Below are 42336 nucleotides of genomic sequence, written 5' to 3'. Positions count from 1 at the left end.
AACCGTGTCCATGAAACTATACTAACTCCAGTTTAGCTTTACTTTTGAAATTAAAACAGATAATTAAGTTGTTTAATTCTTGTTCCACTAAAGCTACCCGTTACTATAAGCACATTTCTTCACAATCTTTATAGTTTATTAACTTAAATATCCAATAAAATAAAAAGAAATAGAAGATTTTAATCAAAATTTTCCAAAGTTTACATTTACATATTTTACAAAACCACAACAATGGGATATTTCTTAAGCCTATGAATTAGTGAAAGGTCAATCAATTTGTGCCAAAAGCCTTTTATGTAATAATTAATCTGAAATATAGCCCATTTTCCATTTCTGCGTTTTCATCATAAAAAAACGGGTGGTTTTTCGCCTCAAAGAAACGTCTTAAAATAGCCTGCCACTCTCATACTCTTTAATTCGAGCCCGCACAAAATCAGAGGCTGGCTGCGATGACTTAGTTTCAGAAGCTAATTTACCAGCATAGTGGATTTTTGGTAATCGGCTTCAGCCTCTTTTTTCACTTGTTCACAAAATTTAATGACGACTTTATCACCTGAAAAAAATAAAAATAGTTTGAGGAACGCTTTTAATGGCCGATTGGTGCAAGTGTATGTAAACCGAGTTTTCTGTTCGTTGATTTTACTTAATTCATACTTAGCGGTAATTTCGAACATCTTAGCTAACGTGAAACCAACTTTAAGGTTCTTTTGGTCAGGAGTATTGAGGTATTCTAGCGTTTCGACATCGTATTCTTCAATTCTTTTACCTTCTTTATATTTTTGACGGTATACACTTCCAACCACTTCCTCGGTCACTTTGACTGGTCTGTTCTCCAGAACCTCTGGCATAATCCTTTGCATATTTTCCAGTGGTCCATCTAATAAGTTCCATACGTAATCAATCGGAGCATCAATTTCAATTTCCTTTATCCATTGTTTCAACTTAAATCACCTCGAAATTTTTTTGAATGTATTCATATGGTAAATGGGGCGTCAACAAGTGGTACATCTCGTGGAAATCTCTGGTAAAAAACATGATAGAGGTGGTACATAATCAGACTAACGGATGGGCTCTATGGCACCATAGTGTACCGGCCTTCTTCGCCAGACATTAAAACATTATAGACTTAGATATCCGTTTTCATTCTCTGTGATGAAGCGCTAATTTTTGCGCTTTATGGATGGCTAACGGGTTCTTTAAACTGGAGAAGAAGTTTCCGATATAAGAACAAAATATAATTTAAAAAACTCGCCAAAAACGGGACGGATTTTTTTGTGTTTTTATATACCAATTTTTATTCTAAACAGGAATTTTCTATAATAACCCTAACACAATACTATTATTCTATAGGGTGTGGTTTGGGCAGGGATGCTTTGTGTGGCAGGTCCATAGATAACAATTAGATCTCGGTTCGCTGGGTTTCTTGAAAATGATTGCCCATTTGTTAATAATAATTGAGTAAATGGTGATATATTTAATTGTAATCTTCCATCACTACTCACCAACTGACTATTAAAATAATCTACTTTTACATTCTGATTTGGGTTATCTTTCACCATAACAAGTGCTTGATATTGTGGCGGGTAAATAAGAAGGGCAGGTGCATCCCCGTCATAATATCCAGTCACTCCATCTCCTACTGTCACCATTACATGGTCTACAAAGTAAGTGGTGGGTGACACTACGAAATTTACAATCGCTCCCAATCCGTTTTCTACAGATATTAATTTATAACAGCCTTCTCCTTCACCATTTTGACCTGTAAAAAAATCACTAATCATAGTGACAGTCCCGTGAAAAGAATAAAAATTTGTCATACAATACCTCCATTGCTTTAAAAAGATATTACATTAAACGATAAAGCGATCTTTTATTTCGACATTAGTCGAGACTAATGAACTTTGTTCCAAGTATCGCTGTGGTCAATCTTGTGGATATAAATTGAGTGCGATTCCATGTTAAAAGGTTTTCGACATGCCCTAATGTATCCGAATTAGAAATACCAATAATCCGTTGAAAAACAAGTAAATCATAACTCATGCTTTTTTGATTCATAACAATTGGATTTAAATCACTAGCAGAAAGAACCTCGCCTTGAACTGGTTGTTTTAATTTGCCATTTTCATGGTAAAGCTGTGATAGATAATCATAGCCTTTGTAGCTAATGTCAAGGGTGAAAAGCAGGTCTAGTGGTGGACTTCCTACACTTACTTTATAAAGATCTTCATAATTGACCTTGAATGTATAGGTATTATTATATGTTTCAAAATCAAACAATAGGTGTGGGATATTATTTCTGAAGGAGTAAATATAGAAAATACCGTAACCCCCGCTTCCTCCCGATTCAATACTTACCAAAATATCCAATATGTTATCTTTAGAGAAATCCCCAAGGAAGAGCTTAGCATTATATCCTGCATTTTTTTGAAGATTAATTGTTGAAATCTGGTTAGAACGCCCATCTTGAATTACAAGTGTAATATGATCTGCGAAGATTTCGGTTTCAACGTTTTTTCTTCCATATAAATAGACGTAATCAAATATACCGTCACCTGTAACGTCACCTTGCTTCATGTCAAGCAACGCATAGTTACCATATGTTTGTTCTTGAAATTGCCTGTACAAATAACTCCCCCCAATAAACATTTGGCAATTACTTTGTGTACCATATGCAGGTCAATACCTATATGACACCAAAAAAGTGTTCTGTATAGTAATGCTAAGGGGATTCAAAAATGAAAGAATGTGTTGGCTTTATTCCAGTTGACTAGGTTATCAAAAATACGGTTTTTACTGAAGTTGTTTTTAACGAACTTCACGACTTGCTCAATTTTGCCTTTTGACTCGGGATCACTTTTCCGACAGAGATAAATTATAAATCCTCGTACCGACTGATACTTTGTGAATTCAGATGTAAAATAAGAATCCCGGTGTTCTCACTGACCGCCATCAGTGCATCATGATCGTAGACCATCTTCACTGGCATCCCTTCAAAGTAGGCAAAGGCATTCTCGTGACATCGCACAACATCTGCCGTCCGAAACGGCCGGTCCAGCCACTCTACATATTTATAACGGGAATGAGACAAGAAGAAAGCGATAAAATAGAGGCGTTTGCTTCCTCCAGTCTTTCCTTCGACAACCGTTTGTCCAAAATCCACTTGGCCCTGAAAACCAGAAGGTTTTCAGGAAGGGCTGTATATTCCCGCTGGCGTATGCTTTTCGGAATGGGATACATCTCCCGTAGTTCATTTACATAGTTGCGCACCGTGTTTTCAGCTGCACCTTTAAAATTTAGTCTTTCCACCAATCGTATACTTGTGCTCCAGTCAAATCAGGATGTTCTGTTAGCCAATGCACGATAAGATCCCGGAAGGTTCGGTTTCTCAGCGATATGAGAAAGTCCTCAAACTTTTCAGGCGTCATCTCTAAATATTCCTTTACGGTATTTCTCGACATGTTCAATTTCTTCGCAATTACATTGATCGAAAACCCTCAGATTGCAGGTTTTTCACTTCTGCATATTTCATGAATCTGTTCACTCCAATTTCCTCACCTTCAATAAACTATTCCAAGTCTATTAAAAGTGTCATATTTTGTCGGGTAATTGGTCAATCTTATTTGTGGAAAAGTGCTCTATCTTAATTGTGATAAACTGCTCCCTCTAGTTTAGCGGTTACAAATATTTAAGAAGACCCTGCTTAAATGGTAAAGAATAGGTGGCTAACGGGGTAGCTTTACTTAAATAAAAATCTTTAACAATCAGGCGCTTAAACTTCAATGAAGCTAGCATCTTTTTAGGTTTTTCTTAAAAGACGAAAAGCACCTTTTGTATTTAGATCTCTTATTTACTTATTTTCCTGATTACATTTGTTCAACAAAGTGTCGAAAATTGCAGAATTTTAAGAGCGGTTACTTAATAATGTTTTAGCTTTGACGATAAAATCTATATGAAAATCTAAAAAAATAACTATAAGTAGGAGAAAATATGAGAATTAAGCAACGTAAGAGAAGTATTGCTACCTCATTGATTTCGTTTATTGTTCCTATCATCATCGTCGCTCTGGTAGTGATATCGACAATTGGTTACACATTTTCAAAACAAATTATTACAGACCAATTAGACTATTCGATGAATACTAAGCTTCGAGAAACGGCCCAAGAAATTAACACGGTTCTTGAAAAGGAAAATAGTATTGCGAAAGGCTTGGCAAAAACGGTTGAGGTAAATTCAGATTTGCTATCGGAAAGCGATTATAATGATTTATTACAAAATTATATCCCTATGTACAACGAGACATTTGGGATGGGGGTGTGGTTTGAACCATCCGCATTTAAAGGTAAAAAGAAGTATGCACCATTTGCCTACAAGGATGGAGATAAGGTTATCCTTGATGATTCATATACAACAGGAGATCTTGATATATGGACAACAGAGTGGTATGAAGTTGGTTCTCAGCCAGACGGGGGGTGGACAATGGCCTATGCTGATCCGTCTACCAATGTTTCAATGGTTACTACTGCTTATCCTTTTAAAAAAACTAATGGTGATCTAATGGGTGTCGTTACAGTTGATGTTGATATTAGTAGTATTCAGAAATTAATTACCGAAACAAAAATTGATTATGATGGAAAAGCTATATTGGTACAGAATGATGGGACACTTCTAGGTGGAGTAGAAGAAGAACGTTTAATAAAGGACAATATTTTAGACGATGATAATTCCTCTCTTGTGAAAGCTGCTAAAGACATGTTTGCGAATGAGTCTGGAAAGAATGAATACACAATTGATAAAGAAAAGTATTTTTTCTACTTCTCAACCATTCCTAATACAAACTGGAGGATAGGTATAAGTGTAAGTGAATCCAATTTATTTAATAGTTTAAATAAATTATTATTTATTTTTGTTGTATCTGGTGCAGTTTCAATTGTAATTGTCACAACAGTCATTGTTGTTTTTGCAAACCGTATGGGGAAAACAGCAAAGAAATATAGTGTCATTGCTGAACTTGTTGCTGAGGGAGTGCTAGTAAACGAATTTGAAGAGAAAGACCTGGCAAGAAAAGATGAGCTTGGAGATATTGGAAGATCCCTTTTTAGTATGCAAAATAACTTAACAGATGTTATTGAAAAATTCCAGGTGAATGCTTTAAGTATTGATGATCATGCTCAAAACCTATCTTCTTTTTCTCAACAAATGAGTGCCACTTCGGAAAATGTAGCAACAGCCATTTCTACTGTCGCTGAAGGAGCAACAGAGCAACATGAAAAATTTAGAAGTGTAAACAAGAGAATTAGCCAATTTGGAACAGGCTTGGATTTTATGAATGAATCAATTAATGATGTAGATTTTTCAGCAAATTCCATTTTACTAATGGCTAATGAGAGCAGTCAAGAAATAAGTAGGATGACTAAATCTTTTGAAACACTGAACGAAACATTTAGAGAATTGATTGAACGAGTGAAGTCGGTCGAAGTTAATATTAGCAATGTTAATGAAATGACGGAAATCATACATTCGATCTCTGATCAAACGAACTTATTAGCTCTAAATGCATCCATAGAGGCTGCCAGAGCTGGAGAATCAGGAAAAGGCTTCGCGGTTGTAGCGAATGAAATAAGGAATTTAGCCGAAAAAAGTAGAGAGTCTTCTGAAAAAATTAATGCAATCATTAGAGGGGTTTCACAAGACACTGGAAAAATGGTTGGATCAACAGAAGAAGTAAACAAAGAACTTCTATTACAAAGAGAGCAATTAAATGCAACAATTCACTCATTCGAAGATATTATTAAGGCAGTTGAGAGTATTTCTCCTAAAATAAAAGAAACAAAAGAATCCTCAGTAAAAATTCAAAAAGAAAAAGATCTAATTCTTGAAGAACTAGAACAGGCGGGAGCAATAGCAGAAGATGTAGCAGCATCGGCAGAGGAAATTTCAGCCTCAGCAGAGGAAATGTCTGCTTCAACAGAAGAAGTCAGTGATTCAGCTGTAAGTTTAGGTGAGATGACAAATGAAATGAATAATAAAATTAATTTCTTCAAGATAAAGAATTAGATTAATTCAATGGAGAAGTGACTTTGAATCAATTTTGGCTTCTTGACCATTTATTAATATAATCTTTGGCTGGAATTTTATGTGTAAATGAAAAGCACTCTTAACCCTTGCTAAATACGGTTTTTTACGGTGAATTTTCGTGCCGGATTGAATTTATTTTTAAATTTAAGCTATTAGAAGAAATGCTTTATATCAATGGTGACCGACCTTTTCATAAACCACTTCGTTCCTTTTTTAGCAAGATTAATCAAATTTGAGATGGAAGGGTCCACCGGATAATCTTATAGAGTCAAAAGATAAGCCGTCTGCTTCCATAGCAGACGGCTTTTTTGAATGGAAAGATCATCGTTCGTGTGCAGCGGGAATAAGAACAATGTCTTCGGGGTGTTACGGCCATGATCCATTCCGATAGAAGACTCCTTCTTTAATCGTGTGAGGGGGCATCACCCAGCGATAAGGGGAGATTTTTACGTGTTAGGCGAAAGCCTAATATTTATCAGTTCTCTGCAGATGATATATAATTATCCTTAGTAAAATAAAGGGCTGGTATATCAGTGAAACTAGATAGTAATCATCACCCGGTATTCTTTGTATTATCATTTGATGCTGATTGTTAAATATTGCTGAAAAGTCTTCAATCATTTCTTTGTAAAGTAGGCAAAGGATTTCCAAGTTTAAAAAGAATAGAGTGCAATCGAATACAACTAGCACCCAAAGGGAACTGTCGCCCTTCTGACTACAGGAGGAGTTTAATCGTAACCTACCGATAGATCAGTATTCCTAGGAATCTTCTACTTCAAACAGACCATAGGGTTGTTAAGTACTGAGCAGATCAAGCATGGAGGTGGGCTCGTTCATGATTTTCATCGGAGTGACAGGCTGGGGCGACCACGATACCCTCTATAAAGGGAAAGTTCCGTCAAGAGATAAATTAAAAGAGTATTCGGGTTTCTTTCCAATTGTCGAAGTGGACGCTTCATTTTATGCTGTCCAGCCGCTCAAAAATGCGGAAAAGTGGGTTAGTGACACTCCGGATTCTTTTCGGTTTATTGTCAAGGCATATCAAGGGATGACTGGCCACCAGCGTGGCGAAATCCCCTTTAACAGTAAAGAAGAAATGTTTGCTGCATTTAGGCAGTCGTTAATCCCTTACGAAGAAACCGGAAAGCTGGCAATGGTGCTTTTCCAGTTTCCGCCGTGGTTTGACTGCACCCGAGAGAATGTTGAATATTTGCGCTGGTGCAGGCAGGAAATGGGGAAGGTATCGTGTGCACTCGAGTTCCGCCATCAATCATGGTTTTGGGGAGAAATGAAAGAAAGAACACTTGAGTATATGACTAGTGAAAATTGGATTCACAGCATTTGTGACGAGCCCCAGGCAGGGGAAGGGTCAGTGCCTGCTGTTGTTAAGGCTGCATCCCCGGAAAAAGTTCTTGTGCGTTTCCATGGCCGCAATGAGTATGGCTGGAATAAAAAAGCAGGGGAAAACTGGCGCGAAGTACGCTATCTTTACCGCTATAATGACCAAGAACTGGCTGAGTGGGCTGAACATTTGAAGAAGCTTGAAAATCAAGCTAAAGAGGTATATGCGGTTTTCAATAACAATTCTGGCGGTGATGCCGCTGATAATGCGCAAAAAATGATGGAAATGCTGAATGTGGAGTATAGCGGACTGACACCTAGGCAGCTCGACTTGTTTTAAAAAAAGGGATGAGATGATTGGAAGTTGTTCATATATACCATACGAATGATTTACATAGCCATTTTGAGCATTGGTCAAGTATTCACCACCTTCTTGTCCAAAGGAGAGAATGGCATGAACAGGAGGGAGATGAAGTATTCATCTTCGATATTGGCGATCATATGGACCGGTGGCATCCCTATTCTGATGCATCAAGGGGAAAAGGGAACTGCAGGCTGTTAAATGAGGCAGGCTATGACGCGGTAACCATCGGCAATAACGAGGGAATTACTCTTTCTCATAAAGACCTTGGCGAAATGTATGTTGAAAGAGATTTTCATGTCCTTGCCGCCAACCTGTTCGATGAGGAGGGGAAATTGCCGGAATGGGGCAAGCCCTATCATATATACAGGACAAAGTCAGGAACGAGGATTGCTGTAATCGGTCTGACGGTTAATTTTACGCATTTCTATCATTTACTTCAGTGGAGAGCCGTTGACCCGCTTATAGAGCTTGAAAACTATCTTGGAAAGTTAAATGGGGAGGCTGACGTGATCGTTCTTCTTTCCCATCTTGGTATACATGATGACGAAAGAATTGCTGAGATGTTTCCACAGATTGATGTGATCATTGGCGGGCATACCCACCATATTCTCCATGAAGGGAAAATGGTGGGTCATACCCTTGTTTGCGGAGCAGGGAAATACGGGCAGTATATAGGACATATCACACTTGGGATTGATCATAATTCAAAAAAGGCAGTCACAAAAGAGGCTATCCTTTATGACATGAACGAACGGCCACATCCTGATGATGATAAGCAGGCAGCAATGCTTTATGATACAGGGAAAAAAATGCTGGATCGCCCAGTTGCCTTCTTAAAAGTGCCACTTCAGACAAATCCTTTTGAAAATTCGGAGCTACCATCCCTCCTTTGCAGAGAACTAAAGGAATGGTGCTCAGCGGATGCTGCTTTTCTTAATGCAGGACTTCTGCTCGGCGGATTGGAGGGAGCCGTTACGGAATTTGATTTGCTGACGGTTTGCCCGCATCCTATCAATCCATGTACTGTCGTGCTTGGTGGTGCTGAATTAAAGGAAGTCATCATGCAGGCGATGGATGAAAAATGGGATCATATGCAAATTAAGGGTCTTGGCTTCAGGGGGACCGTCATGGGGAAAATAGTGTTTGCCGGCATTTCCGTGCAAGGCAGGGAGATACTGATTGGCGGAGAGCCAATTCTTCCTAAAGCAGAATATGTCATTGCTATTCCGGACATGTTTACATTTGGGCGTTTTTTCCCCGAAATCTACAGGTCAGGCAGAAAAACGTATTTTCTCCCTGAATTTATGAGGGACTTATTGCGGCGGACCATAGAGAGATTTGAAAATTAACAGCACCTTCACTCTTTTCCATCTCATATCATAAAGTATTACAGATGGAAAGGAGAGCTGCTGCATGATTGAAATGACACCAATCCAACTCGATGGCCATACTTTTATCGGGATTACCGTTAAGCTGCCCAAAACAAGCCTGCTTGCTGTCACCAGTGAAAAGGGATATATTATGTGCGGAGCGCTGGATGTGGCTCTTTTGAATGAAAAGTTAGCTGCAAGGAAAGTGTTTGCAGGTAGGGCTGTCGGGGTCAGGACGATACAGGAGCTGCTGGACGCTCCGCTTGAGTCGGTAACAATTGAGGCCGAAAACCGTGGGGTAACCGCCGGGATGGTGGGAAAGGATGCGCTGCTGAAAATGGTTTAAGGAGTCCTCACACGGCTGTCGGGATGGGCGTGAATGATATCTGTTTTTCAACTTCAATCATACATTAGACAAGGGTCGTCATTACTCAGCTAAACTCAGATAGCCGGGGATGGGCGATCTTTTTGTTTGATGGTAATATTTGAGGGCTTTTTCCTGAAACCGTCAAAAAATATGTCGAAATTTGTCTGCTTAATAAATCTGCCTATGGTAGAATAATGAGGAATTAGGCTTTAGCCAGCGATTCATTTTTATCCTAGTGAAAAAGTGGGAAAAGACAATGAGACTCATTGCAACAGCTTCGGCAGAAGAAGGTGCTAAGTTAGGGAAAGCGATATACAATAGTCAGGGGCAGATTCTCCTTAATAAGGGGGCAGGCCTTACCCAAAGTATTATCAGCCGGCTTCTTGGCTTTGGAATCGATTATGTTTATATTGACGATCCAGATACAGAAGATATAGCCGTGAACAGCCCGGTTTCCGATGAACTTCGGATCGAGGCATACGCCACAATCCAATCAGCCTTTAAACAAGTGGCGAATGATATCCATGTTTCTCCCGCGATTGTGTTAGAAAAAAGTACGAAAGATTTCAAAAGGCTGATACGGTGCCTGATCAGCGAGTTGAACGGCAGCAATGAGTTGCTGAGCCTCCTATCGGATGTATTTATCCACGATCAATATATTTTTTCGCATTCACTTAATGTCACTCTCTATACATTAGCAATTGGACTTGAAATGAAGCTTAATGGGAAAGATTTAGAGTCTATTGGACTTGGGGCAATCCTTCATGATGTCGGGAAAATGAACATTCCTCGCGAGATTCTGTTAAAGCCAGGGAGGCTGACTTTAGAAGAGTACGAAACAATCAAGGCTCATGCAGAAGACGGTTTCGAAATTCTCAGAAGCATACAAGGTCTGCCGCTGCTTGTTTCGCATTGCGCCTATCAGCATCATGAGAGGATGGATGGCACGGGATATCCTAGGGGGCTAAAAGGCGAGGAAATCCATTTGTTCGGAAAGATTCTCGGTGTTGCGGATGTATTTGATGCAGTCACGTCTAATCGCGTGTACAGAAATGCAATGCTTCCGCATGAAGGGCTAGAGATACTGTACGCAGGGTATGGAAGCAAATTCAACGCTGCTGTCATTGATGCCTTTAAAAGAGCGGTTGTCATCTATCCTGCGGGGTTGACTGTTCAGCTCAGCAACGGAAAGAAAGGGGTAGTTTCTTCCCAGCATCGCGGAATAAGCGACCGCCCGACCGTCAGGGTGCTTGAAGAGCATGGGATGAAAGTGGCTCCCTACGAAATTGATCTAAGCAGGAACCCTTCCATTGTTATTACAGAATGTGACACGACCTTCAGGAAATAAATTGCTGATTGAAATGACCATCACTCGCTGCCCTGCTGCTTGGGGCAGCTTATTTTTGCTCCATAAAAGTTATCACGATTTAACACTTCCCGCCAGGTCAGGTTGGGAGAACCGCTGCTATTTACTAGAAAGATATTAAAAGCCAGGATTCTACAAAAAACTTTATTTTTTAACAAATAACATTTTGACAAAGAGAAGGCGGCGGGATATACTATTTTCAAATAAGTCAGAAAATAATAAACTTTAAGAGTGTTTCGTTATTTTTTTGAGATGCTCAGGAAAAATACAGGGGGTACATTTCATGGAAAATCGACCGCAGTGGGGGACCAGGGCAGGATTTATCTTGGCTGCAATCGGGTCCGCAGTAGGACTCGGAAATATTTGGCGTTTTCCTGCCGTTGCTTATGATAACGGAGGAGGGGCATTCTTTGTTCCCTATTTATTCGCATTATTAACAGCTGGGATACCACTGTTAATCCTTGAGTTCACTCTTGGACATAAATATAGGGGATCAGCCCCGCTTACGTACGCCAGATTGAACAAGAAGTTCGAGTGGCTTGGCTGGTGGCAGGTTGCCATTTCATTTGTCATTTCAACATATTACGCTGTTATTATTGCTTGGGCAATGTCATATGCAGTGTTTTCCATTAACCAAAAATGGGGCGATGCACCGAAAGATTTCCTCTACGGCGATTATCTCCAGCTCCCGGCAACTGCAGGATCGGCAGGAGGGATTGTCCCTGGAGTGTTTATTCCATTACTACTTGTATGGATGATCACGATGGGTGTATTGCTCAAGGGAGTGAAGCGTGGAATTGAAATAGCCAATAAGTTTATGATTCCAACGCTTGTAATCCTGTTCCTTGTCATCGTCTTGAGAGCTGTTACGCTTGACGGAGCTTCTGAAGGACTTGATGCTTTCTTTAAGCCGGACTGGGGTTCAATAGCAGATCCGAAAGTATGGGTTGCTGCTTATGGACAGATTTTCTTCAGTCTCTCCATTGGTTTTGCCATTATGATCACGTATTCCAGCTATTTGCCAAAGAAAACAGATTTGACAAACAGTGCGTTCATTACAGGTTTTGCGAACTCGGGTTTTGAACTCCTCGCGGGTATCGGGGTATTCTCTGCACTTGGTTTTATGGCTGTACAGCAGGGAATTCCTGTTGATAAAGTAGTTTCAGAAGGAGTCGGGCTTGCATTTGTTGTCTTTCCGCAAATCATCAATGAATTTCCTGCATTTAACGGATTGTTTGGAGTCGTTTTCTTCGCCTGCCTGACCCTGGCTGGATTGACATCACTTATATCCATTGTGGAGACATACGTTGCAGCAGTCCAGGAGAAATTCAAGCTGACAAGAACGAAAGCTGTCCTTGCCGGAGGCGGTGCATCTGCAGTGATTTCCGTTCTGTTCGCCACGAAAGGCGGCCTGTATTTCCTTGATGCAGCGGACTACTTCATCAACCAATTTGGAGTGGCTCTTGCCGGCCTTGTGGAAGTAGTGGTCATTGCCTGGGTTCTCAGGGAACTGAAAGGGCTGGAGACACATGCCAACAGCATTTCCGATATGATGGTTGGCTCGAGCTGGCGCTTTTTCCTTGGCGGTGTAACACCACTAATCCTTGGATATATGATGTTCCAGAACATCCTTACGAACATTAAAGTAAATTATGGAGACTACCCTATAGAGTTCCTCGCCTATGCAGGCTGGGGTGTAGCAGCAGCAGCCCTCGTGGCAGGATTTTTGCTTATGGCTGTCAAATGGGACAGGAAGCTGATTGCATTTCCATCTAAAAAGGAGGCGTCATAATGTCAGGCAGTGCAATCGCTATGATGGCTGTTGGTATGGTCATTATCTGGGGAGGACTTGTCGCAAGTGTGGCAATGGCCGTCATTAAAGGAAAGAATTCATAAAAGCAATAAGGGATCATATCTCTTTGCTAAAAAGCGGCCATTAGGCCGCTTTTTAGTTTTATTTCACTACTTTTTTGATTGAATTCGTTCCTGTCTTTCCCACATCCGCAAATGCGGGTACGGATCAAAGGACCACTCGGAATAGCCATTGTCTTTGTACATTCCATAATGGAGATGGGGCGGAAACTTTCCAGATGTTCCCGGCGGTCCATAGCCTGAACTGCCGACTCCCCCGATGACTTGTCCCGGCTTTACCACTTGTCCTGTTTTTAAATCCTCGGAAAAGCCGCTAAGATGGGCGTAATAATGATAGTTATTGTTGATATCTCTAATTCCTACTCTCCATCCTCCATACTTGTTCCAGCCCTTCATTTCGACAATCCCGTAGCCAGTTGCCCTTACTGGGACTCCATATCCAGCAAAAATATCTGTTCCTTCATGGATTCTTCGCCCTCCCCAGCCCCTGGCATCGCCCCAGGTGTTCTTGTAGCTATGGTTGCTTCTTAAAGGAACCGGAAAGGCGTGTGAATCAAGGTCGAGCCTGCCGAAATGCTTATAAATTTTTGCTTTGTCCATAATGATGCCGACAGCTTTGTCCCGGTGATAATAATTCCATAGCCCGATTCTAATATTATCGTGGCTCGTTCCAAAGGAGAGAAGCTGTTGGGCAAAAGCATGCAGGACGTCCTCGTCATTTTCAAGTTGGGCTTTACCATCCCCGTTGCCATCGAATCCTGTCCCTTGAAAGAATTGGATGGAAGCCGGATTGTTGTCGCTATGATTCGGATTCAACAAGCCTGACCATTCCTCAGGTTTAATATAAATGGCCGCGGTACCAGATGGGTCCGGCAAGTCCCTTCGCGCTTCCCTCACATTTCGTTCATATTGGTCAACAGCGGCGATATAATACCATGGAATTTGAGTTGCAGCCTCGACTTGTCTATAAAGCTCCATCCTCTTTTCATGCATATCCTCCCGGCCGTCGGCAAACCCAATGGAGGGAAGTGTATTGAGGCATAGAGAAAAAATGATAACTGCCAGAAGAAACCTCACAGGAATCCTCCCTTCAAAAATTTTATTCCTATTCTAGTTTGTGGGAAATTGCCGATATCATAATGGGGAAATGCTGGTAATACAAAGCTTTCCGGCTTGTCGTACTTTTTCCATTATGGTAAAGTGACAAAAGAAGAGTCCTGTACATGTAATGGACAAAGACAGGCTAAAAACACCAATTTCCGGGAGCGGATTGAAGGCTGCTTAGGGAACAGAATGGAGCTGAATTCATTGAGTACGAAGGAACAACCATTAAGGAAGCCGGAATGGCTCAAAATAAAGCTTAATACGAATGAAAATTACACTGGCCTTAAGCAGATGATGCGTGAAAAGGGTCTGCATACGGTTTGCGAAGAAGCTCGCTGCCCGAACATCCATGAATGCTGGGCTGTCCGCAGAACAGCTACATTTATGATCCTTGGCGATGTATGTACGCGTGCTTGCCGTTTTTGTGCTGTCAAGACAGGTTTGCCGACTGAGCTTGACTTGCAAGAGCCTGAAAGAGTAGCTGATTCTGTTGCACTTATGAACCTGAAGCATGTCGTAGTCACTGCGGTAGCAAGGGACGACTTGAAGGACGGCGGTGCAGCTGTATTTGCTGAAACTGTCCGTGCGATCCACCGGAAAAGTCCGTTTACAAGCATTGAAGTGCTGCCTTCCGATATGGGCGGCGTGTTTGAAAATCTCCAAATGCTGATGGATGCTAAACCAGATATCCTGAACCATAACATTGAAACGGTTAAGAGTCTGTCGCCGAGAGTAAGGGCAAGAGCAACATACGAACGTTCGCTTGAGTTCCTTAGAAGGGCAAAAGAAATTCAGCCGGCCGTTCCAACAAAGTCGAGCATTATGGTTGGCCTCGGAGAAACAAAAGAAGAGCTGATTAAGGCAATGGATGACCTTCGTACCAACAATGTCGATATTCTGACGCTTGGCCAGTATTTGCAGCCATCAAAAAAACATTTGCCGGTCCTGAAGTATTATCATCCTGATGAGTTCCAGGAGCTTAAGGAAATCGCGCTTGCAAAAGGCTTCAGCCACTGTGAGGCAGGCCCGCTCGTAAGATCTTCCTATCATGCAGATGAACAGGTTGATTCAGCTGCAAGGCACAGGCAGGAGCTTGCCAGCCAGAAAGCCAGCAAAGCATAGAGCAGGGAGAACAAAAAGAGTTCAGCATATAATTGCTGGACTCTCATTTGTCTTTTCTATTCTTGTTTGCTGCGTGACTTTTCGCCAAGGTCATCCTTGTCCAGCGCGTCATTCATTTCACCCTGTGATTCGCCATTCTCGTTTTCACCCTCGCTCATTTTACTGCCTTGCGGGGATTTCAGCATTTGCTTGATAACACCGTCGATCAGAGTATCCACATCACGGCTGTTCGTATTGAGGCTTGCAAAGTTTTCCACATCCTTACGAAGATCCTGGTCGTCTGATACATAAACATGGAACCACCGGGGAACAACAGACATGGCCATTTTCTTTACTTGATCCGCGGTTTCATTCCGGCTGTCAGAGTCAGTCTTATAGACAATAAGCACTTCTTTATCAGTGACAAGAGTGGAAGCATCATCCACGTTTGGAGTCTGGAGGCAAAGTTTCGATATTATGTCTGCGGTTTGCTCTCGGTCCATTTCCATGTAGGCATCTTGCTGGTTGTCCCCCATTATGCCGCTGCGTTTATGGCGGACATACCCAAAGTCTTTGCTCTTGTTCTTCATGCCTTTTCCCTCATTGTGATTGTAAATGTCAGGGCGCTGTTCATTAACATTAAGGGTATTTCCGCTTTCCTCGAAAATGCCGCTTCGACCGTCCTGTGTGTCATTGTTTCCTGCACAACCTGCAAGCAAGAATCCTGAAAGGGCGGCTCCTATTACTGTTTTTTTCATGCAAAACACCTCCTTATCCATTAGAATAGCCAGATACAACCTATTTTTTCTTAGTAATTGATGGGGAATCAGTTATAATTTAATTAAGCAACCTAATATAAAACGCTTTCAGGCAGGCATACATTAAAGAGGTGATGGAATGATTTGCATCAACAATCACTGCTATGAAGTAGTGGAAGAATATCGCGATGCCTTCAATGAAGAGGCATTTCGGTCCCGGTACAGTGAAATTTTGACAAAGTACGATTTTATCGTCGGCGATTGGGGTTACGGACAGCTGAGGCTCAAAGGATTCTTTGATGACCAAAGCCAAAAAGCAACATTCGATACGAGAATCAGCACAGTCAGTGAATACATATACGAGTACTGTAATTTCGGCTGTGCTTATTTCGTAGTAAAAAAAGTAAAGAAATAGAGAAAAGCGGAGGCGCCCGTTAAGCGGCGTATGGACTGGAGCCCACCGGTACGAGATAAAGGAAACACGAAGAGCGTTAGTGATTCGATGTTGACTTATAACGCTAAGAACGCGAACGTCCTGTGCGCAACGCCTTACTCGCACATCCTGTGCTTCGTCGTAGGTGGCGAAGTCCACTAGACGCTGGGTGCTGTAGCTGGACAAAGAAAAGCGGAGGCGCCCGTTAAGCGGCGTATGGACTGGAGCCCACCGGCACGAGATAAAGGAAACACGAAGAGCGTTAGCGATTCGATGTTGACTTATAACGCTAAGAACGCGTACGTCCTGTGCGCAACGCCTTACTCGCACATCCTGTGCTTCGTCGTAGATGGGCGAAGTCCACTAGACGCTGGGTGCTGTAGCTGGACAAGAAAAGCAGAGGCGCCTTGGTCAGGTGCTGTAGCTGAACAAAGAAAAGCAGAGGCGCCCGTTAAGCGGCGTATGACAGTCGCTGGACATAGGACTGGACAATGACAAGAAAGGCGCACAGAAATTATCTGTGCGCCTTTGCTTATGGTGTATACGGGGGCTAGCTTTCCCGTTTAGGGTCGTCATGGACGGGATGCGCGCCTTCTTCCTGGCGTTCAATATCCTGGTGAAAGGTTTTCATTTCATAGTTGAATGCACTATAATACCGCTGATCTTGTCCCCAATTTCCGCTTTTGTTTTCCACAGGCCTGGTGCTTCCCTGCGGCGCACCGTAAGGGCCCTCCGGGTATTCTTCTGCCATCAGATAGTTACTGCTTTTTTCTGCATTGGAAATATCCGAATACTGATCCTTTTTTCTGTCGGCCATTCAAAATTCCTCCCTTTCCGAATACACCCATAGTATTTCTTTTTTAGGGAAATAATACAGGCATTATAGGGAGCAAGAAATTTAAAGGCTCTCTCTGAGGAAGGAACGCAGATCTTCAGCATCCTCTTCGGAAAGTTTGAAAGCATGTTCAAGGTAACCCTCTTCGTCAAGATCATCAGTTCCGATAATCGCAAAACGGCTGCCCTGGATGTCAAGAACAATTTGTTTGCCGTAATAGCGGTCCGATTGAATGATCGCAAGGTCGAAACGCTGCTGGTCTCCCATAAAGCTGACAAACCTGGTTTTTGTGTCCACCCTGTCGTCATATAGGTAAAAGCGATCTGACATATGTAATTCTCCCCTTTGTCTAGTCTTTTTCCATCATACCAAAAATGGCGGCTTGGCGCAGGGATGGTGATGAAACCGTATAGGAAAAAAGAACTATTTGCCAATAAATATGGTACAATAGATTAAAAAATGCAGCAGTATCCCGAGAGGAATGAAACGTATGGCCCGCATAAAAGACAAGCTGGCTGCCTGGGGAAAAATTTTTCTTCCCCATTCTTGTGTCCGCTATTATCCTCCGCAGTTTATAGTCCGGAATCCCGTTGTTCAGGGTGTCGGAAATGCCTTTGATGAGGGCTGCGAGGTGGCAGTCATAGCCTATACTGTACATAATCATCAGGAATTGGCACAACAGCTTGGGGGAGAGTATCCTCAATATCTTTCTAAAATGAAGAACCATTTCAGGTATGCAGTTAACAAGGAAATTGAAGAGCGGAATATTATAGTCCTGCATGATTACTTCAGCTACAGCCTTACACTCTTTATCCGTGTCGAAGACGGGCGCCAGTGCATATCCGAAATCGCGGGCAAAATGAAAAAGATCCTCTGTGAAGCTGAAACGAAAATCAATGGGGAAATGTCTCCTGTCGCCCCCGTTATAGATACAGGTTTCATTTTTATCGATAAAAATCATCATTCGATCCAAGAGGCTGTCTTAAACGGTCAGCAGCAAGCCTTGGCAATCTCGGCAAAAAAAGGGCAGTCCGAGTTTAATCAAATGGTGTATGAAGTGAATAAAATTGTAGCTGAAAAGAATATCCGGCTTCTTGCCCAGCCAATCATCGATGTGGCTTCAAAGAAAATTCACGCTTGGGAAATGCTTACAAGGGGACCAGAAGGGACATCTCTTGAAAGCCCACTACAGCTTTTTTCTGTCGCAAGACAAACGAGCAGCCTTTATGCCCTGGAAATGATTGTCCTGGAAAAGACACTTGAGCAGATTTTGCTGACACAATGCAGGGAAGATATTTTCATTAACTTTACACCTATCACGCTCGGGAGCCCCCGTTTTGTTGCTGATATGAAAGAGATGCTTTCCAGGAAGGGAGCGATACCTCCCGGACAAATCACATTTGAAGTAACCGAACGAGATTCGATCGAAGAAATCGAGAATTTCGTATATAATATAAAAGAACTTAGGAGAATGGGATTTAAAATTGCTGTTGACGATACAGGGGCAGGTTATGCCAGTCTGAACACTATCAGTGAGATCATGCCTGATATCATCAAGATTGACCGTTCCGTTATCGAAAATATTGATAAAAACTCGGTCAAAGAATCAATGCTGAAGGGCCTTTTGCTGGTAGCGCGGGAAGCGGGTTCCCTTGTAGTCGCAGAGGGAATTGAGAATGAAGAAGAGGCGTCTGTCCTGTCACGAAACAAGGTCGATCTGGCACAGGGGTATTTTTATGCTCGTCCAGGAAGATTAAACAGCCTGGCATCTGTTTAGAAATAGTGGAGGTGGAATGAAAGGTGTTTTTTGTTGACAGAGAAAAGATAGAAGAGACATTAGTGTTTCTCGAAGGGCAGATAAAGCTTTTCAAAGAACACGATAAGTGGGAAACTGAAATTGAAAAGGCTGCCCTAGAACGGGTTGTCCACACGATAATCGAGTCAGTGCTTGATGTCGGAAATATGATGATTGATGGATTTATCATGAGAGACCCGGGAAGCTATGAAGACATCGTCGAAATCCTTGTGGATGAAAAGGTGGTTTCTTCCGGAACGGGCGACAGTCTGAAAGTGCTTGTCGGCCAGCGGAGGCAGGTTGTACAAGCCTATACAAGCGTGGATCATGCCTTGCTGCAGGAAGTATTTACAAAGGAAATGGTAGCTGTTGAAGATTTTCCAGGCTGCACCCGGAAGTATTTGGCGAATGAGCTTGGACCCGTTTCTGCTTTTAAAAAATAGTTTTTGATGGAGAGACCATCAAGCATGGTCTCTTTTATATTGGAGAAGGATATACTAGGCAATCTAAAAAGAGGAGGCTGGAATAAAATGAAGCAATATAAAGGATATTTGATAGACCTTGACGGAACGATGTACCGCGGTTCAGAAAGAATTGAAGCAGCATCTGATTTTGTCAAAAGGCTTGTGGAAAAAGGGATTCCCTACTTATTTGTGACGAATAACTCTTCTAGAACGCCTTCGCAAGTGGCATCAAAGCTCCGTGACTTCGACATCCCTACTGGCGAAGACCAAGTATTCACCACAAGCCAGGCGACGGCAAACTATATATTTGAAGAGAAACAGGATGCATCGGTTTATGTAATTGGTGAAGAAGGAATCAGAACGGCACTTGCTGAAAAAGGCTTAGAGGAAGCTGGTGAGAATGCCGACTATGTTGTGGTCGGGATCGATCGTTCGATTTCATATGAAAAGCTTGCGGTTGGCTGCCTTGCCGTTAGGAATGGTGCGACCTTCATTTCGACGAATGGCGACATTGCGATACCGACTGAACGAGGCCTGCTTCCTGGGAATGGTTCACTGACATCTGTAATCAGTGTTTCAACCCAGACTAAGCCTATTTTTATCGGAAAGCCGGAATCAGTTATTATGGAGCAGGCGCTGAAAGTTCTTGGAACAGCGAAAGAAGATACGCTTATGGTTGGCGACTATTATGATACGGATATTCTGGCTGGAATGAATGCCGGTATGGATACATTGCTTGTCCACACGGGAGTGACAACAAAGGAACTTCTGGCAGGCTACGAGAAAATGCCGACTTACACAGTGGATTCGCTGGACGACTGGGAGGTATAAAAAAGGTGTACGCAGCTGCGTACACCTTTTCTTTATTCAACATTTGCAGCCCTGTGCGCCAGCCGGCTTGAAGCTGCAGCTGCAATGGCGCCTACGAGGTCATCGAGAAATGTATGGCATTTCCCGCCAGATTTATCGTTCAGTTTTTCCAGGATACCTGGTTTTTGCTTATCGATATATCCGTAATTTGTAAAACCGATCGATCCGTATATATTAACAATCGAAAATGCGAGGATTTCATCTACGCCATACAATCCTTCATCTGTTTCGATGATTGATTGCAGAGGCTCGCCCAGCATGCCTTTTTCCGCAAGGATATCCAGCTGGATGCCTGTGAGGATTGCATTCTGGACTTCGCGTTTCTTAAGTACACGTTCAACGTTTTCAGTACAAACGTCCATCGTCAATGAAGGATGGTATTTCTCCTGAAGGTAAAATACGAGCTTGGCAATATCCTCGATTTCCACTCCCCGTTCAAGTAGCCATCTTCTTGCTGTCTCTTCTGTCATGTGAATCGCTTTTTTGTTTTCTGCCATTTAATTCACCTTTCTTTTGTCATATTACTCTTTATATCCTCATTTATCCTAAATTATTCCGTTAAACCAAAATGGTGCGGCTGATCCCCTTTTCTTCAGGTTTATGATTCCTGAACAAGAATTCCTGTAACACTTCATATACTGGAATTGAAGAATCTTGGTGAAGGAGGGTGCAGGAATGTTTGAGAAAATGCTGAAAGAGAATTATGGGATTAAGGCGGGTACGGAAATTGAGCTGGAGGGATACCGTGCTATCCAGAAAGAAAATTCTCTTTACCTGATTATGCAGGCAAACCACCTGAAAGAGCAAGAGATAAGCGAACTGTCCCGAATTGCCCTCCAATTGCAAAGCTTTGGCGACAGGGAGGTACCGTTGTTCCTTAAGTCCCAAAATGAAAGAGAATACTGTGAATGGGAGAACAATCGTTACAGTGTCCTGCAGTGCAGCCGGCTCGCAGAACCCGATCTAGTAAAGACAGGACGGAAGCTTGCGAAGTTCCATCTCCGCGGTCGTCATATTCCCTTCCAGGTGACTGGAATCAATCGGATTGGGCAATGGAAACAGCTGTGGGAACAGCGGGTCGACCAGATGGAGAAGGTGTGGAATGAAAGGATCTTTCAGGAACCGGAAAATGGCTTTGAACGCATGTTTCTTGATTCGTTCCCTTATTATATGGGGATAGCCGAGAATTCAATCCAATACCTTGTCGATACCGAGCTGGATTTACTGCCACAAGAAAGCGACAGCGGGGCGGTATGTCATGAGCGTTTTACAAGATCAGCATGGGGAACGAGGTATTTAATCAAGAATCCTTTTGACTGGGTATTCGACCATCCTGGACGAGATTTGGCAGAGTGGGTAAGGGAACATTATTTCAGGAACATTCAAACCTCGCACCCCGAAATTCGAGTATTTATGTCTGAATACAGGACAGCAGGAAAACTAACTCCTTTTTCCTGGAGGCTGCTTTACGCCAGGCTCATGTTTCCTCTCCATTATTTTGAATGCATCGAGAATTATTATATGGCGGTGTCAGAGCAGGCAAGGAACGAGCTTGATGATAGTCTGAAGAAATTCCTGAACCAGTCCTCGGAGCATGAACGATTCCTGAGCACTTTTTATCAGTTATGTGATGCTCCGGTAAGGACCATGAAGCTGCCGGTACCCGGCTGGCTTGCGAAGCAACCCGTTTACTAGAAATAAAGGCAACAGACTTCCAAAAGGGAAAAGGGGTGTAGGTAATGAAATCTTATGTTTATATGACGAGAAAACTTCCACATAAATCTATGTCAGACTTTGTGCCGAAAAAAATTTGCGCGTGCTACCATGAGGCAAGCCTAAAACATCGTACATCCTGAAGTTTTAAAATGATATCGATAGCTTGCATCAACAATCAATACTTGCGGGTTACTCCACCCTCAGATAACAAACCCTGAATTCCTGCTTCGTATGGAATTCAGGGTTCTATTTCCCAGAAAAGTTTTAGTACGTCTAGAATGCTGGCCCTCCCTCATAAATAAGCGAGCATGTTATACCAAAATAAAGAGTGTAAACTGTATCCATTTTTGGGTGATTGTCACATAATAACACAGGCTTAAACTCTTTTGGGGAGGTTCATAATAAAATCAAACGATGGGGCTTGTCTGAAAAATGAAATCATTCTAATTCAGTCAGTCATCTGATCAAAAAAAGTAAAACTAATCGCTCGTGTAAATACAAGTATAAAAAAGTTGAAAGCAAAAATATAAGTTTTGTTCCTGATTTATCTGGTATTCAAATTACGGGTACACTTCTAAAAGATTTTCCTTAAATTCGTCTGAAGACCCTCAATCATCTCTTCGAAAAAAATAAGTTATTCCTCCAATTTAATGGAATTGTCTTTATAAAATTGAAAACGTGATATCAAGGTATCATAACTCAACGGTTTATTCCGTGAATCCATTGCACTCCTCCTTCTGGATACTCCAGTTAATACTTTATGCACAACTATTGATTCCCTCCCTTTTTTTACACTTTTTTCTGTAAAGAGGCATTATTAGTAATTTGCGGGTTCTAGATACTTTTTTTAGTTTATTCGAAAAAGTAACCGTTTACTTTTGGGGGGCGGGATATTTACCCCTTGTAAATAATGTTGCCAGTACTTATAATGTCTACTATATAAAAACAAATGTTTACTTAGGGTGAACAGATTGCGAGGGGAAAGGGATGAAAGGAATTTCGGTTGGCCTGCTTGGATTGGGTACTGTGGGAAGCGGTGTTGTAAGGATTATTGACAACCATCAAGATACACTGATGCACCAGGTGGGCTGTCCTATCATGGTGAAAAAGGTCCTTGTGCAGGATTTGTCTAAGGTGAGGGACATAAAAATAGACAGCAGTCTCCTGACTACGAGTGCTGCTGAAATAATCAGTGATCCGGAAATTGATGTCGTTATTGAAGTCATGGGCGGTGTTGAGAGCACAAAAGGATATGTTCTGGAGGCAATCAGGAACAAGAAGCATATCGTGACCGCTAATAAGGACTTGATGGCCCTGTACGGTTCAGAACTGCTTACAGCTGCTTCAGAAAACGGCTGCGACCTGTTTTATGAAGCTAGCGTAGCCGGCGGGATTCCAATCCTTAGAGGCCTTGTGGATGGCCTTGCTTCCGACCGGATCACAAAATTGATGGGAATTGTCAATGGGACAACAAACTTTATCCTCACGAAAATGGATCAGGAAGGGCTTGCGTACGAGAAGGTGTTGAAGATGGCCCAGGATTTGGGTTTTGCAGAAGCTAATCCTGCCGCGGACGTGGAAGGCCTGGATGCGGCCAGAAAAATGGCTATCCTCTCCACACTCGGATTTTCAATGAAAATCGACCTTGAGGATGTAAAGGTGCAGGGCATTACCGGTATAACCGAAGAAGACCTTCATTATGCGAAACAGCTTGGCTATAAAATGAAATTGCTTGGAACTGCTCAGCATGATGGGGAAAAGGTTGAAGTTAGCGTCCAGCCTACATTGCTGCCGGAAACCCATCCGCTGGCTTCGGTACACAACGAGTATAACGCTGTTTATGTCTATGGCGAGGCAGTCGGAGAAACGATGTTTTACGGACCAGGCGCAGGCAGCCTGCCAACGGCAACTGCAATTGTTTCCGACCTCGTCGGAGTCGTCAAGAATATGCGGCTCGGCGTCAATGGAAGAACAGCCATTACACCGCAGTTCGGAAAAAATTTGAAAGGACCTGAAGAAATGTATTCCAAGTATTTTTTAAGGCTACATGTGAAGGATGAAATTGGAGTGCTCGCCGAAATAACTTCAATCTTCTCCGAAAATGGAGTAAGTTTTGAAAAAATCCTGCAGCTTCCTGTCAGGAAAAAAGAAAGTAGCGAGATCGTTATCGTTACACATAAGGCATCACTGAAAAACTACGAAGATATTTTACAAATGCTTGAAGAACTGAGCGCCGTAAATGAAATCAAAAGTTCTTACAAGGTGGAAGGGAGTGCGGGGGCATGAGCTGGAAGGGGCTGATTCACGAATACAGGGACTATCTGCCGGTTACTGGACAGACTCCACAGCTGACCCTACATGAAGGAAATACGCCATTGATACGCCTCGATAAAATTTCTGACCAATGGGGCATTGATTTATATGTGAAAATGGAAGGAACAAATCCTACAGGCTCATTTAAAGACAGGGGAATGGTAATGGCGGTCGCCAAGGCGAAAGAGGCTGGAAGCAGTACAGTCATCTGTGCTTCGACCGGCAATACATCGGCAGCGGCGGCAGCCTATGCGGCAAGGGCCGGTATGCGCTCCATTATCGTTATACCGGAAGGGAAAATTGCCATGGGGAAGCTTGCCCAGGCAGTCATGTACGGTGCCGAAATCATTTCGATCAAGGGGAATTTTGACAGGGCGTTGAAAATGGTGCGCAGCATCAGTGAAACAGAACCAGTTACATTGGTTAACTCTGTGAATCCATACCGGCTTGAAGGCCAGAAAACAGCTGCGTTTGAAATTTGCGATGCACTGGGTGGGGCTCCCGATATTCTCGCTATACCTGTGGGAAATGCCGGAAACATAAGCGCCTACTGGAAAGGATTTAAAGAATACAATACTGCAAAAAACACGGGCTTGCCAAAGATGTTTGGATTCGAAGCAGAGGGTGCAGCCGCTATTGTCCATAACCAGGTATTTGAAGAGCCTGAGACCATTGCTACAGCCATTAGGATAGGGAATCCGGCAAGCTGGGATCTTGCTGTGAATGCGAGGGAAGAATCAGGCGGTTTAATAGATGAAGTGTCTGACAGCGAAATTCTTGATGCCTACCGGAAACTTGCTGCCACAGAGGGTATTTTTGCTGAACCAGCATCATGCGCCTCGCTCGCTGGATTATACAAGATGCTGATCAGAGGCCTTGTACCTCACAGATCGCGGGTAGTCGCTGTTCTGACAGGCAATGGCCTTAAAGATCCTTCAACTGCTATTGACTGCCATGATATCACGCCAGTAAGCCTTCCGGACGATGAAGAGGAAGTTTGCGCCTATATCAGGGGAGTTGTCCGACAATGACCGACTGCGATATGTTCTCGATTCAGGTGCCGGCAAGCTCGGCTAACCTGGGTCCAGGGTTTGATTCAATCGGCCTCGCCCTGAGCCTATACCTTCAAGTGAAGGCGGAAAGAAGCCGCAATTGGGAGGTCATACCGCATTCACCGTCCCTCGGGAAATTCCCGAAGGACGGCAGCAACTTTATATGCAAGGTTGCTGAAAGGACAGCGGCAATGTATGGAGCAGAAATGCCGGCATGTAGGCTGGAAGTGGAGAGCGATATTCCTTTGACGAGAGGGCTTGGCTCCAGCGGGGCAGCGATTGTGGCGGGAGTGGAGCTTGCCGACCATATGTGCGGCTTGGGGCTTTCCCGCCATGATAAGCTAGTGGTTGCTTCCCAAATGGAGGGCCATCCTGATAATGTCGGGGCTTCCTTGTATGGTGGCCTTGTCGTTGGCAGCCAGCTTGGTGGAGAAACTGATTTGACCGTTTTCAGGGACCTTGAATTAGATGCGGTGGTGGTGATTCCAGAAGAGGAGCTACTGACAGAAGCTTCGAGGGAGGTTTTGCCTGTAAGTTTGGATTATCATACTGCCGTGCAGGCAAGCGCAGCAGCAAGCCAGCTTCTGGCTGCTCTCCTTTCCTCGAACTGGGCGCTTGCCGGTCGAATGATGAGAGCCGACCTTTTTCACCACCCCTACAGACGGAACCTGATCCCCTGGTGGGAGGAAACAGAAGAGATTGCGCTGTGTGCCGGTGCTTTTGGTGTGGCGCTGAGCGGGGCTGGCCCGACACTTCTTTGCCTTGCGGAGCGGGGAAAAGGAAAGCTGCTTGCAGATACCCTAAAGCAGTCAATTGAGGGAATGGAGGTCCTCCTGCTTGAGATTGACAACAAGGGCACCGTTCTTGGAACAGCGGAAATAAAACAGCGGTTGAGATAAAAAAATAAAAACAGCGGTACCGCTTAATTCATGCGATACCGCTGTTTTTTATGACGGAAACCGCTAAAACGCAGCGATTTAAAATACTTGCTCCACTTCAACAATGCCAGGAACTTCTTCCAAAAGGGCGCGTTCGATTCCAGCTTTCAAGGTGATGGTTGAACTTGGGCAGCTTCCGCAGGCACCAAGAAGGCGAAGCTTGACAACGCCATCTTCTACATCAACGAGTTCACAGTCTCCCCCGTCACGCAGTAAAAATGGACGCAATTTATCCAGTACTTCCTGTACTTGTTCGAGAATTTCTTGTTCAGCCATGTAAAATCGACTCCTTTCATAGTATTTATTATAATCACATGTGCCCGAAAAATCTATTGAATAAAATCAAAAACCAGTTATCCAGCGTTATTTCCTTACTAGGAATGGGAAGTGTAGTACAATAAAAACAAAAACTAAGGGGAATGAAAAGATGGGGACAAAAGAGGTTGAAATCGTCGTTTACGGAGCTGAACAGCTATGTGCAAGCTGTGTCAGTCAGCCATCTTCCAAAGAAACGCACGAATGGCTCCAGGCTGCTATCGGAAGAAAATACCCGAACCAGCCGTTTACTGTCACATTCGTCGATATTTTTAACCCTTCTGAAGAGGAAGATAAGCAAAAGTTTTCCCAAAGAGTCATCGAGGAAGACATGTTCTATCCAGTCGTACTTGTTGAAGGCGTGATTGTCGGAGAAGGAAACCCGCGCCTTAAGACCATCTTTGCCGAAATGGAGAAGCACGGCTTCCAGCCAGCCTGATCCTGGTGGCAAAAAGCATTCCTTGCCGAGGAATGCTTTTTCATTACGCGGATTTTATTGAGGATTGGTTGATATATCATCGTGGTTGGTCGATTTATCGTTGCGGCTGGCTGATATATCCTCGTTGTTAGTTGATATACCGTTAAGGTTGGCTGATATGTCATGGTCATTGGTCGATATATCAAAGAACCGGTTGTAAACTGGCCTTCAGACGGGCTGAAATATTTAACAATCGGGAAATGAGGGGTAGTTTTTTTGGAAAGATACAGGGGATGTCCGTGCGTTGGAAAGATTATTTTATCTGTAGTTGATACCGTTTCCGGTGGTATTCCTTTTTTGGCAGTCTATTTGCTCAAACAGCCGCGAAAGACGCTGGAAATTTCATTAATTGTGATCCCCGTCATTGCCGCCGCAACCTGGTTTTTGCTGTCGTATTAAAAGCTGACTTATCCCGATTAAAATAAAAAAGGCAGGGATGGCCCCTGCCTTTTTGAACATAATAATGTCTCATCCATTATGGTACTTATACATCCACAATATGCCGGATTTCAGCAGGCGCGCGACTCTGCCTGTGATGGCCCGGTCGGCGAGAAGGCCGAATCCGTGTTTCTTGCCCAGTGACCCGAGAACGCCTTTTAGCTTAATTGTAGGGAAGGACTCCGGCGGCTCTTGTCCTTTCCAGCGGCTTGAGAGGACCTGGACAATCTGCTCAGCCTGACCTTCTGCAAGCTGTGCGCTTGGGGCGTGCGGAAGGCTTGCGCAGTCGCCGAGAATAAACACATGCTCATATCCCGGCAAATGGTGCCTTTCGGTGATGACCGCGCGGCCCATTCCATCGTGCTCCACCGGAAGATTACGGACGACATAGCTGGCTTGAATGCCCGCGGTCCAGACAATTACGTCAGCATTTACAGGCTCTTCATGGTTGTAAAGCGTGTTTTCTTCCACTCTGGTAATATTGGCGTTATTGATGATTTCAACTTCATGCGTATCAAACCAGTTTTCAACGTATGTGCTAAGCCGTTCGGGAAATGAAGAAAGAATATGGTTGCCGCGGTCAAAAAGCTTAATATTCAGGTCTTTGCGGCTTTCGCTGAGCTCGCTGGCGAGTTCGACACCGCTAAGGCCGGCACCAACAATGGCTACGGAAGAGCCGGGAGCCAGGTTGTTCAGCTTCTGGTAAGTAGCACGTGAGTTTTCGATTGTCTGGATACTGTACGTAAATTCCTCTGCGCCTGGCACATTGTGATATTTGTCTTCGCACCCAAGGCCGATGATCAGGTCGTCAAAAGGAAGATCAGCTTCTCCTCTAAATCGGACAAGCTTACCTTCAAGATCAACTTCTTCTACTTCTGCATAGGTGACTGATAGCTTTGGATGTTCGGGAAAAGAAACCCGGACATGCTGATCGGAAATTGTCCCGGCAGCAAGTGCGTAATACTCTGTTTTCAGGCAGTGATATGGGACACGGTCAATTAAGGTAACGGATACATCTTCAGGCAGTTCGGGCAGGACTTTTTGAAGGATTCTCATTCCGCCGTAGCCGCCTCCAAGGATAACAAGCTTTTTCATATGAATTCCCCTTCGCCTTCTCTAGTCAAGAACGGTTGTTGCCGCCTTTTTCCAAGAGGCCGCCGTTCAGTTAACGACACCTATAAATATTTCAAAATAATAATTGGATAATATGAATGTTATTCATCAACTAAAAGTATATAGAAAATGTGACGAAATAACAACATTTTTACTTGCTACTATTGGTATAGGGAAATTGACTGTCCATGTAAAAACAGGTAGGATAAAATATTAGTAGAGAGGTGGGAGAACATGATTCAGCCGATTATTGAGTTTTGCATCAGCAATCTGGCAAACGGGTCACAAAAGGCCAGGGAACAGCTTGAAAGGGACCCTGATCTTGATATAATTGAATACGGCTGCCTGGGATACTGTGGCAAGTGCGACCGTGCCTTGTTTGCCCTGGTAAATGGTGAGCCCGTCGTTGCCGATTCGCCTGATGAACTGGTCAAAAAAGTATATGAATACCTCGATGAAAACCCGATGTTTTAATAGATAAAAGAGCTGGAGAGCCTGCAAATGCAGTGCCTCCAGCTCTTTTTATGAAGTATAACGAAATGGACAATGAAAGGTAATCGTTTCAGTCTTGTCTCGGCAATGCTGCTTTTTCATCTTCCCTGATTTCATGCCAGCGGTTTTTTGCCATTCGGACAATAGTCGGCTCAAGGGATTGTTTTTGATTCTCGATTACTTTTGAGAAATAGCGAACAGCATCCTGGTGCTTCCCAAGCCTATGAGAAAGCTCCCCAAGCAAGTAAAGTATGCGCGTTTCGGAAACCTGGCTGCCTTTAAAATCGCCTTTGCTGTAGGAATTCGCATATTCCCCGCAGGCAAGACTAAGAAAGCGGTGTTCCTGCGTTTTGTCACCAAGACTGCGGTGCAGCCAGGCTGTACGGATATAGAGCCCTCCGGTGACAATATGCTTTTCTTTTTTCAGGCTTGCACAAAAGGCCCCAAGTTTCAGCGTCTGAATTGCAGTCATGATGTTCCTTTTACTGCTGTAATCATGAGGTCTCCAGTGACTGCACACTTTATCCTGTAGTTCTTCCTTCGTACCCGGCGGGAAAAATGGACTGAATTCCTCTGTGGAAGAGAAGCCACAATGCGGACAGACATAAACATAATAGAGAGCCGGATTATTTTCAGGATCAGCATAAACTGGAGCAAAGTCAGTATCAATGCTTGTTGTTTTAACAAAACGTGAACGGATTTTCTTTGAGGTATACTGTTTTCCGCATAATATGCATGAACATTTTTTATCATAAAGAGGTTCGATTTCCGCCATGTTTGCACCTTCTTTACAGTGTAAAATAGTATGTTTATACTATGATTATACCAATGTCTTTTATGATAAGCCTCGTTTTTTTGACAAAATAGTTCTTTGTACCTTATTAGGAGTGGGCACTAATTAAGGCATCTAAATTTTTATTGAATCTCGATGGTTGAGGAACAACAGCATGGTGTATATACTGTAATTAGTAAGGAAATCCATTAACAGGAGGATTCATAATGGAACAAATCATTACAATAACAGATGCTGCTGCACTGCAGATTAAAGATATGATGAAACAAAATGAAGAAGAAAACGCGTTTTTGCGTGTTGCCATAAAGGGCGGAGGCTGCAGCGGCCTGTCCTATGGGATGGGATTCGCACATGAAGTAGAGCCAGGCGACAGTGAGCTGGAACAGCACGGAATCAAAATTTTAATTGACAAAACCAGTGCTCCGGCATTGAAAGGGACTGTAATTGATTACAAGCAATCTATGATGGGCGGAGGATTCACGATCGACAATCCGAACGCCATCGCGTCTTGTGGCTGTGGTTCGTCATTCCGGACGGCAACAGAGTCGGGAACGCCAGAGGAGTGCTAGGTGGTATATCAACGTTTTGAGACGATTTTGACTCCGGGATATTACTTCGATAAGCTACCCGGAAACATTGGCGGATGATTGAAGATTGCGGCGTAAAATCCGCATGAAACAACTCCCCAACGGTATAAAAACAACCCTTAAACGGGCTGAAATGGATTGTTAATAACGACCTTTCTTAGCGATGAAATCTAATCGATAGGGGAGGTCGTTTTTGTTTTGGCGTTAAATAAGCGAAACCGCGTCAATAAACTCGCTAATTCATCCAAATCTTATCCGCAACTTACACTCGGACAAGCAATCGATTAACCATTTCCGGAAAGCGCTCCGAGGGCGTCCGTGATAGGACGATCCCTGTCTCTCACAATCCTTATTAAACAAAAGCACGCGTTAGTTGAACAAGCACCATCCCTTCTAACTGCATATTATCTTCGAACTGTGAAGTAACCTTTAAAGCTAAATCTGAAACTTATATCAGTATCGTAATACATATTTCTCCTTATTAACTGAATGTTAACTTTTTTACAAAGTGTCAAATTGGTCATTTTCTTTAAGGAACAATGCGAGGTGTTTTAACTATTTCCTCTTGAAGTACATGGATTCCTCCGACTACTTCATAAGCTGAACCAATTGACACAAGCAAATCTCCTGTAATAGCAAGTTTTTGTTCTTGCAGAAGTTTTATTATATCGGTTTCTCCTATTTGACTTGATACAGAAATAGCCTCTAATATTTGACCAATCGTCCTAATCAAAGCACCAGTTAGTATTTGTTGTTCCCCTGTTGAATTTGCATCTTCCTCAATATGCAAAAGCCCTGATAAACCTTTAATTTCAATAATCTGACCCATTACTTGAATCCACAGTCCCAATTCAACTTCTTTTTCGAGTTCTAAAATTTTTTTACTTTTTTTATCGTCGAAATCTTGTCTATTATTGCTTTTATTTTTGGAATGTTCCATTAGTGTCAACCCCAGAACCCAAATTTTTCTTTATTTTATGTGAATCTAATGCTTCTGTGCTGACCTTCGCTGTGGTCAAACTTAAATTTTGTTATTAGTTTTCCTCCTTCAAACTTGTTTATTGCAGAGTTTGGTTCAAGTGCGACATAAAAAAGAGATCATCTTTCTTCTTCTACTAAACGCCCCGTTAGAATTCCTGTAGATAGCTAATTCTCAACTTTGAATAAAATAAGGTCCCTCAGTAAGATATGAGTATAGACACCACTCTAACTCAAACCCCTTAGGAGGAACCCTTACTATGAAGTTTAAAATGCAGGACAAACAAAATCAACTAATAGAGAGAATATCAGATAGCCATCTTGTAGTTGGTGTGGATATTGCACAAGAATTACATGTGGCCAGAGCTGTGAATTTCCGTGGAATAATAGTGGGAGATCCACCTACATTCGAAAATAATGAAGAAGGTTTTGCTAAATTACTTCAGTGGATAAACCAGTTAAAAACCTTAAGAGGCTTTTCTTCAACTATCGTAGGGATGGAACCTACAGGACATTACTGGATTAACCTTTCAAAATGGCTTTATGATCAAGACATTGAAGCAGTTACTGTTAACCCTCATCTTGTAAAAAAGAATAAAGAAAACCGTGATAATAGCCGATCGAAAAGCGATAAAAAAGATGCTCTCGTCATCGCTGATATGGTCAAGAATGGTTATTATTCCTTTATTCGCCATAGTTCTGAGACCTTTGAAAAACTAAGAGTTTTAATGTCTAACCGTGATATGACGGTTAAGAGACTTGTTAGTGCCATCAATCAAATCAACCGTTGGGTCGATATTGTTTTTCCAGAACTTCGACAGGTATTCAAAGATGTTAAAGGCAAAGGAGCTATGGCGACTCTGCGCCTATTCCCTACACCACTTGAACTTCGCTCCATGAAACCAGTCGATGTCGTTGAAGGCTGGAAATCCCAAATGAAAAGACAACCTGGGATAAAAAAAGCACAAGCGTTAATTGAATTAGCTGTGCATTCAGTCGGCACTCGACAAGCACTCGATGCTTATAAACTACACTTGGAACAGTTAATTGAAGAGTTTGATTTAGCCACTGTGCAACTTGAACGAGTTGAACAGGAAGTCACTTCCCTACTTAAACAAATTCCTTTCGCAAAAAAGTTGCTTGCCATCAAAGGAATTAGTGAAATTGCACTTGCAGGCATTCTTGGAGAATCAGGTGATCTCAGTGGTTTTGCGCATGGTAATTCTCTATTGCGCCATGCTGGATTACATCTCTCCGAGGCAAGTTCAGGTAAATGGAAAGGACAAATTGTCCTTTCTAAGCGCGGCAGATCTCGTTTACGGCGCTTTCTGTATTTAGCGACTATGAGTCTTGTCATGAACAACCCTGATTTTAAAGAGCTGCACGCTAATAATGTTAACGTGAAGAAGATGAAGAAAATGAAATCGATAATGAAATTAATCCATAAACTTGCAAGAGTATTAGTAGGAATGGCTAGAAAGAATGATTCTTATCGTTCTGAGAAGATACAATCGATTACGCCAATAGCTGCCTAACGATTAGTTGATATTAAAGAAACACTTTAAGTTTAATACCTTTCAAATACTGCCTTATTCGTAGGATTTCAAAGAAAGTACGAGTACCGGATTTATTGTACAAAAGGGCTCAGACCCGTTCCGTTAGAAAGACCGGCCTCTACCACTTGGATAGGTGTAACGAAGGAATGAGAGGGCATTTGACCCGTTGAGACATGGGAGTGAAAACCTCCAGGGGTAGCGTGGAGAAAACGTACATTATATGGATATCATTGGATTTAGTAGTAAATCCTTTATTAAAGTACACCTTCATGTAGCCATAATGTTCAAACTCATTCAATCTATCCCCTACTATTCTTTCAAGTGATTTGAAATCCTGCGAATAAGTGAGTATTCGAGAGATAATCGTATCTAACTGAGGGAGTTTAAGTATTTCAACAAAAATAGCGATAAATCCTTGTTGAATCAACGCCCTGGATAATTGAAGATCGTTTCGCGATGCGAGGCTAATTTTAACATCTTACATACTTGCGTTTAAAACCAAGCTTTCCTTTATCGACTGCTTTTTGAATACTTTCGTAAGCATTTAGGAAACTGCTTTTTTTCTTGTCCCGTTTGACTTCTACTGTACCTATTGCTTTTGCGGTCTCGACTGCCTTTTCATGGAGCGGCAAATATGAAATCCCCACGGTGTATAGGAAATTATTCATAGCGGATTTCGTTCGTTCTGGCGAATCGTGAATCGTATTTTTCACAATATCAAGCATATTGGAAATCTTGCTTTCTGAAAATTCAACGTCTAGTCGATTCCCTAAAAGCCAACAGTAGCAACTCCAGCCCGCTGACATTCTCATCTCTTCACAGCTTGCGATCCATTTATCAGCAACTTCTTGTGCAATATCTGACTCTGATAAAGTTACGGCCACTACAAAATCGGACAGCATATAAAAATACGCAGCATCCATCCAACGATCATAATCCGACTCAGTCATGGCTTTTGGGTCTGCAATAATGCCTGCAAAGTACATTGCATCGTAGTTCCCTGTGGCATAAAGCTCTTGAGCTAAACGGTGACTTATTTTTATTTTCTTTGCGATTGGTTTCATAGCGCCTGTAGCCACGCCAAAAAGCGGCTCATGCGCACCATTGGATATGTACATTTTTTTCGTTCGTTCCTTGCCAAGGGCTTCAAGCTCCTGCATAACCATTTCTAAATTCATCGTTTAGCACTTCCTTCTTTTTGGAGTTTTTTCCCTAATATTTTGCCCATAAAATACATCACCATTATCCTATAACAAACTATCATTTGTCAGCAAAACTACCGTCTAAGCGCATGAGTGTTATGTAGGAATCCACTTAATGCATGTTGGCACCATGTTCTCGAACTGGTGGTAAGAAAAACAATGTTTTTACAATGCCTTCTGTTACAGTTGCTTCCAACACTTAGAATCAAGGTATTACTCCATTAAATAGCTCTATTGTTAGTCAAAAATAAAACACGACTCTTAAACTCCGAATAAGGAATTCAACAAAAAGGGCGTTAATCCTTCCCCGATCAACACAGCTATTAGTTGAAAAAGTAAAGATATTATTGTTCATCTTCATTACTGTTACCGCCTTTGTACACTTTTAGATTGGCGGCAAAGACTGGCGCATGGGTCGCTACTAGACAGCGAGCATGTGGCGCCTTAAATAATGTTACAAATCGGCTACTTTTCAGGTTCTTATGCGCGTTGGTGTACGTCAATTACATCGGCTACGTGGTCGCAGTGGACGTGCGCCCTGAAACTCGGGGGTAAAAAAACGTGATCACGTCCCGAAATAGTCATCCGGGACACTCTTGCCGACCTCCTTCAGCGCCTTTTTCACTTTCGTAATAGTTTCGTACTTTGGCGTATAGTCAAAATCGTTACATAACCTCGAAATGGTGGCACGTCCCAGCTTCGCCCTCTGCTCGATGTCCATCTGCGCAATGCCTTCACGGTCCATCCAGCGGCCAAACATAATCGAACACCTGACGTTTTTATACCCGGCGCAAAAAACAGACATATTGGACAGGCAGACGGCCCGTTCGATGAGAGCTCAGACGCATATGTTAAATGTAAAGAAGCTTTTAATAAATTCGACCCACGTCAACGGACACTAACAGCGGAACAGGCTGCGGAATGGAGGGTAAAATAACATGAAAAAATTCGAGTATATATTTTCATTTGCGCTGCTGTTCGTGCTGACAGCTTCGCTGGTTATGTTCCGAAATGATAGCGACATGACATATCTGATTATAGGCGTACTGGTTGGCGCATTTTCTTCGATAACTGCGTTTTTCTTTACGAAGCATAATCCGAATAAACCGGACGAATAAATAAAAACGCCTCGGCCATTACGGTCGGGGCGCATTTTTTTGGAGCGTAAACTATATTTTCTAATTCTTGAAAGGTGAGCCTTTAATGCCTTAGAAATTATAGTAGCTCTATTGAGTCCAATTTCAACATACTCAATTAATGTCTCTATTTCTAAAGTATCAAAGCTTTGTTTGTTCAAATCTGATAATAGCCAAATAAAATAATTTTTATTAAAGTGAATTTTAAGGATTTGCGATGCGTGGTATTCCACGAGCAATGAAGATAGAACTCTTAGTATCATGGCTATCTACGAACAACCTCGGCGACCTGCTGGGGATTTTTTTATGTAGAATACGAACATACATTCGTTTATAATATACGAAGGGAGATGATCGGATATGACGATACGTGACCGAGGTTTATTAAAATGGCTACCAGCGGCATTCATGCCAGAACATAGGACGTTGCTACACGAACTGGCAATAGACGAACTCCGCCAGGCAAAGCCGCTGCTAGACGAATATCAAATCACAGAAATGGAAAGTTGCATTGCATATTCGATGGAGTTTAATTTTCCGTTGATAATTAGGAAATGGACAGACGGGTTCACCTGCGAAGAAAAGGGCCGGGCTCATTTTATCGACCATGTGCGGAAAGAGGTACGACTGAAAACGAAGGACGGCGTGGTGGTGCGCGTTGCCTTTGCGGATATAGTTGGCGTCAAGGTTGTCGAATAAAACATACGATTGAGACTTGTATTCCCGCCAATGTTTGGGTTATATGGAATTAACGAATACCATCGCTTGAAAGAGCAGTGTTAACAATCCTACCGAACAAAAACAATCGTCATAAACACGGTCAAACCGTTGATATTACTACGTTTAAGCTAGCGCAAACATTGCCGGAGGATTCACGATCGACAATCTGAACGCCATCGCGTCTTGTGGCTGTGGTTCGTCATTCCGGACGGCTACAGAGTCGGGAACGCCAGAGGAGTGCTGATTGTATTCATAATTTTAAGATGAACCCCCCTGTTTAGGAGCTGACTCCTGAGCAGGGGGTTTATCTTTTGTAAACAAGCAAGCCAAGGACAGACACACATTTCACCAGTATATGGCCGTATGCCTCGACAACCTGTCCACCGACTGCATAGGATATAACGTAAGCAAGAACAACAGAGAAAGGAGGAATGAACAATGGGGTGCAATAGAAGAGATGAAGTTGGCGGTGCTCAAGACAGAAACTTCTGCAGGGCTGTACGCCGGTGCTTGATCAATGACCTTCGTGTTGCAGGAGCTCGGGACGAAGCTAGGTCTAGAAGACGCAATTGCGGTTGCAGAAGGTCCAGCTGGTAATTCACAGAAAAGATCCCAGGATGCAAGATGCTTCCTGGGATCTTTTTTTATTACGGCGCTAAACGCCGCTTTTCTATTAAAACATTGAAGAGCTGTGGAGCGGCTGTAGCTTTGCTTTAGGGTCAATGAATGCTTTTGCATTATTGACGGCTGTTGGTGCTTCACCAAAACCGCAGGCAATCAGTTTGACTTTTCCTTCATATGTGCAAATATCGCCTGCTGCGTAAATTCCCGGAATGTTGGTTTCCATGCGGGAATTGACAACGATGGAATTTTTCTCGATTTCCAGTCCCCATTCCTTGATTGGCCCAAGGGAGGAAACGAAACCGAAGTTGCAGATGACTGCATCCACATCAACCGTGACTGTTCCTTCACCATTTGCTTCCTTCAGGACAAGCCCGGTGATCTTTTCTTCATTCCCAATAATGTTTTCAGGTACATAAGGTGTTTTGATATCCACTTTTGAATTATGCAGGTTTTCTACACTGTGTTCATGTGCGCGGAATTTATCACGGCGGTGGATAATGGTGACCTGCTTTGCAATCGGCTCAAGCATGAGCGCCCAGTCAACAGCAGAGTCACCGCCCCCAAGGACGGCTACATTTTGGCCAGCAAACTGGCTCAAATCATCAATGAAGTAATGAAGATTTTTCCCTTCATATCCGGCAGTGCTTTCAAGCTCGAGACGTCGCGGCTGGAAGGCTCCGTTTCCGGCAGTGATAATCACTGTCTTTGAATAGTGGATTTCTTTATCAGTGGTTAGCTTAAAGCTTCCATCCTCAAGCTTCTCCAATTTTTCGACAGATTGTTCAAGGACCGCTACAGGGTCGAACTTTGCCATCTGTTCCTTAAGATTGTTCACAAGCTCTTGTGCCCGTACTTTTGGGAAGCCTGCAACGTCGTATATGTACTTTTCAGGATAAAGTGCAGAAAGCTGCCCGCCAAGCTGCGGAAGGCTCTCAATGATTTTGACGGATGCCTGTCTCATGCCGCCGTAAAAAGCAGTGAACAAACCTGCAGGGCCGCCGCCAATAATCGTAATGTCATATACCTTCTGATCTTCTTTCACTCTGTATCCCCCTCACCAAATGGAAAAAATCAAAAATTACTTTATTTTATAATAACATAAAATAAAAAAATAAAACCTGATATACATCACACAATTGCTGGATAAAGTGGGGAAATCAGGTCGGATTTTGTCGTTGATAGCAGTCTAAAATTCTACATTTATATCGGAAAATTGTGAAGTTTCAGCATATATTTATTTCCTTGAAAAAGGAACAAAAAAAGAATATCATAATAGATAGATAATAATGTTAATTTTTTGTGACAAATTTCGCACGTTTTTTTGTCACTTATAGTGAAGAGAATCACATTCTTTTTCTTGCGATATTCATCATATAATTCAGCTTCATAGAAGAATAAGAAAAAGCAAAACAAAATAAAAATTAAAAAGGGTGGAAGTGATCACTGTGAGAAAGCCAAAAATCGTGATTTTAGGAGCAGGTTATGGCGGGCTTATGACAGCTGCCAAGCTGCAAAAAACGGTTGGGGTTAACGAGGCCGACATTAAGCTTGTCAATAAGAATGACTATCATTATGAAACAACATGGCTGCACGAAGCATCTGCCGGAACATTGCACCATGACCGCGTACGCTATGAGATCCGCGATGTAATTGACCGCAACAAGATCGAGTTTATCCAGGGCACTGTTGAAGAAATTAAAACTGAAGAGAAAAGAGTCATCCTTGAAAATGGAGAGCTTGCTTATGACTACCTTGTAGTCGGCCTTGGAGCCGAGCCAGAAACATTCGGGATCAAAGGACTTAAGGAATATGCTTTCTCGATTGTCAGCGTAAATTCAGCACGACAAATCAGGGAGCATATTGAATACCAGTTTGCGACATATAATATGGAAGCAGAGAAAAAAGACGAGCGCCTTGCAATTGTTGTCGGTGGTGCCGGCTTTACAGGTATCGAATTCCTTGGAGAATTGACAAACCGTATTCCTGAGCTTTGCCGTGAGTACGATGTCGACTTCCATAAGGTGAAAATTATTTGCGTAGAAGCAGCGCCAATGGTACTCCCAGGCTTTGACCCTGAACTCGTTAATTATGCGGTTTCCCAGCTTGAGAAAAAAGGAGTCGAGTTCCGTATCGGAACAGCGATCAAAGAGGCAACTCCTGAAGGAATTATCGTTGGAAAAGGCGAAGATGAAGTGGAAGAAATCAAAGCTGGAACAATTGTCTGGGCAGCTGGCGTGCGCGGCAGCTCCGTGATCGAAAAATCTGGATTTGAAGCGATGCGCGGCCGCATAAAAGTCCAGCCAGATTTGAGGGCTCCAGGCCATGACGATGTCTTTGTAGTAGGAGACTGCGCTTTGATCATTAATGAAGAGATCAATCGCCCATTCCCTCCAACCGCACAGATTGCTATGCAGCAAGGCGAAGTGTGCGCAAGGAACCTTGCGGCGCTGACACGAGGCAAAAATGATCTTGAGACATTTACCCCAGACATTAAAGGAACTGTTTGTTCCCTTGGCGACGATGACGCAATCGGCATTGCATTTGGCAAGAAGATGGTCGGCGGAAAGGCATCATTTATGAAGAAAATGATCGATAACCGTGCCCTTTATATGCTTGGGGGACCATCGTTAGTCCTTAAAAAAGGGAAATTCAATATATTTTAACAAAACGACAGGCCGGCATACGGCCTGTTTTTTTCAACATTCTTAAGAAGCGGGGAGTCTTGTATGGCAGGGAGAGGAAATGTGTGGCTAGGGGCTGCAGGCCTTGTTGTTTCAAAAAATGGGGAATGGCTGGTCGTCAAGAAAAAGTACGGTGGATTGAAGGGTGTATGGTCGCTTCCGGCAGGGTTTGTTAATGAAGGTGAAACGGTAGATGAAGCTGCAGTCAGGGAAGTCAGGGAAGAAACTGGGGTATGCTGCACAGTCAAAGGAATGGTTGGCCTCAGGACAGGTGTCATTCGAAGTGAAATCAGCGATAATATGGTGATTTTCCTAATGGAGCCTGAGGAAAACAATAGTATTACCATCCAGGAAACCGAGCTTTCAGAAGCAAAATATATGCTGCCCGAGGAGTTAATCCGGGAGGAAAAAGCTTCTGTTATGCTTCAGTATCTGCTTAACCTGAAGGAATCATCCGTTAAGCCTGCAATAAATGGAGTTGACCCAGGCAGCCATTTTCAATACATCGCATATAAACTATTTTTATAATTTTCTGAAATTATAAGGAAGACAGAGATATTCAGAGGAAACTCAATCTGTATACGCTTCCATTTAGTGTTTTTTCGAGAATATGGCATTTCCCTTTTCAAGGTGAAATCTGATATATTATCAGAAAATTCAACCAAAAGGAGCCGGTAGAATGAATCATCAAAAGAGCGAATCGAATGAATGCCCATACTGTTCAGGTAAGGGGTATTTCCAGCTATTGCTTGGTGGATCGGAAACCTGCACTTGTTGCAGCGGTTCCGGCAAGGAAAAATAAAACGGATGAAAGCCCTGTGGCATACAGGGTTTTCTTTTTTTGTAGTAAAAAGTATATTCCGCATTAAAAGAGGAGCTGCATAGACAGCGTAATGTTTGACGGAGTTTTCAGCATTCAAGTAAACTAGGAATGATTGTTTATAGGGGGAATTTCTAGTGGGACTGACTGTTGTTACATTGATTATCTCAATGCTGCTTTTTTTCGTGCTCTTTTTTGGAATTGGTTTTCTGCTAAATATGCTTTTAAGGATGTCGTGGGTCATGGCGATTATTTATCCTATCGTGACCATTTTTATTGTCGACAAAGTCCGCTTCATTGATTACTTCAAAAATAGCGGTAAGTCCTTCAGTGAGTTAGGCAACAGATTCGGGAACCTTGCGCCGGCAGACCTTATGATATTGGCCAGTGGGTTTGCAGGTGCACTTGCAGCAGGTTTCATTATAAAGCTGCTTAGGAAAAAAGGATACCAGATGTTTTAAAACAGCTTCCAATTGTGAAGCTGTTTTTTTTATTATGGATGTATATTGGTAAGTAAATAGGTCCTGGGACTTATTTTTTGCTCCTTTTGCATATTTCCTTTTTTGTTGGGAAATTAATAGCTTTGGGAGGAGTGAAAAATTTTGAAGAAAATATTAACAATATGGGCAAGGCGCTCTGTCATGACAGTGCTATTCCTTGCAGCCCTATTGACAACGTATCATTCCATTTCAGGAGTGGATGCAATGTCACTCGCTTCGTATATCAATCAAGACAGCTCAGAACAAAATGAATCTACATATACAAAACATGGTAAAAAGGCAGTTGGCCTTGCGCTGAAGTGGCTGAAGAAGGTTCCAGCAGCACGAACGGAAATCTCATCCAGCAAGGCTGTTGCTGAAACACCGCCTGATTTAGAAGCTTCAATCGACTGGTCGAAATATAAAAAAACCACCATTATAGCTACAGGATATACAGCGGGTGTCGAATCGACCGGAAAAAATCCAGGCCATCCTGAGTATGGAATTACTTTCTCGGGAGTCAAGGTGAAACGTGATTTATATTCCACAATTGCAGCAGATTTAAACGTATTTCCAATAGGTACCATCCTTTTCATACCTGGCTACGGATATGGTGTGGTGGCTGATAAAGGCGGAGCGATTAAAGGCAATAAAATCGATTTGTATTACGATACGGTTGAAGAAGTATTTGAAAAATGGGGCAAAAAAACGATTGAAGCATCGATTGTAAAGATGGGGAGCGGAAAGCTGACTGAAACGGACTTGCAGCAGCTGAATGAAGAAGAATCGATGCAAGTATTCCGGCAGCAGTATATTAGCGAGTGAAAATAATGTAAAAAGGCAGGCCAGAGAAGGCCTGCCTTTTTACATTAGTGGTTCTCATTTAAAAGGTTCAGCAGTTTTTCAAGTCCGTCCAGGAGTCTTGGGGAGGGCCTGCAGTACAATTCTTCCTCAAGGATGAAGATTCTTTCCTTTTGAACGGCTTCGAGCGCTTGCCAGCCGGGTCTCTTCGTTATTTGGGCTGTTCTGATTTTTTGCTTTCTGACTCCCACCCATGCCACGCAAATATAATCAGGATTACGTTTTAGTACATCCTCCCAGCTTGTTTGGATGCTTGCAAGCTCAACATCATCATACAGGTTCCTTGCTCCAGCAGCTTCGGAAATCTCTGTCAGCCAATTAATCCGCCCTGGAGTAAAAACAGGCTTTGGCCACCACTCCCAGTATAGAGATGGCCTCTGCCCTATCATTTGTTCTTTCCCCTGCGTACGCAAATGCTCAAGCTTTTCCCTGTACCTTGCGGCTGCTTCCTTCCCTCGTTCCGGGTCCTGAAGAGCCTCCCCGGTACGAACCAGATCATTTTCAATATCATGTAATGACTGTGGGTTCAGGACGATGTAGGGAATCCCACGCTGTTTCAGCCCTTCCACATTCTTTTCCATGCCAGGGACACTAAGGGAGGCAAGGACGAGATCTGGTTTTAACTCGTCCACAAGATCAAGGTTAATGGATAGGTCAGGGCCAAGACGCGGAAGGCTTTTAATGGAATCGGGCCAGTCGGAAAAGTCATCAACAGCAATGAGTTTATCCGAAAGTCCGAGATATTCGATCAGTTCAGTGTTGCTTGGGCAAATTGATATGATTTTCATGTTTTGCTCCTTTCGCCTTATAGGATGGAGTGCAGGACTAATGCTAATACGATTCCAGTCAGCCCGCCGAAGAATACTTCAATTGGCTTGTGGCCAAGAAGTTCCTTTAGTTCTTTTCTCTTTTCTTGCTCTGGTTTCTTT

Annotated in this window: 46 protein-coding genes and 2 pseudogenes (1 of these 48 cut by a window edge); 29 read left to right on the top strand and 19 right to left on the bottom strand. The window is 42.8% G+C overall.

Translation table 11 applies throughout. The features are described 5' to 3' along the window. Positions 1–467: 467 nt before the first annotated feature. From D1970_RS01295 to D1970_RS22125, 5 genes are all read right to left on the bottom strand, one after another. Positions 468–941 (bottom strand): SRPBCC family protein, encoded by a 474-nt coding sequence (locus D1970_RS01295; protein ID WP_119111067.1) that lies wholly within the window; start codon positions 939–941, stop codon positions 468–470. Between the two features lie 384 nt (positions 942–1325). Beyond that, complete coding sequence (locus D1970_RS01290; RefSeq protein WP_119111066.1) at positions 1326–1817, bottom strand: hypothetical protein; 492 nt, start codon at positions 1815–1817, stop codon at positions 1326–1328. Between the two features lie 64 nt (positions 1818–1881). Further along, positions 1882–2625: a YybI family spore inner coat protein gene (locus tag D1970_RS01285; protein ID WP_119111065.1), complete on the bottom strand. Its 744-nt coding sequence runs from the start codon at positions 2623–2625 to the stop codon at positions 1882–1884. A gap of 247 nt (positions 2626–2872) precedes the next feature. Next, entirely contained in the window at positions 2873–3160 is a 288-nt protein-coding gene (locus D1970_RS01280) for a DDE-type integrase/transposase/recombinase (RefSeq protein WP_119111064.1), read from the bottom strand. A gap of 133 nt (positions 3161–3293) precedes the next feature. Next, on the bottom strand, positions 3294–3458 hold the full coding sequence (locus D1970_RS22125) for a hypothetical protein (protein WP_181213375.1): 165 nt from the start codon (positions 3456–3458) through the stop codon (positions 3294–3296). A 529-nt stretch (positions 3459–3987) separates the two neighbouring features. Here D1970_RS22125 and D1970_RS01275 point away from each other — a divergent pair. The 7 genes from D1970_RS01275 to D1970_RS01245 all read left to right on the top strand — a co-directional run bounded on the left by D1970_RS01275 (position 3988) and on the right by D1970_RS01245 (position 12779). Further along, positions 3988–6054: a methyl-accepting chemotaxis protein gene (locus D1970_RS01275; protein ID WP_119111063.1), complete on the top strand. Its 2067-nt coding sequence runs from the start codon at positions 3988–3990 to the stop codon at positions 6052–6054. A gap of 856 nt (positions 6055–6910) precedes the next feature. Further along, the gene (locus tag D1970_RS01270; RefSeq protein ID WP_119111062.1) at positions 6911–7756 is read left to right on the top strand and encodes a DUF72 domain-containing protein; all 846 of its coding nucleotides are present in this window, start codon (positions 6911–6913) and stop codon (positions 7754–7756) included. Between the two features lie 17 nt (positions 7757–7773). Next, positions 7774–9129, top strand: a complete 1356-nt coding sequence (locus D1970_RS01265) for a bifunctional metallophosphatase/5'-nucleotidase (protein ID WP_119111061.1) — start codon at positions 7774–7776, stop codon at positions 9127–9129. A 64-nt stretch (positions 9130–9193) separates the two neighbouring features. Next, positions 9194–9496, top strand: a complete 303-nt coding sequence (locus D1970_RS01260; RefSeq protein WP_119111060.1) for a YunC family protein — start codon at positions 9194–9196, stop codon at positions 9494–9496. Positions 9497–9773: 277 nt separating this feature from the next. Beyond that, complete coding sequence (locus D1970_RS01255; RefSeq protein ID WP_119111059.1) at positions 9774–10865, top strand: HD-GYP domain-containing protein; 1092 nt, start codon at positions 9774–9776, stop codon at positions 10863–10865. 301 nt (positions 10866–11166) lie between these two features. Further along, the gene (locus D1970_RS01250; protein ID WP_119111058.1) at positions 11167–12675 is read left to right on the top strand and encodes a sodium-dependent transporter; all 1509 of its coding nucleotides are present in this window, start codon (positions 11167–11169) and stop codon (positions 12673–12675) included. Continuing rightward, positions 12675–12779 carry a methionine/alanine import family NSS transporter small subunit gene (locus tag D1970_RS01245; RefSeq protein WP_119111057.1) on the top strand — a complete coding sequence of 35 codons (105 nt, stop codon included), beginning with the start codon at positions 12675–12677 and terminating at the stop codon, positions 12777–12779. Before D1970_RS01250 ends, D1970_RS01245 begins: the two co-directional genes overlap by 1 nt. Before the next feature lie 66 nt (positions 12780–12845). Here the strand turns inward: D1970_RS01245 and D1970_RS01240 are convergent, their stop codons facing one another. After that, positions 12846–13775, bottom strand: coding sequence for a M23 family metallopeptidase (locus D1970_RS01240; RefSeq protein WP_259339538.1), 930 nt, complete (start codon positions 13773–13775; stop codon positions 12846–12848). A 288-nt stretch (positions 13776–14063) separates the two neighbouring features. Here D1970_RS01240 and lipA point away from each other — a divergent pair, with 288 nt between their 5' ends. Further along, positions 14064–14981, top strand: coding sequence for a lipoyl synthase (lipA, locus tag D1970_RS01235; protein ID WP_119111083.1), 918 nt, complete (start codon positions 14064–14066; stop codon positions 14979–14981). A 56-nt stretch (positions 14982–15037) separates the two neighbouring features. Here lipA and D1970_RS01230 read toward each other — a convergent pair whose 3' ends face one another. Next, on the bottom strand, positions 15038–15718 hold the full coding sequence (locus D1970_RS01230) for a YhcN/YlaJ family sporulation lipoprotein (RefSeq protein WP_119111056.1): 681 nt from the start codon (positions 15716–15718) through the stop codon (positions 15038–15040). Positions 15719–15857: 139 nt separating this feature from the next. On the opposite strand from D1970_RS01230, the gene D1970_RS01225 reads away from it, so the two are divergent. After that, entirely contained in the window at positions 15858–16133 is a 276-nt protein-coding gene (locus D1970_RS01225; RefSeq protein ID WP_119111055.1) for a YutD family protein, read from the top strand. Positions 16134–16701: 568 nt separating this feature from the next. Here D1970_RS01225 and D1970_RS01215 read toward each other — a convergent pair. Continuing rightward, positions 16702–16968, bottom strand: a complete 267-nt coding sequence (locus tag D1970_RS01215; RefSeq protein ID WP_119111053.1) for a cytosolic protein — start codon at positions 16966–16968, stop codon at positions 16702–16704. Between the two features lie 81 nt (positions 16969–17049). Next, a complete protein-coding gene (locus D1970_RS01210; RefSeq protein ID WP_119111052.1) occupies positions 17050–17316 on the bottom strand; it encodes a DUF3055 domain-containing protein in 267 nt (88 codons plus the stop codon). 160 nt (positions 17317–17476) lie between these two features. Between D1970_RS01210 and D1970_RS01205 the strand changes: the two genes are divergently transcribed. From D1970_RS01205 to D1970_RS01195, 3 genes are all read left to right on the top strand, one after another. Next, positions 17477–18763: an EAL domain-containing protein gene (locus D1970_RS01205; RefSeq protein WP_246370217.1), complete on the top strand. Its 1287-nt coding sequence runs from the start codon at positions 17477–17479 to the stop codon at positions 18761–18763. Between the two features lie 23 nt (positions 18764–18786). Continuing rightward, entirely contained in the window at positions 18787–19224 is a 438-nt protein-coding gene (locus D1970_RS01200) for a DUF86 domain-containing protein (RefSeq protein ID WP_119111050.1), read from the top strand. 87 nt (positions 19225–19311) lie between these two features. After that, positions 19312–20076, top strand: coding sequence for a TIGR01457 family HAD-type hydrolase (locus D1970_RS01195; RefSeq protein ID WP_119111049.1), 765 nt, complete (start codon positions 19312–19314; stop codon positions 20074–20076). 32 nt (positions 20077–20108) lie between these two features. Here D1970_RS01195 and D1970_RS01190 read toward each other — a convergent pair whose 3' ends face one another. Next, positions 20109–20612: a phosphatidylglycerophosphatase A family protein gene (locus tag D1970_RS01190; RefSeq protein ID WP_119111048.1), complete on the bottom strand. Its 504-nt coding sequence runs from the start codon at positions 20610–20612 to the stop codon at positions 20109–20111. A gap of 178 nt (positions 20613–20790) precedes the next feature. Here D1970_RS01190 and yutH point away from each other — a divergent pair, with 178 nt between their 5' ends. From yutH to thrB, 4 genes are all read left to right on the top strand, one after another. Next, positions 20791–21810 carry a spore coat putative kinase YutH gene (gene yutH / locus D1970_RS01185; RefSeq protein WP_119111047.1) on the top strand — a complete coding sequence of 340 codons (1020 nt, stop codon included), beginning with the start codon at positions 20791–20793 and terminating at the stop codon, positions 21808–21810. Between the two features lie 1008 nt (positions 21811–22818). Further along, complete coding sequence (locus D1970_RS01180) at positions 22819–24117, top strand: homoserine dehydrogenase (RefSeq protein WP_119111046.1); 1299 nt, start codon at positions 22819–22821, stop codon at positions 24115–24117. Then, positions 24114–25175, top strand: a complete 1062-nt coding sequence (thrC, locus tag D1970_RS01175; protein ID WP_119111045.1) for a threonine synthase — start codon at positions 24114–24116, stop codon at positions 25173–25175. Before D1970_RS01180 ends, thrC begins: the two co-directional genes overlap by 4 nt. Further along, positions 25172–26095, top strand: coding sequence for a homoserine kinase (gene thrB, locus D1970_RS01170; protein ID WP_119111044.1), 924 nt, complete (start codon positions 25172–25174; stop codon positions 26093–26095). Before thrC ends, thrB begins: the two co-directional genes overlap by 4 nt. 78 nt (positions 26096–26173) lie before the next feature. Here the strand turns inward: thrB and D1970_RS01165 are convergent. Further along, positions 26174–26410: pseudogene (locus tag D1970_RS01165) on the bottom strand (NifU family protein); the annotation flags it as partial. Between the two features lie 151 nt (positions 26411–26561). On the opposite strand from D1970_RS01165, the gene D1970_RS01160 reads away from it, so the two are divergent. After that, complete coding sequence (locus D1970_RS01160) at positions 26562–26888, top strand: YuzD family protein (protein WP_119111042.1); 327 nt, start codon at positions 26562–26564, stop codon at positions 26886–26888. 255 nt (positions 26889–27143) lie between these two features. Further along, the gene (locus D1970_RS01155; protein ID WP_119111041.1) at positions 27144–27326 is read left to right on the top strand and encodes a hypothetical protein; all 183 of its coding nucleotides are present in this window, start codon (positions 27144–27146) and stop codon (positions 27324–27326) included. A gap of 69 nt (positions 27327–27395) precedes the next feature. Here D1970_RS01155 and D1970_RS01150 read toward each other — a convergent pair whose 3' ends face one another. Next, a complete protein-coding gene (locus D1970_RS01150) occupies positions 27396–28460 on the bottom strand; it encodes an NAD(P)/FAD-dependent oxidoreductase (RefSeq protein ID WP_119111040.1) in 1065 nt (354 codons plus the stop codon). A gap of 252 nt (positions 28461–28712) precedes the next feature. On the opposite strand from D1970_RS01150, the gene D1970_RS01145 reads away from it, so the two are divergent. Beyond that, the gene (locus tag D1970_RS01145; protein WP_119111039.1) at positions 28713–28952 is read left to right on the top strand and encodes a YuzB family protein; all 240 of its coding nucleotides are present in this window, start codon (positions 28713–28715) and stop codon (positions 28950–28952) included. Positions 28953–29040: 88 nt separating this feature from the next. Here the strand turns inward: D1970_RS01145 and D1970_RS01140 are convergent, their stop codons facing one another. Further along, on the bottom strand, positions 29041–29745 hold the full coding sequence (locus tag D1970_RS01140; protein WP_119111038.1) for a DUF2225 domain-containing protein: 705 nt from the start codon (positions 29743–29745) through the stop codon (positions 29041–29043). Positions 29746–29969: 224 nt separating this feature from the next. On the opposite strand from D1970_RS01140, the gene D1970_RS01135 reads away from it, so the two are divergent. Continuing rightward, positions 29970–30332, top strand: a complete 363-nt coding sequence (locus tag D1970_RS01135; RefSeq protein WP_119111037.1) for a HesB/IscA family protein — start codon at positions 29970–29972, stop codon at positions 30330–30332. Positions 30333–30879: 547 nt separating this feature from the next. Here D1970_RS01135 and D1970_RS01130 read toward each other — a convergent pair. Further along, a complete protein-coding gene (locus D1970_RS01130) occupies positions 30880–31290 on the bottom strand; it encodes a hypothetical protein (protein ID WP_119111036.1) in 411 nt (136 codons plus the stop codon). Between the two features lie 298 nt (positions 31291–31588). Here D1970_RS01130 and D1970_RS01125 point away from each other — a divergent pair, with 298 nt between their 5' ends. After that, on the top strand, positions 31589–32863 hold the full coding sequence (locus D1970_RS01125) for an IS110 family RNA-guided transposase (protein WP_119111035.1): 1275 nt from the start codon (positions 31589–31591) through the stop codon (positions 32861–32863). 491 nt (positions 32864–33354) lie between these two features. On the opposite strand, the gene D1970_RS01120 is transcribed toward D1970_RS01125, so the two are convergent. Both D1970_RS01120 and D1970_RS01115 read right to left on the bottom strand, forming a co-directional pair. Further along, entirely contained in the window at positions 33355–34062 is a 708-nt protein-coding gene (locus D1970_RS01120; RefSeq protein ID WP_119111034.1) for a DNA alkylation repair protein, read from the bottom strand. 589 nt (positions 34063–34651) lie between these two features. Continuing rightward, a complete protein-coding gene (locus D1970_RS01115) occupies positions 34652–34846 on the bottom strand; it encodes a transcriptional regulator (RefSeq protein ID WP_119111033.1) in 195 nt (64 codons plus the stop codon). A 178-nt stretch (positions 34847–35024) separates the two neighbouring features. Here D1970_RS01115 and D1970_RS01110 point away from each other — a divergent pair, with 178 nt between their 5' ends. From D1970_RS01110 to D1970_RS01100, 3 genes and pseudogenes are all read left to right on the top strand, one after another. Next, positions 35025–35204: a hypothetical protein gene (locus D1970_RS01110; protein WP_119111032.1), complete on the top strand. Its 180-nt coding sequence runs from the start codon at positions 35025–35027 to the stop codon at positions 35202–35204. A 426-nt stretch (positions 35205–35630) separates the two neighbouring features. Beyond that, positions 35631–35921 (top strand): YolD-like family protein, encoded by a 291-nt coding sequence (locus D1970_RS01105; protein WP_181213374.1) that lies wholly within the window; start codon positions 35631–35633, stop codon positions 35919–35921. Between the two features lie 160 nt (positions 35922–36081). Then, a pseudogene (locus D1970_RS01100) lies at positions 36082–36186 on the top strand (iron-sulfur cluster assembly accessory protein); the annotation flags it as partial. A 429-nt stretch (positions 36187–36615) separates the two neighbouring features. On the opposite strand, the gene D1970_RS01095 reads toward D1970_RS01100, so the two are convergent. Beyond that, positions 36616–37608: an NAD(P)/FAD-dependent oxidoreductase gene (locus D1970_RS01095; protein WP_119111030.1), complete on the bottom strand. Its 993-nt coding sequence runs from the start codon at positions 37606–37608 to the stop codon at positions 36616–36618. Between the two features lie 394 nt (positions 37609–38002). On the opposite strand from D1970_RS01095, the gene D1970_RS01090 reads away from it, so the two are divergent. From D1970_RS01090 to spsC, 5 genes are all read left to right on the top strand, one after another. Next, positions 38003–39229 carry an NAD(P)/FAD-dependent oxidoreductase gene (locus D1970_RS01090; protein WP_181213373.1) on the top strand — a complete coding sequence of 409 codons (1227 nt, stop codon included), beginning with the start codon at positions 38003–38005 and terminating at the stop codon, positions 39227–39229. A gap of 63 nt (positions 39230–39292) precedes the next feature. Next, the gene (locus tag D1970_RS01085; protein WP_119111028.1) at positions 39293–39775 is read left to right on the top strand and encodes an NUDIX domain-containing protein; all 483 of its coding nucleotides are present in this window, start codon (positions 39293–39295) and stop codon (positions 39773–39775) included. A 151-nt stretch (positions 39776–39926) separates the two neighbouring features. Continuing rightward, complete coding sequence (locus tag D1970_RS22120) at positions 39927–40049, top strand: YuiA family protein (protein ID WP_181213372.1); 123 nt, start codon at positions 39927–39929, stop codon at positions 40047–40049. A gap of 188 nt (positions 40050–40237) precedes the next feature. Continuing rightward, the gene (locus D1970_RS01080) at positions 40238–40528 is read left to right on the top strand and encodes a YuiB family protein (RefSeq protein ID WP_219915722.1); all 291 of its coding nucleotides are present in this window, start codon (positions 40238–40240) and stop codon (positions 40526–40528) included. Positions 40529–40708: 180 nt separating this feature from the next. Beyond that, a complete protein-coding gene (spsC, locus tag D1970_RS01075) occupies positions 40709–41371 on the top strand; it encodes a stationary phase survival protein SpsC (RefSeq protein WP_119111082.1) in 663 nt (220 codons plus the stop codon). Between the two features lie 44 nt (positions 41372–41415). Here the strand turns inward: spsC and D1970_RS01070 are convergent, their stop codons facing one another. Both D1970_RS01070 and D1970_RS01065 read right to left on the bottom strand, forming a co-directional pair. Further along, positions 41416–42195 carry a cobalamin-binding protein gene (locus tag D1970_RS01070; RefSeq protein WP_119111026.1) on the bottom strand — a complete coding sequence of 260 codons (780 nt, stop codon included), beginning with the start codon at positions 42193–42195 and terminating at the stop codon, positions 41416–41418. A 17-nt stretch (positions 42196–42212) separates the two neighbouring features. Beyond that, a protein-coding gene (locus D1970_RS01065; RefSeq protein WP_119111025.1) for a divergent PAP2 family protein crosses the window boundary here: on the bottom strand, positions 42213–42336 show its end. 350 nt of this gene lie beyond the right edge of the window; only the last 124 of its 474 coding nucleotides appear in the window; its start codon lies off the right edge, out of view; the stop codon is at positions 42213–42215.

It is taken from the genome of Mesobacillus zeae (assembly GCF_003570705.1).
In the GTDB taxonomy this organism is placed as follows: domain Bacteria; phylum Bacillota; class Bacilli; order Bacillales; family Cytobacillaceae; genus Mesobacillus_C; species Mesobacillus_C zeae.
This window is presented reverse-complemented; position numbering and strand designations above follow the sequence as displayed.

Coding starts and splice junctions, on each gene's coding strand:
- D1970_RS01275 (WP_119111063.1), top strand. CDS start 3,988: ATGAGAATTAAGCAACGTAAGAGAAGTATTGCTACCTCATTGATTTCG.
- D1970_RS01130 (WP_119111036.1), bottom strand. CDS start 31,290: ATGGAACATTCCAAAAATAAAAGCAATAATAGACAAGATTTCGACGAT.
- D1970_RS01250 (WP_119111058.1), top strand. CDS start 11,167: ATGGAAAATCGACCGCAGTGGGGGACCAGGGCAGGATTTATCTTGGCT.
- D1970_RS01110 (WP_119111032.1), top strand. CDS start 35,025: ATGAAAAAATTCGAGTATATATTTTCATTTGCGCTGCTGTTCGTGCTG.
- D1970_RS01260 (WP_119111060.1), top strand. CDS start 9,194: ATGATTGAAATGACACCAATCCAACTCGATGGCCATACTTTTATCGGG.
- D1970_RS01070 (WP_119111026.1), bottom strand. CDS start 42,195: ATGAAAATCATATCAATTTGCCCAAGCAACACTGAACTGATCGAATAT.
- D1970_RS01230 (WP_119111056.1), bottom strand. CDS start 15,718: ATGAAAAAAACAGTAATAGGAGCCGCCCTTTCAGGATTCTTGCTTGCA.
- D1970_RS01215 (WP_119111053.1), bottom strand. CDS start 16,968: ATGGCCGACAGAAAAAAGGATCAGTATTCGGATATTTCCAATGCAGAA.
- D1970_RS01245 (WP_119111057.1), top strand. CDS start 12,675: ATGTCAGGCAGTGCAATCGCTATGATGGCTGTTGGTATGGTCATTATC.
- D1970_RS01205 (WP_246370217.1), top strand. CDS start 17,477: ATGGCCCGCATAAAAGACAAGCTGGCTGCCTGGGGAAAAATTTTTCTT.
- D1970_RS01290 (WP_119111066.1), bottom strand. CDS start 1,817: ATGACAAATTTTTATTCTTTTCACGGGACTGTCACTATGATTAGTGAT.
- D1970_RS01180 (WP_119111046.1), top strand. CDS start 22,819: ATGAAAGGAATTTCGGTTGGCCTGCTTGGATTGGGTACTGTGGGAAGC.
- thrB (WP_119111044.1), top strand. CDS start 25,172: ATGACCGACTGCGATATGTTCTCGATTCAGGTGCCGGCAAGCTCGGCT.
- D1970_RS01105 (WP_181213374.1), top strand. CDS start 35,631: ATGCCAGAACATAGGACGTTGCTACACGAACTGGCAATAGACGAACTC.
- D1970_RS01270 (WP_119111062.1), top strand. CDS start 6,911: ATGATTTTCATCGGAGTGACAGGCTGGGGCGACCACGATACCCTCTAT.
- thrC (WP_119111045.1), top strand. CDS start 24,114: ATGAGCTGGAAGGGGCTGATTCACGAATACAGGGACTATCTGCCGGTT.
- D1970_RS01125 (WP_119111035.1), top strand. CDS start 31,589: ATGAAGTTTAAAATGCAGGACAAACAAAATCAACTAATAGAGAGAATA.
- D1970_RS01080 (WP_219915722.1), top strand. CDS start 40,238: ATGCTGCTTTTTTTCGTGCTCTTTTTTGGAATTGGTTTTCTGCTAAAT.
- spsC (WP_119111082.1), top strand. CDS start 40,709: ATGACAGTGCTATTCCTTGCAGCCCTATTGACAACGTATCATTCCATT.
- D1970_RS01120 (WP_119111034.1), bottom strand. CDS start 34,062: ATGAATTTAGAAATGGTTATGCAGGAGCTTGAAGCCCTTGGCAAGGAA.
- D1970_RS22125 (WP_181213375.1), bottom strand. CDS start 3,458: ATGTCGAGAAATACCGTAAAGGAATATTTAGAGATGACGCCTGAAAAG.
- D1970_RS01210 (WP_119111052.1), bottom strand. CDS start 17,316: ATGTCAGATCGCTTTTACCTATATGACGACAGGGTGGACACAAAAACC.
- D1970_RS01160 (WP_119111042.1), top strand. CDS start 26,562: ATGGGGACAAAAGAGGTTGAAATCGTCGTTTACGGAGCTGAACAGCTA.
- D1970_RS01085 (WP_119111028.1), top strand. CDS start 39,293: ATGGCAGGGAGAGGAAATGTGTGGCTAGGGGCTGCAGGCCTTGTTGTT.
- yutH (WP_119111047.1), top strand. CDS start 20,791: ATGTTTGAGAAAATGCTGAAAGAGAATTATGGGATTAAGGCGGGTACG.
- D1970_RS01225 (WP_119111055.1), top strand. CDS start 15,858: ATGATTTGCATCAACAATCACTGCTATGAAGTAGTGGAAGAATATCGC.
- D1970_RS01150 (WP_119111040.1), bottom strand. CDS start 28,460: ATGAAAAAGCTTGTTATCCTTGGAGGCGGCTACGGCGGAATGAGAATC.
- D1970_RS01115 (WP_119111033.1), bottom strand. CDS start 34,846: ATGTTTGGCCGCTGGATGGACCGTGAAGGCATTGCGCAGATGGACATC.
- D1970_RS01255 (WP_119111059.1), top strand. CDS start 9,774: ATGAGACTCATTGCAACAGCTTCGGCAGAAGAAGGTGCTAAGTTAGGG.
- D1970_RS01195 (WP_119111049.1), top strand. CDS start 19,312: ATGAAGCAATATAAAGGATATTTGATAGACCTTGACGGAACGATGTAC.
- D1970_RS01190 (WP_119111048.1), bottom strand. CDS start 20,612: ATGGCAGAAAACAAAAAAGCGATTCACATGACAGAAGAGACAGCAAGA.
- D1970_RS01140 (WP_119111038.1), bottom strand. CDS start 29,745: ATGGCGGAAATCGAACCTCTTTATGATAAAAAATGTTCATGCATATTA.
- D1970_RS01135 (WP_119111037.1), top strand. CDS start 29,970: ATGGAACAAATCATTACAATAACAGATGCTGCTGCACTGCAGATTAAA.
- D1970_RS01145 (WP_119111039.1), top strand. CDS start 28,713: ATGATTCAGCCGATTATTGAGTTTTGCATCAGCAATCTGGCAAACGGG.
- D1970_RS22120 (WP_181213372.1), top strand. CDS start 39,927: ATGAATCATCAAAAGAGCGAATCGAATGAATGCCCATACTGTTCAGGT.